35 protein-coding genes and 3 tRNA genes (1 of these 38 running past the window's edge) are annotated in these 57,671 nt (G+C 43.4%); 9 read left to right on the top strand and 29 right to left on the bottom strand.

Annotated elements, in window-relative coordinates:
* The 7 genes from ACSX1H_RS10730 to ACSX1H_RS10700 form a co-directional block, all read right to left on the bottom strand.
* Window positions 1-731, bottom strand: partial view of a PKD-like family lipoprotein gene (locus ACSX1H_RS10730; RefSeq protein ID WP_439183868.1) — the 5' end (the start) only. 910 nt of this gene lie to the left of the window's left edge; the window shows 731 of its 1,641 coding nt (coding positions 1-731); the start codon lies at window positions 729-731; its stop codon lies beyond the left edge, outside the window.
* Window positions 732-746: 15 nt separating this feature from the next.
* On the bottom strand, window positions 747-1,508 hold the full coding sequence (locus ACSX1H_RS10725) for a DUF4843 domain-containing protein (protein WP_439183867.1): 762 nt from the start codon (window positions 1,506-1,508) through the stop codon (window positions 747-749).
* A gap of 23 nt (window positions 1,509-1,531) precedes the next feature.
* Window positions 1,532-2,947 carry a RagB/SusD family nutrient uptake outer membrane protein gene (locus ACSX1H_RS10720; RefSeq protein WP_439183866.1) on the bottom strand — a complete coding sequence of 472 codons (1,416 nt, stop codon included), beginning with the start codon at window positions 2,945-2,947 and terminating at the stop codon, window positions 1,532-1,534.
* A gap of 12 nt (window positions 2,948-2,959) precedes the next feature.
* Window positions 2,960-6,301, bottom strand: a complete 3,342-nt coding sequence (locus tag ACSX1H_RS10715) for a SusC/RagA family TonB-linked outer membrane protein (RefSeq protein ID WP_439183865.1) — start codon at window positions 6,299-6,301, stop codon at window positions 2,960-2,962.
* Window positions 6,302-6,377: 76 nt separating this feature from the next.
* Window positions 6,378-7,568: a FecR family protein gene (locus ACSX1H_RS10710; protein WP_439183864.1), complete on the bottom strand. Its 1,191-nt coding sequence runs from the start codon at window positions 7,566-7,568 to the stop codon at window positions 6,378-6,380.
* Window positions 7,569-7,639: 71 nt separating this feature from the next.
* On the bottom strand, window positions 7,640-8,197 hold the full coding sequence (locus tag ACSX1H_RS10705) for an RNA polymerase sigma factor (protein WP_439184171.1): 558 nt from the start codon (window positions 8,195-8,197) through the stop codon (window positions 7,640-7,642).
* Window positions 8,198-8,560: 363 nt separating this feature from the next.
* Complete coding sequence (locus ACSX1H_RS10700; RefSeq protein WP_439183862.1) at window positions 8,561-8,755, bottom strand: YwbE family protein; 195 nt, start codon at window positions 8,753-8,755, stop codon at window positions 8,561-8,563.
* 911 nt (window positions 8,756-9,666) lie between these two features.
* On the opposite strand from ACSX1H_RS10700, the gene ACSX1H_RS10695 reads away from it, so the two are divergent.
* A complete protein-coding gene (locus ACSX1H_RS10695) occupies window positions 9,667-10,863 on the top strand; it encodes a 3-oxoacyl-ACP synthase III family protein (RefSeq protein WP_439183861.1) in 1,197 nt (398 codons plus the stop codon).
* Between the two features lie 46 nt (window positions 10,864-10,909).
* Here the strand turns inward: ACSX1H_RS10695 and ACSX1H_RS10690 are convergent, their stop codons facing one another.
* The 5 genes from ACSX1H_RS10690 to folB form a co-directional block, all read right to left on the bottom strand.
* Entirely contained in the window at window positions 10,910-11,959 is a 1,050-nt protein-coding gene (locus tag ACSX1H_RS10690; RefSeq protein WP_439183860.1) for a 3-oxoacyl-ACP synthase III family protein, read from the bottom strand.
* 79 nt (window positions 11,960-12,038) lie between these two features.
* Complete coding sequence (locus ACSX1H_RS10685) at window positions 12,039-12,440, bottom strand: hypothetical protein (protein WP_439183859.1); 402 nt, start codon at window positions 12,438-12,440, stop codon at window positions 12,039-12,041.
* Window positions 12,441-12,745: 305 nt separating this feature from the next.
* Window positions 12,746-12,816 (bottom strand) — tRNA-Cys (locus ACSX1H_RS10680).
* A gap of 50 nt (window positions 12,817-12,866) precedes the next feature.
* The gene (locus ACSX1H_RS10675) at window positions 12,867-13,061 is read right to left on the bottom strand and encodes a cysteine-rich CWC family protein (RefSeq protein WP_439183858.1); all 195 of its coding nucleotides are present in this window, start codon (window positions 13,059-13,061) and stop codon (window positions 12,867-12,869) included.
* A gap of 1 nt (window position 13,062) precedes the next feature.
* Window positions 13,063-13,431, bottom strand: a complete 369-nt coding sequence (gene folB / locus ACSX1H_RS10670; protein WP_439183857.1) for a dihydroneopterin aldolase — start codon at window positions 13,429-13,431, stop codon at window positions 13,063-13,065.
* Window positions 13,432-13,568: 137 nt separating this feature from the next.
* On the opposite strand from folB, the gene ACSX1H_RS10665 reads away from it, so the two are divergent.
* Window positions 13,569-15,278, top strand: coding sequence for a glutamine--tRNA ligase/YqeY domain fusion protein (locus ACSX1H_RS10665; protein WP_439183856.1), 1,710 nt, complete (start codon window positions 13,569-13,571; stop codon window positions 15,276-15,278).
* A 76-nt stretch (window positions 15,279-15,354) separates the two neighbouring features.
* Here the strand turns inward: ACSX1H_RS10665 and ACSX1H_RS10660 are convergent, their stop codons facing one another.
* The 15 genes from ACSX1H_RS10660 to ACSX1H_RS10590 all read right to left on the bottom strand — a co-directional run bounded on the left by ACSX1H_RS10660 (window position 15,355) and on the right by ACSX1H_RS10590 (window position 46,111).
* Window positions 15,355-19,197 carry a glycoside hydrolase family 2 TIM barrel-domain containing protein gene (locus ACSX1H_RS10660; protein WP_439183855.1) on the bottom strand — a complete coding sequence of 1,281 codons (3,843 nt, stop codon included), beginning with the start codon at window positions 19,195-19,197 and terminating at the stop codon, window positions 15,355-15,357.
* A 356-nt stretch (window positions 19,198-19,553) separates the two neighbouring features.
* Entirely contained in the window at window positions 19,554-21,077 is a 1,524-nt protein-coding gene (gene gltX / locus ACSX1H_RS10655) for a glutamate--tRNA ligase (RefSeq protein ID WP_439183854.1), read from the bottom strand.
* 234 nt (window positions 21,078-21,311) lie between these two features.
* Entirely contained in the window at window positions 21,312-23,699 is a 2,388-nt protein-coding gene (locus ACSX1H_RS10650; RefSeq protein WP_439183853.1) for a glycoside hydrolase family 3 C-terminal domain-containing protein, read from the bottom strand.
* Between the two features lie 21 nt (window positions 23,700-23,720).
* A complete protein-coding gene (locus ACSX1H_RS10645) occupies window positions 23,721-25,439 on the bottom strand; it encodes an MFS transporter (protein WP_439183852.1) in 1,719 nt (572 codons plus the stop codon).
* A gap of 22 nt (window positions 25,440-25,461) precedes the next feature.
* Entirely contained in the window at window positions 25,462-26,256 is a 795-nt protein-coding gene (locus ACSX1H_RS10640) for a glycoside hydrolase family 16 protein (RefSeq protein WP_439183851.1), read from the bottom strand.
* A 12-nt stretch (window positions 26,257-26,268) separates the two neighbouring features.
* Entirely contained in the window at window positions 26,269-27,708 is a 1,440-nt protein-coding gene (locus tag ACSX1H_RS10635; protein ID WP_439183850.1) for an MFS transporter, read from the bottom strand.
* Between the two features lie 56 nt (window positions 27,709-27,764).
* On the bottom strand, window positions 27,765-31,226 hold the full coding sequence (locus ACSX1H_RS10630; protein WP_439183849.1) for a 1,3-beta-D-glucan phosphorylase, GH149 family: 3,462 nt from the start codon (window positions 31,224-31,226) through the stop codon (window positions 27,765-27,767).
* 120 nt (window positions 31,227-31,346) lie between these two features.
* Complete coding sequence (locus ACSX1H_RS10625; protein ID WP_439183848.1) at window positions 31,347-32,228, bottom strand: hypothetical protein; 882 nt, start codon at window positions 32,226-32,228, stop codon at window positions 31,347-31,349.
* A gap of 224 nt (window positions 32,229-32,452) precedes the next feature.
* The gene (locus tag ACSX1H_RS10620; RefSeq protein WP_439183847.1) at window positions 32,453-34,708 is read right to left on the bottom strand and encodes a glycoside hydrolase family 3 N-terminal domain-containing protein; all 2,256 of its coding nucleotides are present in this window, start codon (window positions 34,706-34,708) and stop codon (window positions 32,453-32,455) included.
* A gap of 30 nt (window positions 34,709-34,738) precedes the next feature.
* A complete protein-coding gene (locus ACSX1H_RS10615; RefSeq protein ID WP_439183846.1) occupies window positions 34,739-35,542 on the bottom strand; it encodes a glycoside hydrolase family 16 protein in 804 nt (267 codons plus the stop codon).
* A 22-nt stretch (window positions 35,543-35,564) separates the two neighbouring features.
* On the bottom strand, window positions 35,565-36,659 hold the full coding sequence (locus ACSX1H_RS10610; RefSeq protein ID WP_439183845.1) for a family 16 glycosylhydrolase: 1,095 nt from the start codon (window positions 36,657-36,659) through the stop codon (window positions 35,565-35,567).
* A 76-nt stretch (window positions 36,660-36,735) separates the two neighbouring features.
* A complete protein-coding gene (locus tag ACSX1H_RS10605; protein WP_439183844.1) occupies window positions 36,736-38,229 on the bottom strand; it encodes a PKD domain-containing protein in 1,494 nt (497 codons plus the stop codon).
* Between the two features lie 19 nt (window positions 38,230-38,248).
* Entirely contained in the window at window positions 38,249-39,769 is a 1,521-nt protein-coding gene (locus tag ACSX1H_RS10600) for a RagB/SusD family nutrient uptake outer membrane protein (RefSeq protein ID WP_439183843.1), read from the bottom strand.
* A 20-nt stretch (window positions 39,770-39,789) separates the two neighbouring features.
* Window positions 39,790-42,933 carry a SusC/RagA family TonB-linked outer membrane protein gene (locus ACSX1H_RS10595; RefSeq protein WP_439183842.1) on the bottom strand — a complete coding sequence of 1,048 codons (3,144 nt, stop codon included), beginning with the start codon at window positions 42,931-42,933 and terminating at the stop codon, window positions 39,790-39,792.
* 280 nt (window positions 42,934-43,213) lie between these two features.
* Window positions 43,214-46,111, bottom strand: a complete 2,898-nt coding sequence (locus tag ACSX1H_RS10590) for a ligand-binding sensor domain-containing protein (protein ID WP_439183841.1) — start codon at window positions 46,109-46,111, stop codon at window positions 43,214-43,216.
* 289 nt (window positions 46,112-46,400) lie between these two features.
* On the opposite strand from ACSX1H_RS10590, the gene ACSX1H_RS10585 reads away from it, so the two are divergent.
* The 6 genes from ACSX1H_RS10585 to ACSX1H_RS10560 all read left to right on the top strand — a co-directional run bounded on the left by ACSX1H_RS10585 (window position 46,401) and on the right by ACSX1H_RS10560 (window position 55,696).
* The gene (locus ACSX1H_RS10585; RefSeq protein ID WP_439183840.1) at window positions 46,401-46,958 is read left to right on the top strand and encodes an RNA polymerase sigma factor; all 558 of its coding nucleotides are present in this window, start codon (window positions 46,401-46,403) and stop codon (window positions 46,956-46,958) included.
* A 177-nt stretch (window positions 46,959-47,135) separates the two neighbouring features.
* Window positions 47,136-48,302, top strand: a complete 1,167-nt coding sequence (locus ACSX1H_RS10580; protein ID WP_439183839.1) for a FecR family protein — start codon at window positions 47,136-47,138, stop codon at window positions 48,300-48,302.
* Window positions 48,303-48,391: 89 nt separating this feature from the next.
* The gene (locus tag ACSX1H_RS10575) at window positions 48,392-51,724 is read left to right on the top strand and encodes a TonB-dependent receptor (RefSeq protein ID WP_439183838.1); all 3,333 of its coding nucleotides are present in this window, start codon (window positions 48,392-48,394) and stop codon (window positions 51,722-51,724) included.
* 15 nt (window positions 51,725-51,739) lie between these two features.
* Window positions 51,740-53,206, top strand: coding sequence for a RagB/SusD family nutrient uptake outer membrane protein (locus ACSX1H_RS10570; protein ID WP_439183837.1), 1,467 nt, complete (start codon window positions 51,740-51,742; stop codon window positions 53,204-53,206).
* A 165-nt stretch (window positions 53,207-53,371) separates the two neighbouring features.
* On the top strand, window positions 53,372-54,484 hold the full coding sequence (locus ACSX1H_RS10565; RefSeq protein WP_439183836.1) for a redoxin domain-containing protein: 1,113 nt from the start codon (window positions 53,372-53,374) through the stop codon (window positions 54,482-54,484).
* Window positions 54,485-54,520: 36 nt separating this feature from the next.
* Window positions 54,521-55,696: a thioredoxin family protein gene (locus ACSX1H_RS10560; RefSeq protein WP_439183835.1), complete on the top strand. Its 1,176-nt coding sequence runs from the start codon at window positions 54,521-54,523 to the stop codon at window positions 55,694-55,696.
* Between the two features lie 554 nt (window positions 55,697-56,250).
* Here the strand turns inward: ACSX1H_RS10560 and ACSX1H_RS10555 are convergent.
* A tRNA-Arg gene (locus ACSX1H_RS10555) sits at window positions 56,251-56,322 on the bottom strand.
* Between the two features lie 196 nt (window positions 56,323-56,518).
* On the opposite strand from ACSX1H_RS10555, the gene ACSX1H_RS10550 reads away from it, so the two are divergent.
* The gene (locus ACSX1H_RS10550) at window positions 56,519-57,526 is read left to right on the top strand and encodes a DUF481 domain-containing protein (RefSeq protein WP_439183834.1); all 1,008 of its coding nucleotides are present in this window, start codon (window positions 56,519-56,521) and stop codon (window positions 57,524-57,526) included.
* Between the two features lie 55 nt (window positions 57,527-57,581).
* On the opposite strand, the gene ACSX1H_RS10545 is transcribed toward ACSX1H_RS10550, so the two are convergent.
* Window positions 57,582-57,654 (bottom strand) — tRNA-Met (locus tag ACSX1H_RS10545).
* Window positions 57,655-57,671 lie beyond the last annotated feature (17 nt).

Genomic DNA, 57,671 nt, shown 5'->3' with positions numbered 1-57,671 from the left:
GGGTTAAAGTTCCACATGCCAATAATGTGGTCTACCGACTCGACTTTAAAGCCAGGCATTTCGGGTACCGGATACACAGGTGTGTAGTTGAGAAAGAAACTTTCGTCGATAAAGTCGCCACTTTCGTACTTATCCAAGGTATTATGGTCGAGGCAGCGCAGGCCCTCTTCGGTCAATACCTGTAAGCCCGACAGGCCTCCAAAGCTGAAATAACTGCGATGCAGTGACTTTGGATTTATTCCCAACTCTTCGCCTGTTCTGTTCAGGTAATAATTAGGCACAAAAACAGTCCCATCGCGATCGATACGTTTATACGAAAGCTCCGCTCTGTTTTTATAGTTACTCAAAACCAAAATGGCATCGCCTGCAGTAGCCGAACTCACATTCAAATCGAATGATTGCGCGGTTTCGACTTCTGTTTCCTTATCATGAACTATAAAACGGCATAATTTATTACCTAGGCTTTTTACCCGGTAAGCCAAATTCAGGCTTTCGGCTACCACCGAGCGATTAATTTCCCACCTGTAGGTAAACTGGCTGGTATCATTATACAATGTACCAATCAGCTGAGGTGTAATCTTTAAGGTGTCATCCAAATCAATGTCGTAGGACAACTCAATGCCCTCCAGACTGAGCTCGTTAATCTCCCGGTAATCGTAATTCCCTTCATCTTTGTAGCAAGATGTTAGCAAACTCACACTTACAAAAACGATATATAAATATTTTTTCATGCTTCTGGCGATTTATTAGTTTTCTAATCTATCCATATAAACTCGGGCCCCTGTTTCGCTATCCCTAACTTCATTATCGATTAAGTACTGATTCAGGGCATTGGCGTACTTATACAAATCTCCCGCATACATATCTAAACTTGTTGATGTCACATCATCAAAAATGTCGTCAAAAGTCATTAGGATTTTCCATTTTTCGGGGTGGTAGAAGTTGAGATAATAGTCGTGATAATCCCACCAAGGTGGCATCGACAGATAGTCATTAAATACCACCTTCATCTCCAGTCCTTTGTTGATGCCCAACTCAAAGTCCTCGCTTGCCTCCAGTCGTAAAATCAGCTTTTTTGACTCCTGAGCGGTAAAGCTGGGATTTAAATTATCTCTGAGAAGAACAATCCGTAAGGTATCGGTCAGCTCATTGGGGCTAAAGTCCTGCATCTCTTCAATCTTCTGATAGTGAACGCCCTCTTCAGCCGTTGTTTTATCGTCAATATCAATTCCTTCATCAAGCACTTTCACCTTGTACTTGCGCACCTGATCAGACTGTTTACCTAAATACCTCAACACCACTTTTGCAGTGTCTATTCGTATTGAATTGTCGAGTTTTCCAAACGAGTATGTAACTGAATCATACTCCACGAAGTGATTTTTCCACAGCTCATACTCATACTCAAAGTAGATGCAATCCTTGCCCTGATAGGGGTAATCTATCTCATCGTCGCAAGAAAATAACACAGCCGCTGTGATAACTAAAAGTAGATATTTTATATAGCTCATAATTATTGCTTTCTTTAATTGGTTTATCTGTGTCCGTTCTCTATTTCGCTCTCTGGCATTGGGAAAACAAATATTTCATTGCTGGCCGGCACATTGCCATCGGCCGTTTCCCTTAATATTGCATGATTGAGGCGCTTGTAAATGAAAAACAGTTGTCCTTCCCCAATAAACTCTCTTCTCATTTCTGCCAGCAGATCATCTTCTGTGATGTAGTTCCAATGGCTGTTATTCACGATTCTGGAGTCTCTAAGCTCGTTAATGTAAGTCATGGATTTACTCTTATCCACGTGCCACCAGCCCTCGGCAGCAATAAAATACATCTCTGCCAACTTCAGCAAAGGCACTTTAGGTGAAAAAGTCTCCCGGTTTTCTTTCAGGTACTTCATCAGGTACTGCTTATCCATCGAGTACCAGTTATTCAATCGGATATCGTCGTTATTACCATCGTAAATGCCGTACAAGTAACCAGGCATTCTTAACTTAGCCATGCTGGTGCTGGTTGGTGTTACAACATTTAAATGAAGAGCGGCTGAATAATCGGGTATTTTATAATTTCGAAGTGAGAACAGGTGCTCATCAGAAAACAACACATCCAAATCGGCTTCAGGCACTTCAATGCTCTCCTGATTATTTACTAATCTGAATTTTTCGCTGGTGATCACCTTCTCGGCATACTCGCGTGCACGTTTAAAATCGCCCTTTGCTAAGTATACTTTGGCCAGCAAGCCCTGCACCGCATAGTAGTTCATGCGGGCTACGTATTTATCGGCCTCATCTTTAGTTTCCAACTCGTAAGGCACGGTATTGATAATATCGTCAGACGCGGCCAAAGCTATTTCGGCTTCCAGCAAATCATTCTTCACCAATTCTATGCACTCTTCAACGGTATACATTGGAGGAATAGCCACTCCAAACTCTTTGTTATACGGAATGCCATCTTCTGTTGGATGCAGTTTCACATCGGGACAAAACATTCTTACCAAATCGAAATGCATAAATGCCCTGATGGCCAAAGCTTCGCCAATTACCTGGTTTTTATCTTTCTCATCTAAAACGGCATTCTCCTCAGCATGCCTTATTATGTTATTGGCAGCCGATATCACGGCGTAGCCCGAAGACCATATGCCCGAAATTTTACCTTTCACACCCACATCTTCATAGTCGTACAAACGAAGGCTCGGATAGTGGTTCTCCATGCCCTGAAAATCATACTCCTGTGCCAGAACGCCAAACGTTTCATAGGTCAGGTTCTGACCATACATGCTCGAAGAAGCCATATCGCTGTATACTCCGGCCAAGGCCTCGTAAAACCCCTCTTTTTTAGAGAAAAGTTCTTCCTCTGTCACCTGATCAACCAGGTCAACATCTAACCAGGATGTACAAGAACCAAATAATATTGCTAGTAGTGCTCCCAGTATTTTATAGTTATGTATTCTCATAATGTGCTTGAATTAGAATGTTACATTTAGACCCAGATTGAAGGTTCTGGCAAACGGATAGCTAGTTCCTCTTTCGCGCTTGATGGTTGATAACCTGAAAACATCGGTAGTACTTGCAACCAGTTTCAATCGTTCGGCATGAAATTTCTTACAAGTTTCACGTGGCAATGTATAGGTGAGAGAAAGCGACTGTAAGGTCAACAAGTCATTATCCTGAACCAGGCGAGTCGTCTGGTAGGGTTGAGAAGTATCGTCGATACGTCGGAACATGGTCTCATCACCTGGCTCTTTCCATCGGTCGTAGAGCACCCGGCGGTCAGCATTGTAGTAAGGATTAGAACCTTCCACTTTTGTTGCCAAGGTAGTGTTATAAGCTTTTGCACCATACTCGTACCTGAATTGCAGGTATAAGTTAAAGCCTTTCCAGTTCATGTTAGAAATAATATTTCCTTCCAAATCGGGTTTAATATCTCCAACAATAATTTTGTCGCGGTGATCGTATTTAAAGGTCCTGTCACCATTAAGCTTAATAAATATTTCATTTCCGGTAGCCGGATCGATGCCACCAGACTGTACTACCATAAGAGCACTTTGTGAGCGCCCAACCTGATACGTTGGCAAAGGTTTCGGACCAGTTACGCTCTCCTCACTGTTAGCCAATTCGTTAAGCGCTTCCATTTTATTCGATAGCTTCTGGATTTTGTTTTTATTATGGAAAGCGGCTAAGGTGACACTCCAGTTGAATTGTTTCTCACGGTTCTCAACGAGCATAAACCTAAGTCGCCCTTCTATCCCTGAGTTCTTCATCTGCCCCATATTTTCGGTGTAGCTTCTAAACCCGGTTGAAGGTGCCACATCGATAGGCAAAAGCAGATTATCGGTTATTTTTATATAGGCATCCACGTTTAAACCTACCTTGTTATCAAAAAGGGTAACGTCTAAGCCGGTATTATAAGAAAGTGTGTTTTGCCACTTTAATGATTTGTTACCATAACCAATCAGCTTGGCGCCAAATATTCCGTTATACTCATTCAGTGCATCGTAGCGGTATTTTGTAAGTGCCTGGGCCGAATTAAAGTTAACACTCCCGGTGCTACCAGCTGATGCTCTCACCTTTAAGGTGTGTCGGTTGGTGTTCCACCAATGCTCTTTATGGGCGTTCCAGGCCAGACCAACCGCCCAGAATGGAGCAAACTGCGAATTTTTACCAAACTTACTGGACCCATCGGTTCGGTATGACAGGTCGATAAAATACCTGTTATCAAAGCCATAGTTTAAGTTTCCGAAAAAACCAACCATCCTTGATTTATCAGATATACCATCGGGTTTACCGTTTTCTTCGTATTGAGAGGCATACTCAATGTAGTTCATGTCATCGTTAATAAAGCCGGTCGCAGTAAAACCTTCGCCTTCAATTTCCTGAGCTCTCACATTGCTTCCCACACCCAGGTTCACCACGTGCTTTTCCCATATCTTATTGTATGAGAGGGTGATGTTTGAATCGAAATTATGCTCCTCACTATTCATTACAGTGTAACGTCCCTTCTTTTCTAACTCTGGGGTATTACTGAAGTCGGTAGAAAATGGCGAGCGATAAACCTTGGTTTTATTCAGCTGCTTGGTGTAAGAAAGACGACCCCTTAAACGAAAGTTCTCCGCAAAATTCCAGTCAATATTAAAGTTATCCTGTATGGCTGTATACTTATCTTCTGATACATTCTGCAGGTCGGCATCAATAAGTGGGTTTTTGTCTCTTGAAGAAAGCATCAATATGTAGTTGCCATCTTCGTCGTAAATGCGGTCATGCGGATTTTGTCGGGCAAAATTATGGAATGACCCATACTGAGAGTCCTCCCCCTTCACATCAGATACTAACAGGTCGTTTCGAATGAAAAAATTAGACCCAATGTTATAATTGAAAGTCACATCAATCCCGTATTTTGTGCGGCCCGAGCCTTTCATTACCCCTTTATCATCGTCGTAGCGGAGGTTAATTCCATATCTGAAACTATTGTCTCCCCCTTCAAAATAGGTTGAATAGCGCTGGTTAACAGATGTTTGTAAAGGCTTAGAAAGCCAGTATGTATCGACGCCACGTCTCACTTCTTTAAGTTTCTCGTTGTAGCGTTCATCAATAAGAATTTGGTTTTCATAGTTATTAAGCGGATCGGTCCATATCCCGGCCAGCTTTTCATACCTCAGCTTTTCTTCGGCGTTCATTAAATCATAATCCCTCAAATCGGGGATTGAAAAGTTGAAGTTGGAGTTGAAAGTAATTCTCACCTCACCCGATTCAGGTGGTTTTGTTGTGATGATAATTACCCCGTTTGCCCCCCTGGAACCATATAAAGCGGTGGCTGAGGCATCTTTAAGTACACTCATCTCTTTAATCCGGTTCATATCAATATCGTACACGCGTTGAGCCGTCACTTCAACACCATCCAGCACATAAAGCGGTGAATTGGGGTTTGCTCGGTCTCTATCGGCGGCATCCCTCAAGTCAAAGCCGTTATCTCCCCTGATGGTAATTTCAGGCACCCGGTTAGGGTCTGAACCAAATTCCAGGTTTTCAGCGATGCGAAGCGATGGGTCTAAAGCGCCCAGGGCCTGAAGCGGGTTTAAGGCCCCCACTTTTTGCATGTCGCCTATTTCGATGGTTTTAACGGCTCCGGTAAAGCTTTCTTTCGATTTATTAAAGTAGCCAGTTACTACCACATCCTCCAGGGCCTCCATGTCCTCTTTGAGCACAATCTTAAACGTTTCGTTGGTGCCGATGGCAACCTCTTGGGTTTTCATTCCAATGAACGAAACAACCAGTGTTTTTGAATCCTGGTTAATGTGCAACTCAAAATTACCTTCGGTATCAGTAATCGTACCCGAGGAGCCATCTTTTGTATAGATGTTAACACCTGGGATGGGTTCGCCTGCTTCATTTGTGACAGAGCCGGTTATGATGATGCGTTGTGGCTGAAGGCGGCCAGAGCCGGCATCGTCAATCTTATACAGCACAATTGCATCATGTTTCAATTTGTAACCAAGGCCTGTTCCTCTTAAGCAAGACTCCAGCGTTTCTTCCAGACTAGCATCCTTAATATCAATATCGATGGTGAGTTGATTATCAATATCCTTAAGACTGTAAAACAACACCTTATCTGTGCATTTTTGCAACTCTGAAAGTACCGTTTCCACCTTGGCATCTTTCAGGAACATGGAATATTTGCCTTCCTGCGAATAGGTGCTGGCAGAAATGCTTATAAATCCAAATGAAATTAGCAACAACGTCAACTTCATGACTCGTAGAATTTTAGCATGACTCTCTCTTCCATGAGAATCATAGAACCATTTTTTTTTCATAAATTTGTTTTTTTCTAGATTTGAAAAAATTACCCAGGCGGAAAATGTTAACGGCATTTTCTGCCTATTTTTTCTATTACTTGTAACTAAAAGTGATTAACTCTCCATGTATAGTGGCCTTTAATTTATTAGTTGATGAAATAATATCGATGACCTGCTCAATATCATCGTAGCGGCTTACACCACCCGCAAATCGCAACTCAGCTATCGTTTCGTCTTCAAACTCATAATCAAAACTGTACCAGCGAGATAAATCCTTTAGTATTTGCTCCAGAGTTGCGTTTTCGTAGTATAAAACGCCCTTTATCCATCCGATGCGTTGCTGGGCGTTAACTTGTTGCACAAACATTGCCCCTTCTCCGCCAATATTAACCTGCTGATTAGGAAGAATAACGACACTTTTTTTGGTGTGCGTACTTTTAACTTTAACAGAGCCATGCACCAAAGTGGTTGAACAACCGCATTCATCCTGATAGTCCCTTACATTAAAGCCCGTTCCGAGCACCTCAACGGTATAATGGTCGCCATTAACAATAAATGGCTTTGTTTTATCTTCGGCCACTTCCAGATATATTTCTCCTTTGAGCAGATAAATATTCCGCTCCTCCCCATTAAAACGAGTTGGGTAGCGCAATTGGGTTTCTGAGTTGAGCCAAACTTTGGTGCCATCGGCTAAAATCAGCTTGTACTCACCACCATTAGGAACTGATAATTTATTGAACTGCACTTCTGTTTTTGCATTATTGACATAACGCAGTACATCTACCGAATCTTTTGTGAGCACTTCTCCATCGTGGGAATTAATGGTGTGCTCCTTACCAGTACCCAACACAATATTTTCTCCTCCATCTAATTCAAGAATGGCATTGGCCCGACCAGGAGTCAGTTTCTCGGCCTGACATATCTGTTTGTTACCAGTGCGGTAAGTATCGGAGAAATACCAATACAAGGATACAAGCGTAATAAGTGGTATAAATAGTGTTGCCGCATATTTGATGAGCTGCAATCGTTTGATCTTTTTCCATCCCGGGCGATTGGAGGTGTGCTTATCTACCACACTCCATGCTACATTGATATCTACTTGCTGATGGACGCTGAGGGTATGTACATCATGTACTAAACGAGCATACTCATCTACAGTGTTACCTGAATCGGCATGCTTCTTCAGCCATCGATCCAATGCATCGTACTCATCATCGGTCAGTTTACCCTCAGTGTAGGCAACCAACAATTTTATTATGTGTTCTGGTAAATCTGTCACTGCCATTAGTGTTTATTCATTTGAAAGCAAAATGACGAAAAAGGGTGACAAGACTTTTAATATTTTTTTACTTTTTTTTAGATTAGGAGGAGGAGCAGTGTAAAAGCCTCTGAGGACAAACGACCTCTCAGTGTTTTCATCGCTCTTGACAGTGTTGTTTTAACAGTATTTTTGGAGATATTAAACTCCTCAGCCACTTCACCATAGGAAAGCTTATGGAAATAAACACCCATAAAAATATCGCGGGTGCGCTGAGGTAATGCTTCTATTTCAATTTTAATGGCAGCCACCTTTTCGGCAAAGGTTTCATCATCAGGAAAAGATTCAAACAAGGTATTAGCATAATCTTCAATACCACACAAGGCTATTTTACCGTTGGCTTTTTGATAGTTTAGACATTTGTTTTTAACCGAGTGATACAAATAAGCCCTCATGTATTTTTGCACTGATGAAAACTTATCGCCCTCCCAAAAACTGATAAAAACTTCCTGCACGAGGTCTTCAGCTTCCTGTTCTGTCCTTACAAATTTAGAGGCATACACAACTAATGGTTTATAGAATTGCCTAAACAGCAACTCTAAACCCAGCTTATTTCCATTCTTTAGCAGGTGCAATATTTTATCTTCCTGATTCACTTGTGACAACAGTAAAAAACATTAACATCTAGAAACAAAGTATTAAAAAATCATTTGCTTGTATAGCCTATGAAGACACGTGTGAAGACAGTTCACGCACTTCAAATAACCATATAAATTTCACAACGAAATAAAATTCTCACCTGTCAAAGATAAATTTATTCTGAAAGATCACTTAAAAATACCACAAATGTTTAGTAAACAAAGTGCATGAAGCTGAGAAATTTCCTATCAAATGAGCTAATTTTTATACACGTAACATCCTAATCTTTAACTTCCACACCTAACTTCAAGGTGTTAAATAACAAAAAACTCCCAACCTCAAAAAAGAAGTTGGGAGTTAAATCCTGAGTTCTATTATGTTTATAGCTTAATCATCTTTACTCTGCCCACCTGGCCTGTCTTTAATTTACATTCGATTCCCTTTAAATGAAATGCAACTTCATCCAAAACCTCCTGAACCACTCCATGCGTTAGTGTGCCCGAGCGCTCGTCTTGCCTTTGTAAAATTGCTACTTTAGTTCCCTTTTTAATGTTTTTTCTTTCTCTCCCGTCCATTTTTACTCTAAAATAATCATTGACTTGTTCGTATAATCCTTAAACAGGTAACTTTGGGATGCTGCATACCGATACTGACCAATTAAAATAAATCAATCAGTTTCAACATTTCCTTACCTTTAATTGATGCTAATAAAAAGCCGAATCCCATTTCTGAAACTCGGCATATCCTGAGGTTTTTGGCAAACCTGATGAAATTCACCTAAACCTTAATTTCAATATCATGCATTGAATCAAAATGGATTATTCCATTTCGATTTTGAAACATTTCTCACAATTGCACTGCAAATATAGTAAATGCTTCAATACTAAAAAAACGCCAGCCAAATGTCCTTTACCAAGACCCTAATAACTTTATCATTTGATGCGTTTTTCCAGCCAAATGTTACTAAGCAGTAGCACCCTCACAGCACCTATTCTTCACCTGTTACCTACACTGCTGTTTTAATTAGATACTAACTGGTAAAAAAGCGATAACTCTTAGACAGGCTATCGGCAACACCTCAATGGTTATCCTAAAAGGAGTTTTGGCTCCTTGTATTGCTATTCAACTACTTATAGATATCATCTACCTCAATAAGTAACGACTATCCAATTAGCATACGTGCCCTAAGGTAAGAACGGATTAAAAGTTACCAAAAATCGTGACTAAACTCCCACTTCATTAATACATTAAATACACTAATATTTTTCAAAATATTTTTTCGAAGCTAATATTCTAGTCTTATGTTATTTGGTGTTTAACGAGACGAATGTCATAAAAAAATAAGTTATTGACTTATTATCTTGCATTCGAAACACCATCAAACAGCGATATACAAAGGGAGAGAAACAAATATAATTAACAAAACAATCAACGAAATTATCACTTATTCCTGATTGTTATAATTACTACACTTTAAAATTAAAAAATGGAAAATCAATCTGTAGGATTAATTAGTCTGGGAGGTTATCTGCCAGCAAAGGACTTAAAAAAAGAACAAGCCACCGCACTGGTTAACTACTTACGTAAACACACGAAACTTAACGAGGCCTACATTAGCGAAATTGAAACTACCGGGCAACTACCCGGTAGTATTGAAACAAATTATGATGGCTGGGAGAGTAAACCATGGTATGAGGCGTGGGTAAAAAGTCTTCCTGAAAAAAAGCAGAGTAACCCCTTCCAGGGAACAGTTGAACGCCGACGCGTACCAATGGATCCTGTATCTGTGAAAGAATCTGTTGTCCCTCATCCAATGTTACCTTCAGACGCGGAGACCATCGCAGGCGCGCTGGCAATCGTTAATGCAGGCATCGATCCTGATGAAATTGATTTGGTCTTATCGCACTCACAGGTTCCTGACCGCCCACTCCCTACCAATGCTTCTTTATTACAAGAAAAACTAGGCCTGAGAAACGCAGGGGCATATTCTATTGACACCTGTTGTTCAACGTTTGTTACCATGATTGAAGTAGCAACAGCCATGGTGAAAACTGGCATTAAGAAAAAGGTCCTGATTGTGAGCAGTATTCTTGATAGCATCATCAATGACAAATCCACTTATTGGAGTGTTGACACGGGAGATGCTTCAATGGCCGGAATTGTTACTTGTGTTGAAGAGGGCGAAGGTTATCTCAGCTCCTTTTCAAACAGCCATGGCGATCGTCATGATGGTGTTGTATTTACCGAGCGCTCACCAATGCTATTCAAAAAAGCTGAATTAGGTTCAGATTGCAAACAGCACTTTGTAACTTTCCTCAATCAGGACTCATTGAAACGCATTGCTAAAAATGCGCAGGCAGACTTTAAATATGCTGTTGATAAAGCTTTGGATAAACTATCTTATAGTATTGATAATATCGATTTTTTTGTTACTCACCAACCCGTAGCATGGGCCGGCAATGCCTGGAGAGAAGCAATCAATATTCCAGAGGAAAAGTTTTTTGAAACTTTTGAAAAATACGCCAATATCGCAACGTGCAGTGCAGGAGTCAACTTACTTGAAGCTATAGAGAATGGCAAAATAAAGGCTGGAGACACAGTGCTTATAGCATCATCGGGAGCTGGTGAAAACCACATTGCCATGGTGATGAAGGTACCTGCTCAATTAATTGCAAATTGTTAATAAAAAAATGGTGGGATGTTATCAACAATATAGCATCCCATTTTTTTTAATAACACCAACGAATAGCCATGCTGGCCACTGCCCAATTGGAGCCAAAATCAGATAACATCAAATTGTCGCCCCGCTTAAGTTTACCCAAGCGGATAGCATCCGAAATGATTATTGGCAAACTAGCCGTTTCAACACAAGCCGTTGTTGCCAAAGTATCGTGCACCTTGGTATAGTCTACTCCAATATTTCTGGCCCAGGCTTCGCTTAAGCCTCTAAACTTTTGTCCAAATACATACAACTCAAAATCAGCATTAGTCTTACCCAAAGCGTTCAAAACTTTTTTTACCGAATTAGGTATATATTGTTCGGTTCGTACCTTGTGCTTCTCAAAGCTTCCCTCACCCACAGTAAAGAACGGCTTAATGCTATAGCTCTCATCGAAGAGGCTACCTCTTCCGCCCATAATCTTAACATATCCTGCCTCATCATCCACTTCCCACGAACTCAGATGAACTGCCTGAATACCGAATCCCTTTTCCGCCCTTCTAAGCACGAAAGCACCAGCTCCTTCCCCCACTAGCAAAGCCTTCATACTATCACTTAAGGTGTTTTTGAGGATTGTCTCTGAAGCTACTACCAACACTGTATCGTAAAATCCACTTGCAATGTATGACGCCGCCGTTGAAAGTGTGTAAATCATACCGGCAAACCCCTGATCAATATTCATCGCCGCTGCATTACAGGCGCCGATACCAGTTTGAATCAATGCGCAATTGGGAGGCGTCAACCGATTCATATCCTTCGATACACCAGTCACAAGCACCAAATCTACAGCTGCAGCCTCAATGCCGGCACTTTCCAAGGCATTGCTAGCAGCCTTTATCGCCATCTCGTTTATACCTTCATCACCAGAGTAATGCCTGCTTTTAACACCTGTAACATTTTCTATAAACCCCTTCTCCTGTTCCGAAAGAGTGACATATTTAAAATCATCATTAGATAATATCCTGGGAGGCAAATAAGTCCCTACACCATAAATTCCTACCGGCACCTTAGGCACAATGACTTTTGAATCCGAAAGGTGTACACTTCTATCTATACCCATAAGGCTGTAATTTAATTATGATTGTGACTACACAAAAAATTGAAAACCCGCCCAATGGGCAGGTTTGTCAAAAAGATTCTTAGTTCTTTGTCACTGAATCGAGCCACTTCTCACCTTCTGCATAATCAGAAAATTTCATATTTGGCATTTTTGAGCTATCGGTAACCTTATTTAACTGGCTTTTTGCAATAGCACTCTGCGGAAGTATCTCAGCCACTTTAAACATACCAGCTTTAACCAAATCGGCATGCGATTGCTGCTGTTTATCGACCAAATCCAAAGGCAAAGTTTTGAACTCGCGCATATCTGCAACAACAGTAAATCCTGATTTCAAATAGCTGAGGGCTTCTTTTTGGTGAGCGATGAACTGATCAACAATTTCCCCTTTTGACCAAAACCCTTTACAAACAATATGTAAACGATTTTTCTCTAAATCAATCCCTAAATCGTAGTTAACGTTAGTTGTAATTACTTTTTTCATCTTTATAGTTTATAATTCCGTTCGCGCTATAATACACCTGGCATTTTTTTTTGTTACATTAAATCATCGTTTTTTTGATAAATGAATTATGATTTAAATCAGGTTTTAATTGAACCGCTAGTTCTGGAGAAAACTTCAATACTCAGATAGACATACCTTAATAATGGAGGCAGTGAAATTAGTTCTTACAATTGATGAAGCTGTGTCGTTATCGACTTGACAGAATTTATGCGCAGATTCGGATACAGTGCTTGGAAAGCTAAAAAGAAAAAGCCGAATCTCATTTCTGAAATTCGGCTTTTGTGAGGTTCCTGGCGGATTCGAACCGCCGTACACGGTTTTGCAGACCGTTGCCTAGCCACTCGGCCAAGGAACCGTCGTGTTTCGGGATGCAAAATAAGTAATAAATTCCCTTTCGAGCAAATTTTATTTCCTCTTTTGCCCATATAATTTTAAACATTCCGGACACAGGCAACCGTTATATTTCTCACCCAGCACTTTAAGATTTTCATCTTTTATAGAATATTCGTTACACCAACAGGGGGATTTGGCATTGGCGTGACAAAAAAACTCGGCATCACACTTCGGACAGCGTTTGGTTATTACTCCAGACTCTTTCATTTTATCGACTAAATGTTACACTCACACATTTCATTTGCCCTCCCATAGGCGGATTCATCTTCGACACCTTCACAGTGGCTTTATACAGTTGTGGGAAACGCTCATAAATGCCATCAATAATGCGTTTATTCAGGTGCTCAAGCAGATGTGAATTCTGCATAATCTGCTCCCTCACAATCTCATACACCGTTACATAATTTAAAGCATCTTTGATATTGTCTGATTGCGCAGCTACGGTGCAATCTGTCTCCAGCGTCACTTTTACCAAAAAACGGTTACCCACCACCTGTTCTTCTTTAAAACAGCCGTGATAAGCATAAAACTCCATTTCCTCCAATTCAATCACACCTATCAATTGCGTCTCTTCCATTGTTTCGTGTTTTTTTGGCGAAAATAACCTTTTATCACCGAATCATCAGATTTTTAAGTCGAAAAACAATTACTTTTGTAGTTGATGTTCACACATCTCAAAAAGAAAACTATAATTACGACAAAATACACGAGCAGATGGAATTGAACGAAACGCCAAAAACGAATTTCATTCATCAGGAGATTGACAAAGACTTAAGTGAAAATAAAAACGGAGGAGCTGTTCTAACACGCTTTCCACCGGAACCTAATGGCTACCTGCACATCGGGCATGCCAAATCTATCTGCCTGAACTTTGGCCTGGGTAAACACTACAAAGGTGGAACCAACCTGCGTTTTGATGATACTAACCCCACCAAAGAAGATACTGAATATGTAGAATCCATCAAAGAAGATGTGAACTGGCTGGGCTTCCAATGGAAAGATGAGCCAAAGTTTACATCCGACTATTTTGAGCAGTTATACCAATGGGCTGTCCTTTTTATCAAACATGGTAAAGCGTATGTGGATGATCAGAGCGCCGAGGAAATTGCCAGCCAAAAAGGGACGCCTACCACACCTGGTCAGGAAAGTCCGTTCCGTAATCGCAGTGTGGAGGAAAATCTCGACCTGTTTGAGCGCATGCGTAATGGTGAGTTCAAAAATGGCGAGCGTGTGCTGCGTGCCAAAATCGACATGGCCTCACCCAACATGCACATGCGCGATCCGTTGATGTATCGGATTATTCATGCCCACCACCACCGCACAGGTGATGACTGGTGCATTTACCCCATGTACGACTTCGCTCACGGACAAGGCGACTTTGTTGAGGGCATTACCCATTCTATCTGTACGCTTGAGTTTGAAGTGCACCGCCCACTATACAACTGGTTTTTGGAGCAAATACTGGAATTTCAACCAGAATTGAAAAAACAGCCTCGTCCACGTCAGATTGAATTTGCCCGTCTGAACCTCAACTATACCGTTATGAGTAAGCGTAAGCTGCTCCAACTGGTTAATGAGCAGTACGTTGCCGGCTGGGACGATCCACGCATGCCAACCATATCAGGCTATCGCAGAAGAGGTTACACTCCCGAGTCCATTCGCCGTTTTGCAGAACAGATTGGTGTGGCGAAAAGAGAAAATGTAATCGACGTGGCCTTGCTTGAACACTGCATTCGTGAAGATTTAAACAAGCGTGCACCGCGCGTTTATTCGGTATTAAATCCTGTAAAAGTGATTATTACCAACTACCCTATAGGAGAAGTTGAATGGATGGAAGCCATCAACAACCCTGAAGACGAAAGCATGGGTGCTCGTCAACTGCCTTTTAGCCGGGAAATCTACATTGAGCGTGATGATTTTATGGAGAATGCCCCAAAGAAATTCTTCCGCATGGATGTGGGCCGCGAAGTACGTTTAAAGAACGCTTACATCGTTAATTGCGAAGGCATTAAAAAGGATGAGAACGGTGAGATTTCAGAAATATACTGTACCTACGACCCAGACACCAAGAGTGGTATGGAAGGAAGTAACCGCAAGGTAAAAGGTACGCTGCATTGGGTAAGCATTGCACATGCCAAAACGGTGCAGGTAAAACAATACGACCGTCTGTTTATGGATGAAGAACCAGATGGGCACAAAGACAAGGATTTTCTTGAGTTTCTAAATCCTAACTCTCTATCGGTAATTAACACTGCCTATATCGAACCAAACTTTAAAGATGCCGGTTCTAAGTTTGATGATGGCATTGAGCGCTATCAATTCCAGCGCCTTGGCTACTTCTGTATCGATAAGGATTCGACGGAAGAGAACGTTATCTTTAACCGCACAGTGACATTAAAAGACTCGTGGGCGAAGAAGAAGTAAGACCTGATATAAGACACAAAAAAATCCCGCACCTGAATCAGATGCGGGATTTTTTAGTATTTATTCAGCGCTGGCCTTAGTCAACGAGTACTGACCACTCACCGACGCTGGCGTAGAAATTTTTATCCACTTCTTCCCGAATGGTCAATCGGAAGAATTTAGCCTTAACCGGCTTTTTGAACTTAACCGTTTGTATTTTGGCACTGTTTTCAAAAGTACCTTTTTCAATCACTGTGGTCCAGTTATTACCATCCAGGCTTAACTCCAACTGATAGCTACCGATGCGGCCATTTGGATTTTCCTGACGTGGCACGTACTTAATGCCACTACAGTTCAATTCCTTAGCCATATCAATCACCACATAATGCGGCATCTTCTCCTCCGGCTTCGTCCAGTCGCTGTGCCAAAAGGTGTTGGGGTTATCGTCAATCATGTTGTCTGCCTCAAAAAGCGGATGGGCACTGCTGCGCTCCACTACCGACCATTGGTTTTTAAGGATGTCATAGTCGTAATGCACCGGAAAGCTGTTGCGCATGCCCTTGCGCACCGACCAGGCCGAAATGCTGCCACCGTAGCGCACGTCGATGGGTGTTGAGTAAGTCTGCTTCTTGCCCCCGTTCAGTTGGTAGTAAATGACTGCTTCGCCCTGCGTACGCAATGTCACCATCCCCTTGTCGGAGCGGATAGCTTTGACGGCAGGTGCCACTGTTAAGAGGGGTAAAGTCTGTTCTGCTGTAGCGGCTGCCTCATCAAAAATGCTGTGCTGCTTCAGATCCACCGGCTTTAACACCATCTTGAAACGATAAGTATTATCGGTCACCACATAATCGGGCAATACACCGGGACCACAAGTAGCTGTTCCCAGTCCTGCCGCCTGATGATCGAGGTTAAGCGTAATAAAATCAGCCTCATCCAGCTCATTGGTATGGCGTGCCTTATCAATGGCTGCATCGGCGTAAGGGTAAGCACTGAAGTTAAAATCTTCGTCGGCTGTAAAGAAAAAGCCAAGCCCTTCCACATTGGTGATAGCTCCCCACTTCACACCGCTGCGGTTGGCATTATCCTGCGGCACTACCAGGTTGGCATCGTACAGCTCTTTGGCACTGGCCTCGTAATAGCCTAACTGACCGGCGGCATCGCGGTCGGCATAGGTGGCCACAGGCCCCAAGCCATACCAGGCGGTCTGATCAACAGCTTTGTTCAGCAAGGTTTGATACCCCACCTTGGCCAATGCTTTTACTTTGGCCGGCAGCTGCACAAAAGCGCTCATCACAACAGCTCCATCGGCATATACATCATACTGCTGAATGGCCTGAATAGTGGTGTTGGTCTCTTTACTTTCAATGGCCAAAGGCAGCACCAGGCGCTTATGCCCCTGATTCACCGTGGTGATTTCAATGTCGCCATCCAACCGCTGCGTCATCTTATTCAATCCAGCCTTCAACCACTCGCGCTGCCCATGCTGGTCGCGCACATCATTCTCGGTTGCCGGACGGTAAAAGTTCAAAGTGGGTCCTTGCTCAACCATGGAGCGGCCTCCAAATAAATAAGAACTGATGACCCCATTGGCTTTATCCAGCGTAAGGCTGAAAGAAGCTCCCGACAAAGTAATCGAGGTTTTGTCCTGTGTTAGTGATAAGCTACCGGTCGCGGTCTTTTGCGTCGCGACCTTTGCTGTCTCTCCAGACCATACAAACTGCTCCCACGCCAGTTCATGACCAGCTTTGACCAGCCCTTTACGTGCCTTGCGCACAAACGAGAAAGTTAATGTGTAGTTCTGACCTGCTTTTAAGGCCGGCAGCTGCCCCACATTGAGTGTGATCGCCTTCGTTGACTGAGGCGCCACATCCACATTCATGGTCTGATGTGCCACCACACCCTCGGCATTGGCGATGCGCCAGATCATATCCAACTCATTCAGGTTGGTAAAGAAATACTTGTTATGAATGGTGAACACATAGTTTTTCAGATCATCGGCTGTCACCGTCACATTTTGATAGACTTTCTTGGTCTCGTGCAACTGCGGGTTGGGCTTCCGATCAGGGTTCACCAAACCGTTCAGGCAAAAGCTATCGTCGCTGGGCATGTTGGTGCCGTAATCGCCACCAAAGGCGTAATACATAAGTCCGTTGGCATCCACTTCACGTAGTCCCTGGTCCACCCAGTCCCAGATACAACCACCCTGAAGCGCCGGATACTGTTCAATGGCCACCCAGTAGTCGGCCAGGCTACCACAGCTATTTCCCATGGCATGGGCATATTCACACTGAATAAGCGGACGATCGGGGTTACCCTTGGCATAATCCACCATGTGAGCAATGCTGGCATACATGGGACAATAAATATCTGTATTTTCTTCAAGTCCTGAGCGCTCATACTGCACAGGGCGAGTGCTGTCCTGCTCTTTCATCCATTTATAAGTAGCCTTGAAGTTAACACCATTACCCGCTTCATTACCCAATGACCAGGTAACGATACTGGGCTGATTCTTATCGCGTTCGTACATACGAACCGTACGTGCCATGTGTGCGGCTTCCCAATCCGGATCTTTGGCCAGGCTGCGATCGCCATAACCCATTCCGTGCGATTCGATATTGGCCTCGTCAATAACATACAGGCCATAGCGGTTGCAAAGCTCATAAAAACGCTCATCGGTGGGATAGTGACAGGTGCGCACGGTGTTGATATTGTTCTCTTTCATCAGGCGGATGTCCAGCAGCATACTGGCTTCATCAATCACATGCCCTTTATCGGAATCGTGTTCATGACGGTTCACCCCTTTCACCAACACCGGCTGGCCGTTTATCAGGAACTGACCATTCTTCACCTCAGCCGTTCTGAAACCCACATCCTGTGTCAGGCTCTGAACCACCTTGCCCTTTTTATCTTTCAAAGTGATCAGTGCACGGTATAAATTGGGCTGCTCAGCACTCCACTTCAGCGGATTATCGATATTTTTTGTTTCAAACACCACATTGTTGCTACCTTTGGCAGGTTTAATACTTTGCTTCAGGCGGAGCAACTCTTCTTTGCCGTCCCAGCTGCGCAAAGCCACCTCCACCGTGTGAGATTGGGCCTTAGCCGCGTGGTTAAACACCTCCACGCTCAGGTCAAACACGCCGTTCCGGTAGTGCTCATCTAAACCGGATATGATCTTAAAGTCGCGAATACGTGTTTTGGGGCGTGCCCACAAGTTTACATCGCGCTCGATGCCACTCAGGCGCCAGAAATCCTGACACTCCAGGTAACTACCGTCGGACCAGCGATACACTTCAAGGGCTATGGTATTTTTACCCGGGCGCACGTAATTACTTAGGTTGAACTCAGCCGGCAGTTTCGAACCCTGGCTGTAGCCCACTTTTTCTCCATTCACCCACAGGTAAAAAGCGGACTTAACGGCACCAAAAGTCACAAATATCTCCCGCTCACTCCACGATGCGGGCAGTTCAAAGCTACGCTTGTAGGAACCTACCGGATTGTAACCTTCGGGAATCAGTGGCGGCTCAGGACGTTTGCCTGCAATGTCCCAAAACGGATACGTGGTATTAACATAGATGGCCGTGTCGAAACCGGCTACCTCCCAGTTGGCAGGCACCTGAATATTGTCCCAATCACTTACATCATAGCTTTCTTTATAGAAATCGGCCGGACGCTGCTCCGGTGTCTTAGCCAGGTTAAACTTCCAGGTGCCATTGAGGCTCTGGTGATAGGCCGAATTGGCGACCACGCCATCCCAGGCATCACGCTCCGACTCAAAAGGAATAAAATGGGCAGTGGCTGCCTCTTTATTAATCTCAAATACTTTCGGATTTTGCCAATCCGGCAAGGCTGCTTTATCCTGCGCCTGCGTGTGACCCAAAGCAAATGCTCCGATCAGCACGGCAGTCAACAAGTGCCTTGTCTTCAGTTTGTGTGTCATCTGTTTGTGTTTGTATATGATTATTCGTTACTCGTTGCCAGCTATTGGGCTATAGAAATCACGTCTTGGGCTTGGTCGAATGGAGAGCCCGTATAAAATTTGTTCTTGTTATCCACACCGACGACAGAGGCATGAACAAAGTTCAAAACAATAAGCTCAGTGCATGAAAATAAGGTATTTTATAAGCATTCACCAGTATGAAACGTGAAGATGACATTTTTTAACATCCCTTAGCCATCGCTACCATTTTCTCAGCGCACTCTGCCAAGGGCTTACCTCCTGTCTGAATGCTCCCTGCACAAAAAGCCCGCACCTGAATCAGATGCGGGCTTTTTTATATCTATTCTTTTAATTGCTTACTGAATATTTGCAACGGCTGCTTTAATTCGCTGGATAGTTTCTTCTTTACCAATCATCTCAGCAATGGTCATCAGGTCGGGACCAAACCCGCCACCGACAAGCGCCAAACGGAAAGCATTCATCACCAAACCAAACCCTAATTCTTTTGCCTCAATGTGAGCTGAAATAGCAGATTTAATGGCATCTGCCTGCCACTCTTCCAACTGCTCCAAAACAGCTGGTAATTCACCCATAAAAGCAGGCACATCGCCTTTCCAGCGCTTCTTCACCACTTTAGGATCGTATTCAGTTGGCGCTTCAAAGAAAAAGGCACATTGCTCCCATAACTCACTAACGAAGTTTACACGCTCCTTCACCATTCCAACCACTTTGGATACAAAAGCAGTGTCCACCTCATGGCCGCGCTCTTTAAGTTCAGTTTGGAATAACCCGGCCAATTCATCATCGGCTTTTCTGACCAGATGCTGCTGGTTAAACCACTTCGCCTTATCCGGGTCAAAACGAGCGCCTGATTTATTTACACGCTCAATAGAGAAGGCCTGAATCAGCTCATCCATACTGAACAGCTCCTGATCGGTTCCCGGGTTCCAGCCCAACAAGGCCAGCAGGTTCACCACCGCTTCCGGAAAGTAACCACTTTCGCGGTATCCGGCTGCAATGCCATCTTCCAGCTGCCAGTTCAATGGGAATACCGGGAACCCACCTTTATCACCATCACGCTTTGATAATTTTCCTTTACCTGTTGGCTTCAGAATCAATGGCAAGTGAGCAAACTGCGGCATAGTGTCTTCCCACTTTAAAGCCCTGTAAAGCATGATATGTAAGGGCACAGACGGTAACCACTCTTCTCCACGAATAACGTGCGAGATGTCCATCAAGTGATCATCCACAATATTAGCCAAGTGATACGTTGGCAATTGATCGGCACTCTTATAAAGCACTTTATCATCTAAAGTGTTGGTGTTAAAAGTAACCGAACCCCTTACCAGGTCGTTGGTTTTCACTTCGGTATCTTCAGGCATTTTGAAACGAATTACCCACGGCTCACCGGCATCCATGCGTTGCTTCACCTCATCAGCGGACAAAGTCAATGAATTTTTTAGCCCCTGACGCGTGTGCATATCGTAGGCAAAGGTCTTTTTATCGGCCTCAGCCTGCGCTCGCAAAGCATCCAACTCTTCAGGCGTATCAAAGGCATAATATCCCCAACCGGTTTCAACCAGCTGATCAGCATATTTTTTGTAAATCTCGCGACGTTCGCTTTGCTTGTATGGTCCATAATTTCCCCCTTGCTTAACGCCTTCATCAATGGGCATTCCCAGCCATTCCATACTTTCGTTGATGTACTCTTCTGCTCCTTCTACAAACCTTGTCGAGTCCGTATCTTCAATACGAAGAATAAAATCGCCTCCGTGCTTTTTGGCAAACAAATAGTTAAACAATGCGGTACGAACACCACCAATATGCAATGGTCCGGTTGGACTTGGTGCAAAGCGCACACGTACTTTACGAGTTGTCATATGTTGTTTTTTTTTGCAAAGATAGGGCTTGATTTAGTATTTGTTACAAACACGGTACGATTTTAAGCTTAAAAACAGAAACGCGGCACATCCAGATGGATGCGCCGCGCTTTTACCTTATAAAAAAACGAATCCGGCATGAATTACAATCTGCGATTATTTCTTTAACTGGGTACATACCTTATTACAAAATAACCATATTGCCGGGTTCATAAACCAATTAGTTATCAAGTTCTAAAAAGACACATTCTCTACTTCTTTAAACGTCCGGTAAGCAGGGGTATAAGTAATGTTTTTGCAACGCTCGATCAGTTCATTCACTTGCTCATGGGTAATTTCATTGTTGGTGATGTACGGAAACTTAATCATTGGATGTTCCATAAAAAATCCAGGTATATTTGCTTCATCCATGGTTTTGCCTTCCGGTACCCAGCCATTAATCCAGTTTGGCATGTATTCTTTCAGTAATTCGCGGGTTTCTAAGTTATCCCATAGCTCCTTAGCAAAAGTATATTTATCCACCATCATGGGTACTTGCTGAGTGGATTCCAACTCAATCTGAGCTTTTAAACGAATATCGCGCGATGAGGCAGCGGCCATTATTTCAAAACTGCCACTCTCTGCAATCCACATATTCCGTTTTGCATCATAGTAAGAAAAATCGCGACCGGATAGCTCGAAGCTCACTTCTTTCGTTTCGCCCGGTTGCAGCTCCACTTTAACGAAGTGCTTTAGCTCTTTTTCAGGGCGTTGCAGCGTACTTTCAAGGTCACTAACATAAAGCTGGACTGTTTCTTTACCTGCAACTGTACCTGTATTCTTTACTTTTAAGCTGACCTCCAGTACATCCTTATCGCTTATTTTTTTTGCCGACAATTGAATATCGGAATAGTCAAAAGATGTGTAGGAAAGTCCATGGCCAAAGGGGAACAGCGGTTCAATCAGCTTCTCATCGTAATACCGATAGCCTACAAAAATTCGCTCACCATAAAGTACATTGCCCTGCTCGCCCGGAAAGTTAAAGGCCGCTGGTGTATCAGCCAGTTTAACAGGGAATGTTTCGGCCAGCTTACCAGAAGGATTGACTGTACCAAACAATACATCGGCCACAGCCCCTGCGCCTGCTTGTCCGCCTAACCAGGTTTCCAGTACAGCCGGTACTTGCTCAATCCAAGGCATAGCCACTGCACTGCCATTGGTTAAAACAGCCACCGTGTTGTTCTGTACTTTTGCCACTTCAGCTATCAACTGGTTGTGCGCAGCCGGCATATCAATGTGTTTCCGATCAATACCTTCCGATTCATAATGCAAAGGCAGTCCGGCAAAAACCAAAGCGACATCCGATTCCTTTGCCAGTTGCACAGCATCCTCAATCATGGTAAAATCATTATCGTCCTTCAGATTATAGCCCTGTGCATAACTTATCTTTACCCCTTTGCCATATTCATTTTTAATGATGTCCAGCACATTATCCAGTTGAGTAGGCTTTACCTCTGAACTTCCATTACCCTGATAGCGCGGATTAGCCGCAAACTCGCCAATGATAGCTATTCGCTTGTATTTATCTTTACTCAAAGGCAGCACATTTTCATCATTTTTAAGCAATGTAATGGCCTGTCCATGTACCTCGCGAGCGAACTGGTGATGCTCCTCCACCTTTTGATCAACATCTTCTCTGTCGAGCGACTTGGCTTTTAACACCACCATCAATATTTCTTTCACCAGATTATCAAGAATAGCTTCATCTAATTCACCTTCCTGGACTGCTTTAAGCAGTATCTCATCATTAACACTGCTCACATGCGGCATTTCGATGTGCATGCCTGCTTTTAAAGCCGCTACGCGATCGATGACGGCAAACCAGTCAGATATGACAATGCCTTCAAAACCCCACTCCTCCTTTAATATCTTGGACAGTAAATATGGGCTTTGTGTACCATACTCGCCCTGCACCCGGTTATAGCAAGCCATCACCGTCCAGGGCTGCGCCTTCTTAACGGCGATTTCGAAAGGTGTCAGGTATATTTCATGCAGTGTACGCATATCCACATCTGAATTCATAAACATGCGCATGGTTTCTACATTATTAGCCACAAAATGCTTGAGCGAGGTCCCCACACCCTGACTTTGCACACCATTGATGTAAGCTGCTCCCAATTCACCTGACAGAACAGGATCTTCCGAGAAGTATTCGAAATTACGTCCACCTAAAACCGACCGCTTAATATTCACTCCAGGCCCCAGCAATACATTCACGTCCAAAGCCTGACATTCTTCCCCCAAAGCTTGCCCTACTTTGTAAATCAAATCTGTATCCCAGGTGGCGGACAAGGCTGAAGCCGTAGGGAAACAAGTTGCCGGGTGCTGATCGCCATAACCGGCTTTGTTGGTGGCCGGAGCGCGCCTTAAACCATGAGGCCCGTCGGCCATCCATATCCATGGAATATCCAGTCGTTCGATTGGCTGCGTACTCCAGTCATCGCGGCCTGAACATAGCGAAACCTTCTCCTCAAGCGTCAGTTCAGACATCAAGCTATTTATTTTTTCTTCCAACTCCTTATCCTGAGCAGATAATGACAATGTGGCCATAAACACAAATGCTAGTATACCTACAAGTCTCATATCTTCGTTTATTTTATTGATTTATTCAATACCTATTTGATTTCTTCTTGCCTCCAGATCAGCCTGCATCTGCTGACTTGTTTTATTATCAATGCTGTAAAAAAACAGGAGCACGGCACAAGACATATACAAAATGCCGGGTATAACTGAAATCATCAGCTTTATCCCCCGAATGGTTTCCTCCGTTTGCACGGTGTTTGCTTCAAACTTAAAAAGCACCAATAACCACCCGGCCAGTGCTCCACCTATGCCCCAACCAGCCTTTTGGGCAAAAGTAGCTGCCGAAAAAACCAGTCCTGTCGCCCGTTGTCCTGTTTTCCACTCTGTATAATCAGCCGTATCGGCCAACATGGTCCATAACAATACCACAGCCGGTGCATAGGTAAATTTAGCCAGCACATTAAAAACATAAATCATTGTAAAATCTCCTGCTTCGGGCAAGTATAGCAAGGCGAAGAAAATTCCGGATAAAATGGTACTGGCCATAAACACATTACGATTCCCAAAGCGCCTGGCCAGTGGTTTTGCTATTGGCAACCCCAAAATAAGCGCTACACTACTCACCACATTAAACAGCTGCACACTTTCTTCGGTACCTATGTAATATTTAAAATAGTAGGCTATGGAAAGATTTTGCAAGGCAAACATGATAAATGAAACAATCCCCACCAATGCTAATACAATCCATGGCTTATTCGAACCAAGATTTTTAAAATCGGCCCAAACAGATTGATTGTTATTGACCTGTGGCACCACTCTTTCTTTTGTTGAAAAGAAGGTTATCAGAAAAAAGACCACACTCAAAAAGCCAAGCACCATCAGCGTGTATTGATAACCTTTAGCTTTGTTCACCAAATTATCATTTGCCCTCACATCAATAACTACTTCCCCATCACCGGCATTGATATAGTGGACATCTTCACGGGCCAACGGATAAGGAATAACGCCCGGCGCATTGGCCTTTGCCTTTATCGCTGTTGAGTCAAAAGCCATGATTGCCTCAGAATTATTTGCTGCACCATTTGAGGGACTTACCACAATGTAAACAGCAGCTTCTGAACTATTTTGTTCCTCATCCTCGATTGCATAAAACAAGGTATCAATCCCTATAAAACCAGGGTTTGGCTGATAACGAAGACTGTCACTATTGAGCACCTCAACCATTCCTCCTTTTGTTTGGGGTTGTGCAACTTTAGTAGAAAACTCTCCTTTACCAAAATAGATAGCCATTGACAGAGCCAGACCTGTAACTATGAGTTGCCCCGAAAAAGCACTGATGAAGCGATAGGTATTAACTCCTGCCCGCTCGTTCGAGTCAGAAGTCATTACAGCCATTAAGGATGAGTAAGGCAGGTTAATGGCTGTATAGGCAGTCATCAGCAAGAAATAGGTAACGGCTGCCCAAATAATTTTACCGGTCTGACTTAAATCTGGCGTGGTAAAAGTAAGTACCGCCAGGATTGCATAAGGCACGGCCGTGTACAAAATATAAGGACGAAACTTACCCCAGCGGGTAGTAGTCCGGTCAGAAATAATCCCCATTAAAGGATCATTAATCATGTCCCAAATACGTGCGATAAGCATAATGGTACCAGCGGCCGCGGCCGAAATACCAAAGGTATCGGTGTAAAAAATCAGAATCCAAAAGCCCACCATGTCCCAAACAAAATGGGAAGCAGTGTCGCCAAGGCTGTAGCCCAGCTTTTCTTTAAACGATAATTTAGTAACTGTCTTGTTCATTCTGTATGGTTTAATGGTGCAGCTATTTTTGATAAATTCTCACGTAATCAACCTCCATTGTTTGCGGGAAAGCCAGTGAATCAATTCCTTCAACTCTCCCCCAGGCACCACCCACGGCCACATTCATAATCAGATAAAAAGGCTTGTTGTATGGCCATTTATCCACCCCCAGTTTTTCATTGGCGTAAGTAAAGTAGAGTTCTCCATCCACAAAAGCCTTCATGGTATCCGGCGTCCACTCCAAACCATACAGATGAAAAGCATCAGTGGCATCGTCTACTTTGATAGTGCCCGTTTGCTGAGTACCTGTTTGCCATTGGTAATCTTTTGAGTGAGCCGAGGCATGGACCACTCCTTTATCGTGCCCTACATGCTCCATGATGTCTATTTCGCCAATAGCCGGCCAGTTACCATCGTTGAAGGACCACCCGCCGGGCATCATCCAAATCGCTGCCCAACTGCCTCTCGCTTCAGGCAACTTGGCCCGCACTTCCACCTTCCCATATTGCCAGTCGGCTTTTGAGATAAGACGGGCTGAAGTAAAAGCTTTGTCGCCATAAGACTCCTCTAAGGCGGTTATGTGTAATAGCCCATCTTCTACCCACGCATTTTCTTTGCGGCCTTTGGTATAAAACTGGGCTTCGTCATTTCCCCATCCATGCGGATTGCCTTCCTGATCATACGCCCATTTTGTAGAATCGGGTAATCCGGTATAGTCAAACTCATCGTTCCATACCAGGCGATAATTCTTTTCGGTGCTGCAACTTGCGGCTGCCATTAGCAACACCAACAAAACAGCCAAATTACTATATCTCATTCCTTTCATATTTTATTGTTCTCCCTGATGTTTAATACTTCCCCGTCGCTTTATCAACTCTTCCCTAATCTGGTGCGCTTTGGTTTCTGTTAAGTCATAATTCCAGATGGTGGCAATAGCGAGCAAGGCCATCACAATCGGTATAATGATATCAGCCAGACGAAGGTTAACCAGACTGCTGGCCGATTGAACATCCAAACTTTCATCAAAGCCCACAAAGTGCAATACAATTCCGCTTAGCAAAATAGCCAGGGCATTACCCAGCTTGACCATCCACCAATAAACTGCTCCAAACATGGCTTCCCTGCGCTTGCCGGTATTAAGCTCATCCAAGTCGCAAACATCCGCCGTCATCGACATCATAAGCGTAAACAGCCCCCCTATACCAAATGACAAAAATGGAATGGGCATAAACATCAGCCAGGGATTATCGGGGTTGAAACCCCACCACTTAAGCATGTAACCAATAATCGATATAAGGGTGGCAATAATAAATGCCTTTCGTTTTCCCAGCCGCTCCGATAAGCGGGTGACGACCGGAATTACAAGAAATGCTGTTGCCATGGCACTGATGGTACCAAACCAGGCCGGCCAATTGCCAGCGGCCACCTTATCGCCATTGAACAAATAATAGACAATGATGAAAAATGCAAACTGCGCTATGGTCTGAAACCCATTAAATATTAAAAAGGTCGCGCCACACAATCGCATAAATGGTTGGTTTTTTACAGTTTGTTTAATCCCCTGAAAGAAAGTTTTCACCTGTGTCCTAAGTTCAGTGGTCGAAAGCTTATTTTCCTGTTCGGGCACAATCAACTCCTTATTAAAAAAAGCCGGCATAATGCCTAAAACCATGCACAACGCGCCTACCCATACGGCTAGTTCTCTTGCGCCTTCTGGGGCCGATTCAAAAAGAGATTGCTTGTAGATGATGACCCAAAACCAGGGTGCGATCATCCAGGCTATCTGTCCCATAAACTGAGAAACGGCCATTAAACGAGTTCGTTCGTTATAATCAGGGGTCATCTCATAACCCAAGCCGATTAGCGGGGTTGCAAAAATGGTATACCCGATATAAAAGAAGATGGATACAAACAGGAAATAGAAGAAATTATACAGTTCTGAATGCTGTGGATTCAATTGCCACATCAGCATAAACGACACTCCGGCAATGATGCTCCCCAACAGGATATAGGGTTTACGACGGCCCCATTTCGACCGTGTGTTATCGGAAATAAATCCCATAACAGGGTCGGTGAGTGCATCAATCGCACGTGGCAACGCCCCGAGCAGACCGGCCAATATGGGATTCATACCCAAGGACATGACCAACACAACCATAAAAACCCCCAGGGCGGCCGGAAAGAGCTGATTAGCCAAATGACCAGAGCCAAATGCTACTTTCTGCACAAAAGGTACCCGGTCACTTATTGCTATCTGTTTACTGTTCATTTTTGGATTTTAATTATTAGTTAGCTGTTTAGAATTTAGCACGCTCACAAAGAGCGCTATTTGGTCATAAGTAGTGTTTTTTCAATTTTCAGCACCTCTCCACTCCGGTTAAAAATAGCAGCAGACACCTCTCTATCCAGACAGTTACCCTCAAATGTGCGGCTACTTCCATCGACATAGTAAACACTTATCAATTCCTTCTCATGCAATTGATAAATAACCGGCACTTTGCCAAAGGTAAAAGCCAGTTCCCCTGCATGCAATGGCACCGCTTGTGGCTCTCCCGCCTCTGAATAGCAATTCAACTCGCTAGTGGTTGTGAGCAGCTCATCCGGGTTCATCAATGAGGTTTCAAAGCAGATTTGCCCCTTCCGAATCATGATGCCCAATTCACCCATGCGGCTCAACACATCTTCCTTTACCTGCCCAGTCATGCCGGGCTGCTTAACCCCCGCTCCTCCGGGAGTGTGCGAGTAGGCATCCGTTGGAAATGCCCCGTAGAGAGCCGGTGACTTGTACAGGCCAATACCAGCCTTAATTTCATAATAGTGGTCTTTAATCCGCCCTAAAAGTGAGGCATCAACTCCCTGACGCAAGCCATCAAAATAGGTTTCCTGCACTGCCAGCAATAACTTAGAAACCATATGCCAATAAATACTTCCCAACCCTTCGTAGCCATAGAAAGTGCCAGACCGTCCGGTAAACGACTGATGGTCGAACATGCTTTCGTACACCGCCAATACCTGTTTCTGCTCTTTTGCCAGCAAGGAGGCATATTGCTTTTGCGGCAAGGCTTGCAAGGCTTTCTTCAGCTCTTCGGCATTGCGAATGGCTCCATTAAAATGGCAGGCCCCTTTAACATCCTGCGTAATAACCGAGGTGCGTTTCTCCTCCAACAAGGTTTTCAACAGCTCTGAGTCAAGAACCTTATCGGCCGGGATGGTGTTCTTTTCAATAAACAACGGTAACTGGCGGTCGGGATAAAGAATGTAGCTATACTGATCCTCGCGGAACAAGGCACTGGCCTTAAGCGCATCCATCACGCGAAGGCTTTCTTCTGTATTTAACACCCCGGCGCTTAACACAGCCACTTGTCCTTCCAGCATCTCATACAGGTACCTCACCGATACCTTGTTATCGGAAAAGGCAACCAGGTTGTAAGAATGGTACAAACCATCCTCCCGCTTATTGGCCTCAATTGACTGATCCATATACCTAATAGCCAACTCAATAAACTGCTGTAGCTCCTCAACTGTTACCGTGGCCTTTTCACCCGCAAAACCCTTTTTATAAATTTTTTCGCGATAGACTTCTCCCGCTTTCCCCAGATGGTCGGCAAAATAGCGCCGCTGCGCATCGGAAAACCCGTTTTCGAGCCATTCGCCCTTTTGGCTAAACAGCGCATAAACACTTTCCAACAGCTCTTTTACTTCGTTGGATACAGGCATCTCACTCACTGTAGATTGCTTAAACAGCTCCAACCAGAATTTGAGAAAACGACGCAGATAATAAAGTGTTACCATAGAAACACCGTTCCCCACCAGCGCATTATTGGCATCGTTCCACTCCGGACGCTGGGTATTCATCCATATACCCGCCTCTGGAATAAAGTTGCTGAGTTTGGATAGGAGCGTTACCAGAATTTTTTCAGTGAAGTTCACGCGGTACACCTGTCCCTGCGCATCCATGAGTAACTTCCCATCGGCCCCAATAGCCTTTGACTGTACAGCCAGGCGGGCATTCAGCTCGGCATCAAAGGTGATGGTATCCTGCGGATTGGCAACAATCTGCTCATACGGTTTGATACGATAGGGCACGTTGGCATACACAAACCTCTCGGCAGTTAATAAACCATCCAGTGCTCCAGGATGAAATTTATCGGAAAGTTCCAACAGTTTTTGGAGATAAATTATCTGATGGTCGCCCCAATAGCCGATGTAAGCCCATGGGTCGTGCGGATCAGGACATTCCCAATCAATACCCTCGCGTGTAATCCGGTACGGATTGTAGCCATCTGGCGTAGAAGCGTTGACAAACTTACTTATCATGCCCTCAACAAAAGCCGGGTAAGAAAAACCAAGTGCTTCCCAGTTTTGAAAAATATCGCGCCAATTTCCCTGGTAATTCAGTTTTGGTGACCCATCCTCATTTTTCGTTTCAATTGAAAATTGATTCCAGGGACGACTTGGGTCGCCATGACGCCGACTAAAAGTAAGTGGCAGATACTCGTATGCGATTCGGATTAAGTCCGCATCCTCCGTTGTTTCGGCCATTCGGATAAGCGCATTGTACTCAAGCTTCCCGGGCAATGCACTTAACCAGTCGTTGAATTTACCAGCCACGTGCTGATTGGTTTGTGACACAAACAAGCGAAAATCGGCTGCATCGAGCGAGTAGTTATCATTGAAAATACCTCCACGCATCACATTAAAAAGCGTGTTGGAAAAATGGCGGGCACAGCCCAGCTCATCGTTGCTCTGCTGCAAACCATCGGCAGCAGCCACAATTTCAATTAATTTACCGGTACCAGCCTTAATATCATCTGCAACTAATTTTCCAATGGCATCATCGTATAAAATCAGTTCCTGCAGGTTCACCACATCGGCACTGTCCTGGTTGATATCGGCCACAATTGACCAACTTTTATGTTCTGCCTGCTCCAATGGGAAACTTGCATTAATCAGGTAGGCGCCGCGCGTGGCACGAATATCTGTTTCGGTTTGAACAGCTTGCCCTTCTTTAAATGCTTTTAGCTGACGATCGCACAGCAGCACCTTACAGTTTGGCAAACCATAGCACCACACGGTGGTTGTTTTGAGCGATTCACTGGGTTCGGCTCTGTCTACCGGTATGGAGCTCAATGAAAACAATCCCAGCTTTGACGCTGATAGAAGTTCGTGCTTCTTGTAGGCATCCAGCAGGTTACTGAATTCGTTCTGAAAAGCATAATCAACGCCATATGGCAGAATATTACGAATACCATCAACAACATCCACTAAAACAGTTTGATTGCCGTAGTTAGTAATGGTTGATGTTTTTACAAAGCCGAAACGCTCGCTATTGGCCCACATGTATTTAAACCCAAGACCCAAATCGAGGTTCACCTCTTCAAACATCACCTTGTTGCCATAAACACTTTTGTAGATATTACGAACCGTGTGATACACACCCTTGTATTTATCCGAAAAAGGTTCCCACAAGTATGTCTGCTTATCTTTTTGCACCAGCACACTCGTTTTGCTGCCAGTTATATCTTTGTAATCGTGTATTTTATCATCGGTGTAATAGGGGAACAGGGCATTGTTGCGGTTTTTTCGACCTGCCGACAAGGCGCCATTGCTGGAGATGAACATCCAGTGATCGGAATCACTTACAATACTCATGAAAAAATCGTCCATCTGATCGTAATGACTGATCTTGTAGAACTTTTCATTTTCAATTTCCACAAACTTACCATCCACCTCTTCTCTCCCCTTGCATAAGCTGGTTGTTCCTAAATAGATCTCTTTCTTATCCATCACTTGTTGTATTATTCGTTTTCAGGTGCTCAAATTCTTTTTTCAATCTTCAAAAGGGATTAATTACCTCTGCATTCTAACTATTTCCCTTATCATTAATTATTTAGGCTAATAGATTTTTTAAGCCTCCAATTCTTGTATTTTAAAAGTCCGCTGCCAGGTATCCGTTTCACCGGGCTTAAGCATGATGCCTTTAAATAGTTCCGGACTCACCACGTGAGCCCGTCCCCACAGGTTTATTTTTTGGGGTGTAAAATCAACGCTTTCTGAAATACTCAAGCCCAACCGCTTGTCTGTTAGCTCCCAGTTAAGGCCTCGGGCTGCTGGCTCCGACACGTCTTCAAAGAAAAAATCGGATTCAGGGGTTGATTTCCATGTGATTAGATTGCCATTGCGCATCACGCAACCATCTGGATTTAAGCCCTTCGCAAACTGGCGCTCACGGATGGCTTTGCCAATTTTTAGCTGGCAGTTTGTTGATAGCTTTCTGGCTCCGATGGAGAGAAAATTATGAACATACTCATCAGTGATAAAAACCTCCTTGCCATCATTAATAAATTCATAACCAATCACAAAACCATCATCACAAAGGGTTATTGTTTTGTTTAAACGAAACCCATAAACCGGATGAGTGTTTACACAAAATAACGACACCCCGGCCGGATGCACCTTGGTGGTAAAGTCAAAGGGTTGACAAGGGTACTGGTGAAAAAAGTCGTAGGGTTCCCTGCTCTCTTTCTGCAACATTCCCACACCAATTTTCGGAAACAATTCTCCAGGCTCACAGGTATCGTATCCAATTGCACGACTTATTCCGAACTCATTAGAACAGCCATGCCCCTGCAAGTCGCTGCTTTCCTGGTGAAGTTCAGAGGTACACAATGGAGTACCTTTCCATCTTACCTGCAGTATTTTACCTGTCCAATCGAACCTTGTTCCCTGATAGCCTTCCAAAGGCTCTTCAATACTCAGGCTGATATGGTTTTTGAATAGCTCAATCATTATATCTGGTTTTAAAAACTGGTGGCTTTCATCAAGCCACCAGTTCCCCTGTCATTCTTGTGATGCATACAGAAATCGCAACCATGTTTCCGGCATGCTTTTATGCGCTTCTGCAGTGCAAAGAATAACTTAACAAAACACTCGCCTCCCGATTACTAATTGTTAAACCAGGTTGAAGTCAAAATTTTATAAACTGCTCCTGTCTTTCCAGGTGTTCATTCGTTTTATTCTACCTTAAATGTTGTTGATAACTCTGTAGTGGAGTCACCACCAACCCACAGCTGAAATTCACCCGGCTCCACCACTTTTTCCATATCAATGTTATGAAAGGCCAAGTCCTGAATGGCTATTTCGAGCATTACGCTGGTTTTATCTCCTTGATTGAGGCTGATCCGTTTAAAAGCCTTCAGTTCCTTAACGGGTCTTGAAACGCTTCCTGCCACATCGCGCACATACACCTGAACCACCTCATCACCGGCCACTTCGCCTGTATTTTCCAGTTCAAAGCTCACCTGGATACGGTCATCCTGAGCGTACACATCTTTGTCTAACTGTAAGCCGCTATAGGCAAAAGTGGTGTAGGACAAACCATAGCCGAAAGGATAAAGTGGCGTAAACCCGGCATCAATGTAGTGCGACTCATTACCTAATGATGTTTGCGGTGCCTTTACCGGTATTTCATCGATGTGAGTCCATGAATCGGGGTTAGCCGGACGCCCTGTATTTTTATGATTGTAATGCATTGGAATTTGCCCGACTACTTTTGGAAAAGTAACCGGCAATTTACCCGACGGATTGGCTTTACCTAAAAGAATATCGGCTAAAGCAGCACCGCCCATGGTTCCGGGGTGCCAGGCGTAGATAACGGCATCGGCGTGCTCGCTAACTGCACCAATGGTTAAGGGACGACCAGCCATTACTACAAGTACCAGGGGTTTGCCGGTCTGCTTAAGCGCCCTGATCAATTCATTTTGGGCTCCCGGTAAATCTATATTCGCTCGCGAATGAGCTTCGCCTGACAGGATGGACTCTTCGCCACCGCAAAACACAATCACATCGGCTTTTTTGGCTTGCTCAATAGCTTGTTTAAAACCTTTGGTGTGCTTCGTCCGGCTTGTTGCCAAAGCTTGGGCAAATAATAATTTTCCAGCGCCCAATTCCTGCTGCAAAGCCATCAGCGGGGTCACGGACAAGGTGCTGTCCCCATCAAAAATCCAGGTTCCCAGCTGTTCATAGGCCTGATTAGCCATAGGCCCCACCAGAGCGATGGTTTTATTTTTACTGACTGGCAGCGTTTGTTTATTATTTTTAAGCAGTACCATGCTTTGGGTGGCAGCCAATTTAGCCGCCTCCAAATATGCTGGCTTAGCAAACTGGTACTGATTTTCTTCAGCAATGTAGGGATTATCAAATAAGCCGGCCTCATACTTCACTCTTAATATCTCACGAACAGCCTGATCAATAATGGCTTCGCTTATCAGTCCTTCACTTATGAGCGCTGCAATGTTGTCCTCATACGTGGTTGAAGCCATTTCCATATTAACCCCCGCATTGATGGCTCGTTTGGCAGCTTCCTTTTCATCGGCAGCAAAGCCATGGTTAATCATTTCCCAAACAGATGCCCAGTCACTCACCACAAAACCATCAAACTGCCATTTATCGCGCAACACATCGCGCATCAGGTATTCGTTACCCGTAGCCGGCACTCCATCAATGTCGTTAAATCCCGACATAAATGTTCTGACTCCTGCATCTACAGCGGCTTCAAAGGGTGGTAAATAAACATCGTGTAATTCACGAGGAGGAATTAATGTTGAGTTGTAATCACGTCCGCCTTCAGCAGCTCCATAGCCGACAAAATGCTTGGCACAGGCAATTATACTATTTTCATCTGCCAAATCATCACCCTGAAAGCCTTTCACCATGGCTGCCCCCAGTACCGAGGTGAGGTGAGGATCTTCTCCAAGGCTTTCGGCGATACGCCCCCAACGGGCATCACGACTGATATCTATCATAGGCGCAAACGTCCATTTAATACCCGATGAAGCGGCTTCGGCTGCTGCTACCCGGCACCCTTCTCTTACAATTTCGGGATTCCAGGTGGCCGCCTGTCCCAATGGAATCGGAAACACAGTTTTAAACCCATGAATAACATCGCGGGCGATAAGTACCGGAATTCCCAAACGGCTCTCTTCAACTGAGATTCGCTGAATCTCATTGATCGTTGTAACATCAACCTCGTTTAGTATGGAGCCGATCCGGCCCTCTTTAAGCATCTGCTTAAAATCATCATTCAGCGTTCCTCCACCGCCATTAACCTGACACATCTGGCCAATCTTTTCTTCGAGGCTCATCTGTTCCAGCAAGGCTTCAACCTGCTGATCAATTGAGGATTGCTCCTGGCTGTTGTTATTTGGTTGGCAGGCACTTAATAAGAACACTGCTATTAGTCCTGCAAGTATATGTTTTAATACATTCATTGCGCAAGTATTTTAAGGTAAACAACCATTTTATCTGGCTGACGTTTTTTGGTAAACTCTTACATAGTCGATTTCCATTGTACTTGGGAAGGCTGACTCATCAACACCATATTTCCCGGCCCAATGGCCGCCTACTGCAACATTTAAAATCAGGTAAAAAGTTTGGTCAAATGGCCATTTTTCGCTGCCGGCTCTGGCCTCTTTATCAAATACAAACACCTTCCGTCCATCGATAAAAAACTGGCAACTGTTTTCGCTCCATTCCATGCCATATACATGAAAGCTGGTAGCTGCATCATTCAGATGAAAAGCTTTGGACTTTTGCGTATGATCAAGGTGATTATATGCGCCGGTATGCACAGAGCAATAAATTGAATCGGGCGCATAACCCAGGTACTCCATAATATCTATTTCGCCACTTGCCGGCCAGGCACCATACACGTTATTAGCAGGCAACATCCATATGGCAGGCCAAATCCCTTGCCCACCAGCCACTTTTGCACAAACCTCCACTTTTCCGTACTTCCACTCGCCCTTCCCTTTGGTGATGAGGCGTGCAGATGTATATGGCTGTTCAGGTTTGTCGGTTGGCACGGCTGTTATGTATAGCTTTCCATCCTGTACCCAGGCATTTTCGGCATTTCCTTCGGTATAAAACTGAGACTCATCATTCCCCCACTGCGAGCTATTACCCTGGGTGTCATAGCTCCACTTAGCAGAATCGGGTAAGCCAATGTAGTTAAACTCATCGTGCCACACCAATTCATAAGCTTCGTGCCTTGAGCACATGTTCAAGGCCCATACAAACAGCAGTATTAGTCCTACTTTTACCATACCCGAAGTAATTGGGATTGTTTTAATTCAATTCATAAACCCTTACATAATCTACTTCCATTGTTTGAGGAAAAATAGAGTTATCAACCCCTTGAACTCCGCCCCAGTTACCACCTACAGCCACATTTAAAATAAAAAAATGAGGTTTGTCAAATGGCCAGTTGGAAGCATTTCTTTCTGCCGGAGCATATACATGCACCACATTATCCGGGGAATCCACATAAAACGTTAAAGATGTTTCGGTCCATAACAATCCATAAACATGAAACTCCTCCTCACATGTGGGCAACGACTTACTGCTACCACTACCGTTGCCGGCATAGCCGTCGGGTGTATGAGCAGTTGCATGCACCACGTTTGGCTGATAGCCAACATACTCCATTATGTCAATTTCGCCACACGCGGGCCAGCCCACCTGACCAATATTCGCACCGAGCATCCAGATAGCCGGCCAAATACCGGTACCAGAGGGAAGTTTTGCACGCACTTCAATGCGTCCGTAAGTAAACTCCTTTTTTCCCCAGCTAATCATCCGCGTAGACGTATAGGAGCCTTGCACCTTATCGTCGTTGACTTTTTTAGCTGTAAGAACGAGCTTCCCATCAACTACTTCAACATTCTCTCCGTTGGTGTAATATTGTAACTCATTATTGCCCCAGCCATTTTCGCCTGTTCCCACATCGAACTTCCAGTTAGCCGTATTGATGGCAGCACTGTTAAATTCATCAGACCAGATGAGTCCTTCGGGATCAACATAGTCGGGATCATCAGCCTCTATGCTGATAGTACGCGTTAACGTTTTTGTATCGGACGGCGTATTCAAATCTCCCCAAAGCCGCAGAGTTACCTCATAATCACCTTTTAATGGGTAATAAATGGTATACTCCTTATTTTTGTCGGTACTCTTACCGGTTGTTTCGCCATTGCCAAAATCCCACTCAACATACAGGTAGTTCCCGGTTGATGCATTGGTGAAAATGACTTCATTTGAATTCTCCGCATCTTGTTTAAACGAAAAATCAACTTTGTACTGGTCTGCATCATCTGACGATTCTCCACAAGCATAGACACATACCGCTAAAACAAAGCAAAACGCAATGCTCCAAAACTTATACATATTTTTTCTGTTTTTACTTGAATTTAGGAGAGTACCATTTCTGGCACTCTCCATTATGTATGTAAAATATGCAGTGTTAATTCAGCATGAAGTCATCCAAGTAGAAGATACCTCCATTACAATGGCCTTCCATACCAAATTGAATAACAATCATATCGAAATCTGTCCTATCTGATATGTTACTGAAATCGAATGTTACTTCCACCCATTTACCCAGTTGATCTTCCGTTAATGTTACGGTTCTTACTTCTTGAGTAGTCCAGGCTTCACCGCCAAGCTCAGAGTTCTGCAGTTTAAGATCAACCTGAGGTAATAATTGCTTATTTGGAATCCAGGTTATCCAGTCTGGCTGACACTCAGTAATATAATCATTAAACTGAGGCATGAATACTTTCATTGTAAACACATTTCGCTCAGATAAATCAAAACGATGCTCGAACAAAGCGGTAACAGCTTCAAACGGGCCTTCCCCTTTTTGATAGAGTGCTATATTTGCTGACTCGTTAATTGGCACTGGAGCAAAGTTACTGATGGATTCAAACTTAATCAGGTCCCCTTTATTCCATTCAATATTTCCATTACCTTCAAAGTCATCCATAATATCGTTGGTCTCCAGTGGTTTTTCAATAACCGGTGGCACATATCCTTTACGAATAATTTTGTTATAGCGAGCAGCTTCACCATTGGTTGTGCGCAGGAAGAAATAATTCTCATTCCAATCAAGCACCTCATATTCACGAGCCAAACCATCGTCATAACCAATTACACCTGATTGACTTGATAAGGTAATATAGCTTTTACCGTCAACTTCTTTGAATCCCCACTGTAAATCGCCGCGAGCAGCATCATCAGTCGTTACATCCATATCAAAGTTGTCATTCCAAATATTACTGGTATAGTAACCAGCAGCAAGGCCAGCTTCGGCAGCACCACCATCATTATTAGCATGGGTTGCCCCTTTGGTATCGATAATGTATTTAAATTCATCCATGATGAATGTAAACTCATCATCGTAGATGTAGTGGCCTGTTTTTGCCAGAGAAGTTGCCCCCCACCAATTTGGTTCGTTTAACACATTACCGCTATCATCAAATGCAGCTCCTACACCAAAATGCCATTTACTGGTACTATCTACCACCCAGGTATGACCGGTTGGGTTCTCAATTCCGCCTGTAAGTGCCAGTACAATTGGATTTTCAAAAAGAGCATAATTGGTTTCGGTTTGCTCAACAACTTTTTTAGTAGAAACTGATGCTCCATTTCCACCCGTAATGGTCATAACAACCTCGTATTCGCCCGGTAAATTGTAATTAGCAATAACTTGTTGTCCGGTTGCTTTACCACCGTTACCAAAATCCCAGCTAATACCGTTCACTCCTTTTGTTTCGGTAGTACTAGTCAATACAAAATGAAACTCATCGTCGCCAGGAGCTACTGTAAAGCTTAGATCCTCTTCATTAGGCGGCGTGCTCATATTAAGGTCAGGTTTGTCAAATTCCTGCGGATCACAAGCCAATAGCAGAAAAGCTGCCATCAAAAATGCGATACCTGATTTTATAATATTTTTCATAATTATTCAGTTTAGCTAATTAGTTATACCCTTGGTTTTGAACCAACTTCAAGTCTCCTTCTGTTTTGTCGATTTCCGACTGAGGTATCGGCAGATACTTCATGTAATCGGCCCATGTACGATTAGAAGAAAATTCTGGGATGTTTTCTGATAGAATATCAGCTTCGCCCCAGCGTACCAAATCCCAAAAACGCATACCTTCACCAATAAACTCACGACGACGCTCGAGCTTAATGTTATCAACACTAGCCACTACAGACTCTAATCCTGCTCGCTGGCGAATATCATCCAACGCACTCTGAGCTGTTTTAGCACCCGCTGCTACACCATGTACTACTTCCAACTCGGCAATATTTAGTAGAGCCTCTGCATAACGGAAAATGCGTACGTTATTTTCAAAGTTCAAGTCTGCGGTATAAGGAGCATCGGCATAATCAGCACGAGCCGCGTATTTGGCCATAAAGTAACCCGTGTTCTGGAAACGTTTAGTGTAGGTTCCATCAGCAAACTGATTGATAGAAGCGGCTAAGCGCTTATCGCCTTCTTCGAAGATGCCAACCACTTCAGAACGCACCGGACCAAAGCCCCAGCCTCCTTCGTAAAAATCAGCACCGGAAAGCAAGTCCTCACCGTCTAACTCATTGGGTGAGATAAAACGTGGCAGGTTGGTGCCAAACCCTGTCCAGGCTTCACCCCAGTCTTTTCCCTCGGGTAAATGGTTGGCTTCAAAAATAGACTCCGGACCAAACTCTCCTTCACGCGCCCAAATGCTGGCATAATCAGGTAAACTGTAACCGCCTTCACTCACGATTGACTGCATATCAGCCATCACCTCGGCATACTTAGCCACATCCTTCTGGTACATTACCACGCGCGCTTTTAACATCATGGCTGCTGCACGCGTTGCACGCCCATCGTTAGATGAATTGGTGTTCATAGGCAAAACGCCTTCGGCTGTTGCAACGGTCAGGTCTTCCATAAGTTCTGCATAAATCTCATCAGCACTGAACTGACGCGCCATGTATGGTTCTTCCAGGTCTTCTTCGAAATAGGGAATATTTCCCCAGAATTTCCATAGCCAATGCACGTAGTAGGCACGCAGAAAGTGTGCTTCTGCTTTGTACATTGCCAGCTTCTCTTCATCCACATCCACTGCATTTTCACAAGCAATGATAACGTTGTTTGCACGGCTTAATCCGCTGTAATAGATGTTCCACAAACCGGTAGGTACATCATTCGACTCCAGGGTGAATTGAGAAAGGCGATATAAAGCTGCCTGGTCACCGGCATCACCACCACCCTTAAAAATATCGTCGGAACGTAGATCAGACATCAAAGGCACACTGTTGAACTGAAAATCGGCATAACTATCAAATAAGAGTATCTGATAGGTAGCACCCAGGTTAGCTACAATAGCCCCTTCGGTTGCTGGTCCACCTGCCTCTTGAGAAGAGGTTGGCTGAACAGTCAGAAAATCGTCGCTACACGCAGTAAAACCAATTAGTGCAGCTAAGAATAATGATTTAATATATTTAGTCATAATAAACATCTTTAATCAGATTAGAAAGTAATGTTGGCACCAATTGAGATTGTTCTCGATTGCGGGTAGATACCTCTGTCAATACCTATTGTGGTGTAATCACCAGACGCAATTTCAGGATCAAAACCATCATATCCAGTCAGTGTAAATAAGTTTTCACCCATCACATAAATTCGGCATCGGCTGATGTAATTATTAAGAACAGACTGAGGGATGTTATAACCAATTTGTAATGTTTTAAGTCGCAAATACGATCCATCTTTTACATACAGGTCAGATGATACCCAGTTATCGTTGTAGTTTTTAGAAGTCAGGCGAGGAATGGTATTTGATGTTCCTTCACCCGTCCAGCGATCCAGAATCCAGGCCGGACGATTCATCATTGGAATATCGCCACGTGTTGAAAAGTCGAAGATATCGTTACCAAGACTTCCCTGGAAGAAGGCCGTCATATCAAACCCTTTGTACTCGGCTCCCAGGTTAAGACCAAAGGTCCAATCGGGCATCCCTTTACCAATTTTGGTACGGTCATCGGTATCAAGGCCATTACCATTTAAATCAACAAACTTCACATCGCCAGGCTTAGCATTTGGCTGAATCATCACTGTCTGTCCTTGATCATTCACGTAAGTGTAGTTGTTAATTTCGGCCTGATTCTGGAAAATACCAGCTGTTTTATAGCCATAGAAATAGGGGAATACTTCGCCGTTTTTACCTTTTACAAAATCACCAACACCAGAGGCACCGCCACTTTCGTAGACTGTCTCACCCGACTCGTTACCCAAATTGATCAGCTCGTTTTTAAGGTACGATGCATTGGCTCCAATACTATACTTAAAATCACCAATACTGTTCTTATAAGAGATTTCAAATTCCAAACCTCGGTTCTCCATATCACCAGTGTTGGCAATAGGGGCACCCTTGCCATTATAACTTGGTATTGGCTGATCCATTAACATGCCATTGGTTTTCTTCACATAGTAGTCAAAACCAAATAACAATGCACTGTTGAAAAAACGAGCGTCGAAACCAATGTCTAACTGCTCGGACTCTTCCCAGATAACATAAGGGTTCGCAATGCGCGAAGGACTGCTACCGTATTGCATGTACTGATTGTCGCCACTGCCAAAGTAGTAGTTTTGATTGCCATCCATTAAACTGGTATAGGCAAATGCCCCAATATTTTCGTTACCGTTAACCCCCCAACTGGCTCGCAGTTTCAGGTAGGTAAACCAGTTTGGACGTCCATCCATAAAACTTTCGTTCGTCACGTTCCATCCACCGGAAACAGAAGGGAATGTGGCCCATTTGTTTTCAGGTCCGAAATTCGATGAACCATCGCGACGCACAGTTAACTGAATCATGTAACGCTCATCGTAGTTATAATCCAAACGACCAAAGTAAGAAGCCAGTGTTTTTGCACTTACCCCATCGGTTCCTCCAGCCGTTCTTTCGTCATCACGGTCGGCCGTTGCATAATCAATTACGGCTTTAGCCGGATCTTCTTCCAACAGGTCGTAATCATCGCCATACAAATGACGTGAAGTATACTCTTGCGCCGATTGCCCAACCAGCACGCCTAAATTATGTTTCTCAGCAAATGTTTTATTGTAGCTCAGCGTGTTCTCCACCTGCCAGGTAAAGCCGCGGTGCATATTTGACCATACGGTGCTTCTGGTATAGTCTTTACCTTGTGAAGCCAGGAAATGTGGGAAACGGTAGCCATCACCTCCCCAAAAAGCTAAATCGACACCATAACTACTTTTAAACTTTAGCCCTTCGTATAATTCGAGCTCGCCCCAGAAGTTGGCAACAATCTTATCAGAGTTATCCTGATTATTTTCAGGTGCGTTCAACATAGCCACAGGGTTAGCAATTTCCTGGAATCCTGAAGGTGGCAAGGAGAATACACGACCATTCTTATCCTTTACAGCGGTTGGTCGTGCGGCCAAAACGCCATCAGGGTCGGTTGCATAAACAGGTATAGATGGATTAAATGCCAGAGCACTACCCAGGATAGAACCAAACTCAGAGTTGGTTTCGATACCTGATGAAACCACGCGCGAATAACCAGCGGTTACACCAATTTTCAGGTTAGACACAAACATGCGGTCATAGTCAAAAGCTTCATACGTATTATTGGTACGCACACTGTAACGCTCGAAGTTAGAACGATCGTAGTTACCTCCTACGATACCTTCCTGGTTAAAATATCCGAATGACAAAAAGTAGGATACATTATCACTACCTCCGTGCAAACTCACCTGGTGGTTCTGAACGGGAGCATCATAGTTAAATGTGGCATCCTGCCAGTCTGTTCCCACACCGGCTGCTGCTACCTGCTCAGCTGAATAAGGCGCTTTGTTCCCATCATTCAAGGCTATTTCATTCATGACAACCATGTACTCTTCAGCATTTAGCACTGAACGCTTCTTCCAGGGGTTCTGCCACCCATAGGAGAAATCGTAACTGATAGTAGCTTTACCTTTCTTTCCTTTTTTGGTAGTTACCAACACAACACCGTTGGCGGCCCTTGCTCCGTAGATGGCAGCTGACGCCGCATCCTTTAGGACTTCAACCGATTCAATATCAGCCGGGTTCAGGTAATTAATCCCACCATTAACAGCCATTCCATCAACAATGTATAATGGATCACTATTGTTAACAGTACCAATTCCCCGGATTCGCACTTTAGACTCTGCGCCAGGCTGACCAGAACTTTGTGTAATCTGCACACCCGATACGCGTCCTTTCAGCACATCCTCCACTCTCGAGGGCGTACTGGACTCCAAATCTTCAGCTGACACACTACTAATGGCTGCGGTGACAACACTTTTCTTTTGCACCCCATAACCAATTACCACAACTTCATCCAGGTCAGTTAATTCTTCTTCCATAATAATATTAATGGTAGAAGAGCTAACAGTCACTTCCTGTGATGTCATTCCTATAAACGAGAATACAATTACATCGCCCATGTTAGCTTGTAAAGTATAATCACCGTCAATGGTCGTAATTGTTCCAACGGTTGTGCCTTTAAGTACGACACTCACTCCCGGAACCGGAGCCCCGTCAGTACCCGTTACTTTTCCAGAAACGGTTATTTCTTGTGCCTGACCAGTCAGTGTCAGCAGAAAGAAAATAATCCCCAATACGTGTTTCATAATAAATGGATTTTAATGATTCAATGACACAAACTTACGCCCGCAATGTTAATTAATACTAATTTTTTGCTACACATTAAACTCTCACAGCACCTCACAATAACTCACTAAAAACTCACATCAGAAATCCCACAGCACTATTTATTAGATATTTAGAAAATATCGTAGAAAATTATCCACCCCGAGCAGCTACTCACACTTACAAAATACGCACACCTGTTTAAAAGGACATTTATTAACACTTAATAAAGAAACTTTTCTCAAGGCTCTTTCTTCGTGATTAAATACTGTTAATGTACCTGGAAAGGTTTTCGCCTGAATCAAGGCCCAGGTTTTGACGCAGGCGATAGCGATTGTTTTCGATGGCCCGATAGGATACATTCATGATAACTGCTATTTCTTTTGACGACATACCCATGCGAATATAGGCGCACAGCTTTTGTTCCTTAGAGCTCAAATCGGGGTGTTTAGCTTTTAAGCGCTTTAGAAAATCCTCGTGCACCTGCTCCAGATGCAACTCAAATACCTCCCAATGACTTTCACTATCCAAATCTTTGTTAATCTTCTTGATTAACAAATCTAGCTTGTGAGCAATTTCAGAGGTATCCTTCAATGTTTTAATCCTGGTTAGCCGCTCCTTAACAGAGGCCAAAAATTCATTTTTCTGGATAATATTCATGGTCGAATTCGCCAGCTCCTTCTCTTTAAAAAGCATTTCGTTGCGAAGCTTTTCGTTGCGAAGGCGTATCATTTCCTTTTCACTCCGCAAAGCTTCATTCGATAGCTGCTCCTCTCTAACTTTATAGTATTGCCGCTGCCTAATCCTTTCGTTTTGGCGACTTATCTCAATGCGACGGTTAAAAATATATGTCAGAAATGCCACCATCAGTACGATGAGAATGGAGTAGGTAATTTTTGCGTAAACAGTACGGTACCAGGGGGGCAAAACGCTGAACCTGAACGACAGGGGCATGGCTTCCACACCATAGCGATTGATGGCTTTTACAGTAAAAGTATAATCCCCTTCTTTTAGTTTAGAGTACTGCACAAAGGGCTGTGTTGACCACTCAGAAACCTGCACATCAGGTCCGGACAAACGGGTGGCATACTGCACTTCCGCATCCTGATAAAATGTTGCTGCATAATGAATTTCAAACGCATTTTTCTTAAACTGATACGCTGGAATTAATTGTTGTTGCACCTCACGATCCTCTCGCTGATGCAACACATATTCCACACTATCACTCGCGCCCTTAAAGGAACGCAGGTGCACTTTAAAAGGCAGTCGAAAGTTGCTGTTATCCTGAGCATAATAGTGGGCAAACCCATCTTCAATTCCAAAAAACACATTATTGTCATTAACAAAAACAGACTCAAAGGCCGACACCAACTTCTGTTCCAATGGAATAAAAGGAAAAACGATTTTCTTATAACTGCCATCTTCAAGGCGCCTTAACACGCCTGTTTTATTGTTTATAAAGAACCAAATATTCCCATTTTTATCTGCAATGAGCTTATCCGGATAACTCCCTGGTTCGAAAAAGGCTTTGTAGCTTTCATCAACTCCACCAATACCTTCAGAGTTAATCTGGTAGTAGCCCTCCTTTCCAGTAAACAATAATCTTCCGTTAACTTTAGACACAATGCCTGTTTTATTATTAGGAAACTCACTAAAAGAATACTCCTTTACCGACGTAACAGACTCATAGTCGCTGCTAAATGTTAATTGAAATATTCCCAACTCACCATGAGACACCCAAAGCTTTCCCATTTGGTCCCATTCGGCATACCGCGAAGATTCAGAGAAACCCTCCACCTGACCTTTATAGCGCCACACCCCTCCCTCACGTTGCAACCTGACAAGACCGTAATAAGTGCCTGCCAGCATCAAATCTGGTTGTTCGGGAATTTTTATAAAATTCCATACTCCATTGACCGAAGAAGGCGTTATCGACACAGCTTTGCCATTATTAATCGAAAAAATTCCGGCATCATGCCCACAAAGCAAACCCGTATCATCATGGAAAATGGACCATACCTGTCCTTCCGTTCCTCTAATTTTTTTGAAATGGTTACGTCCTTTTAAGGGGTTATAAAAATCTTCTTCCTCGATGGAGAACAGCCCCTGATTGGTTCCAAAAAAATAACGTCCTCTATAATAGTCCATCACGTAACCCGTCCCCAAATCGTAGTAACCGTTTAAAAAAGAAATACCCGACTTAAGGTTGATGCGACCAATCCCATTATCTAAACCACACCAAATGCTTCCTTCTTTGTCAACAAACAAACTAAGAACCGTATTATTAACCAAGCCCTTATCTTTATCGACCTGCATAACGAGCCGCCCTTCCATATCCGTGATAAAGACGCCTCTTTGAATGGTTCCAAACACCAGATATTCGCCATTGTAGGATGCTCCACAAAAGATATTGGCAGCTTTGAGCCGCTCGTTGACCTCCACCTCCCAGGGGGTAAAGGACTGTAAATCCCAAATAAATACTCCTGACTTACTGGTACCAATTGCTATTTTCCCTTCGTTAATGGCTAAAATTGATGACACATTTTTACCGGCAAACACCTGACCTCCTGGCAAAGGATAGGCGCTAACACCTCGCACTTCCATTAATCCCTGTGCCTCATCCTGAACCAACAGCATTCCATTAACCAGAAAAACAGAAATAAACCTCGAACGGGCGGGAATGAGTTCTAACAGCTGATCATTTTCGAAAATACAAAGACCCGCCTGTGAATGAAAAACCACTTTGTCTCCCCATTCCAAAATTGTCCAAATATTACCAATATTTCTCAGTTCGGGGTGAACCGATAAACTGGTATAGGAAAAATGGTGCAACGAATCATATTGAAAATACCCAAACTCATTGTATCCACCCGCATAAATCCTGTCATCTATACACTTTACACTTCGCACTATAATATCTCCCATATTTTTATGCAAGCGCCAGTTCACACCGTCATATTCCAGCAAACCATCATTATTACCAAAGTAAAGTAAGTCACTGTTGCTTTGACTGATTTTCCAGTTTTGCGTAGCAGCCTGATACTGCCGACGGTTAAAATACTCCAGCTCAGGGATCCCAAATTTTTGAGCCACAGCGGCCGGTAATATAAAAAGGAAAAAGAATACTAATACTGACAGGTAAATGGAAACTCTTTTCATAAATCTTTGGAACAGTAAATGATTTCTGGTGAATTCCGAAATTACAAGTAAAGCCTTAAATCTCCAAGCATTTATAGGAAGCAATAAGCCTGCACAAACAAGCTTAATTATACCTACTTCACCCTGGCAATCGAGCATTTCAGAATTTATAATATTAATTAACAAACAAACACAATTGATTGTTAGGCAGATACAGACTCACATTTGATGTAACAAGCGTTAAAACAAGGATAGAAGGCGATCGCTGCCCATTTGATTATTTCGTCCGAATGCTTAGTTTTGTTGCAGGATGGGCGAAAGTGATGGGGATATCATATCGAGGTTGAAAAAGGGTGACGAATCTGGCTTACGTCTCCTTTTTGACAATTACTACAAGCCCCTGTGCTTATTTGCCCTCAGATACATCGACTCCTTTGATAAATCGGAAGACATTGTGCAGGAAGTGTTTATTACTTTTTGGGAGAACAAGAAAGCCGATCAGATTACCTCTACCTTACGCAACTACCTATACAAAGCTGTTAAAAATAATGCGCTAAACTACCTGCGCAGCAACAGCCGCTACCGCCTGGAGGCCATTAATGAGGAGCTGGAACTGATGGTTGAAGTACCGGACGATGAACAGCACGAAGACCTGGAAGAAAAACGTGAACGCCTGTTTGCTGAAATAGACAAACTATCTCCCCAGGCTAAAGCAGTATTCGAAAGCGTTATAATTGGCAGCATGAAATACAAAGAAGTGGCGGAAGAAATGGGCATTTCAGTCAATACCGTTAAGACCACCCTTTCAAGAGCCCTTAAACGCTTGCGAACTTCGCTGAACATGCTACTTTGTATTATCCTGCACTAAATAGGAGAAATCCTGCCAAACTCTAGTAATAAACAGTAACCTTAATTGCTCATTAACTTTAAAACCAAAAGTCAATATTCCCCCAAAAGTGAAAAATGTGATTTTTTTCCAGAAAACATGTCACCCATTTTCACTTCTTTGCATCAAAGCATCGGGGAAGTAACCTAAATTCGAAAAATGGCTATAAAAGATTCAGAGATACTCGACTGGGTAATTAAATACCAGAAAGGCCACATGTCTAAAGAAGAGCAAGCCGCCTTAGAAGCGTGGCTGCAGCTAGATGCTACTCATAAAGAGCGCTTTACTGATACGTGCAGGCTTTATGGCAAAGCACGTGGTCTGGCTCTGCTAAAGGTTATAAAAAAAGAACAGGCCTGGAAAAAAATCCACCAGCGAATAACGATCCCCAAAAAACGAAGCATCCCCGCCTGGGTATACAATGCGGCGGTTATTGCCGGTTTGTTATTGGCATCAGCATGGTATGTGGCGTATGAACTATCGAAAGTAAAACCTACCCACAAGTACGATTTCGAAGCCATGGCCGAAACGGGTGAACGACGCGCTACGCTCACATTAGCCGATGGTTCCAGATGTGTGCTAAGCGATGAGGGAGAGCAGGTTTTTGATGAAAAAGATGGCACAACCATCACTAAGGACTCGGCCAACAACCTAAAGTATCAGCCCGACGAACTACAAACAAAGGAATTAATATACAATGAAGTAGAAGTGCCTCGGGCCGGGGAGTATTCCTTAATACTGGCCGATGGCACGAAAGTATGGCTGAATGCAGACTCAAAATTACGCTTCCCCGTTCGTTTCAGCTCCGGCAAGCGACAGGTTGAGCTCACTGGCGAAGCCTATTTTGAAGTGGTAACTAATCCTCAGGAGCCTTTCATTGTGCAGGTTAACGACTGTGAAATAGAAGTGTTAGGTACAAAGTTCAACATATCAGGTTATAATGACCAGGCATTTGTTGCTACCACGTTACTGGAGGGAAGTGTAAAGGTAAACTACCTGAAGGATAGCCAAGTTTTGGAACCTGGCCAACAGTCGGTTACGGTTAAAGGGCAAGATGGTATCAAAATACAGGAAGTTGATGCAGCAATGACAATGGCCTGGGTAAATGGGGTATTTGAGTTTGAAAATAAAGATTTGGAATATATATGTGATCAGCTAGGACGGTGGTATAACGTCAATTTCTTTTTTACCAAACCACACCAAAGAAATATCCGCTTTACCGGCGCCGTTAAAAAGGATGAAAGCATTCAGTATGCTATCGACTTAATTGAACGGATTACAGATGTGAAATTTAAAATTGAAGGAGACTATATCGTAATTGAATAAAGAAAAGGCAGGAAATAGTACCAGTATCTCCTGCCCTACAAATACGTTGCATATAAGCAACATTATTTATAAAATCTAATAACAAAAGTATGAAAAAAAAACACAGATGGGAGTGTAACACCCCTCCCATTAGCAAATTTATGCGTGTTATGAAATTGAGTGTATTGCTCTTACTTGTTTTCACCTTGCAAGTATCTGCTAAAAGCAGTGCGCAAAAGGTTCAGTTAAACAGCAAAGGCCAAAATTTAAAAACGGTACTGAAAGAGCTAAAAAAACAAACAGGTTACTACATCATGTACAACGAAAAAGATGTAGACAACAACCTCAAAGTGGATATAGACGTAAATGGTGCGACTCTGGAACAAGCCTTGCAAGAAATACTGGAAGGCCTGCCATTGCAGTACAGCATTATTGACGATTATATTTTAATCAGAAAAAAGGCAGTTGAGGCGCCTGTTGAAAGCACACAACAAGAAAAAAAGGTCATCACCGGTTCAGTAATTGACGAAAGTGGTGAGCCTATTCCAGGTGCTAACGTTTTTGTAAAAGGTACGCAAATTGGTACCATTACAGACTTTAACGGACAGTACAGCCTGGAAATGCCGGCAGAAAGTGACGTGTTGATTTTTTCATTCATCGGAATGGAAACTCAAGAACATGCTTTGGTTGGACAAAAAATCATTAATGTAACGCTGGCATCTATCGTTAACAACGTAAACGAAGTAGTTGTAGTTGGTTACGGTACTACGAAAGTGCGCGATTTAACAGGTTCAGTAGCCAGCATTGCTGAAAAAGACCTGGAGGTTAAAAACGTGGCTTCAGCGGCTTCACTGCTTCAGAACATGGCAGCAGGTGTTAGCGTTAGTGGTAACACAGGTCGCCCAGGCGAAATTGTGCGTATCAGGGTGCGTGGTGCTACTTCCCTTACCGGAGCTAACGACCCATTGTACGTGATCGACGGTGTACCAAGCGACGATCCCGAAGTGCTGAACTCCATTTCGCCAACAGACATTGCCACTTTCGATGTACTGAAAGATGCCTCGGCCTCGGCCATTTATGGCTCACGTGCCTCCAATGGTGTGGTGTTAATTACCACTAAAAGAGGACGACAAAATGAAAAAGCCAAGTTCAATGTCAACTACAATGGTTCACACGATTCACAAATCAAGAACTTCACCATACTGGATGGCGACCAGTTCAGGGCGTATGTTACCGATGTGGCCGAAAAAACTTTGGTGGTTGATCCCGGAAACAGAACAGCAACAAGCATTTTAAATCCGGACGATCGCTATTTGGGTACTGAAAACACGGATTGGTTTGATGAAGTAAAGCAAACAGCTCGTCGTCACAATGTCGATTTATCAGTACGAGGTGGTAGCGAAAACGTGACCTATTTTGTATCAGGAAGCATGATGGACCATCAGGGAATGGTGGTAAACGATGACATGAAACGTTACTCAGGCCGCGTTAACCTGGGCATCGACATCAACCCATTCTTCCGCATTGGTACCAACATGAATGTGTCTTACATCCGTTCGAACCAATCGGGCACCTCTATGTTTGCGGCACAGGCTCACCGACCTGACCTACCCATTTATAAGGAGGATGGCGTTACTTTTTACGATGACAACCCGGTGGCGAATTCTACAAAGATTAATGCCTCAGACGAATACCGTTTTGCCGGTACCGTATTTGGCGAACTGGACCTGTATAAAGGTTTGAAATTTAAGTCGAGCTTCTCGGCCAACCAGTCAATGAGCTACAACTATCAGTTTAGTCCAAGCTATTTAAGCTGGAATGATAAAGCTTCAGCCAGTCGTGCCGAAGGACGTTACTATAAAACGGTTTTCGATAATACCCTGAGCTATAACAACACATTCAACGAGGTGCATTCACTTGATTTTGTGGGTGGTATATCCATGGAGGAGCAACAAAGCCAATCGGCTTACCTGTCAAAAACAGGTTTCCCAATGGATGAAATCTACATCAATGTATCGGGCGGAACCGATTTTAATAGAGCATCCGATAGCAAGACTGAAAGAGGATTGTTCTCTTCATTTGCCAGGTTGAACTATAAATACAACGACAAATACATGATGACCTTTACCGGACGTTACGATGGTTCTTCCATGTTTGGTAAAAACAACCGCTACGGATTCTTCCCGTCAGGAGCCCTTGCATGGCGCATCAACAAGGAACCATTTTTGCAGAATGTAAACGCCATCAACGACCTGAAACTGAAAGTATCAGCAGGTAAAACAGGTATCCAGAACCTTTCGAGCTACTCCAACCGCGATTTATACAAGGCTGCCAAGTACAATGACAAGCCCGGCATTGAGCATTCGCAAATTGGTAATAAAGACATCCAATGGGAGTTATCAACCCAATATGATGTAGGTATTGATTTTGCTTTGTTCAACTACTGGCTATCGGGCTCACTGGGCTATTACGTTAAAGATACCGAAGGCCTAATCCGCGAGTTTTCATTCCCGTCGAGCATGGCAGTTCCCAACATGTACTACAATGTTGGTGCTGTAAAAAACCAGGGATTCGAATTGTTCATTAAATCGAAAATTATCAACCGGGGCGATGTTAAATGGGACATTGGCGTTAACCTGGCGACCAACAAAAATGAGGTAACCAACCTTGAAAAAGAAGGTGCTGTTGAAAACTCAAGCGGCACAATTGTGCAAGGCACCGGCGCTCAGGTTTTAGCCATAGGCCATCCGATGGGCGCATTTTTTGGTTATGAGTACAATGGCATCATCCAAAGCCAGGAGCGCATTGACGAACTGAACCAATTGGCTATCGCGAACGGTTTTTCTACCTATAATGGTGAACTGTTCCCAGGTAACCTTGAAATGAGAGATTTGAATGGTGATGGACGCATTGATCAGAAAGATAAAACAATCATTGGTAATCCGGATCCGGATTTGTTTGGAGGTATTAACACTACCTTCTCCTACAAACGTCTGGATGTAATGGCTAACTTTGGTTTCCAGATTGGCGGCTTAAAACAATATGGTAAAGCCCTTCAAAACATCCCAGGGCAGCTTACTGGTCTGGTTGATTACAACCTGGATAACCGCTGGTCGCCTGACAATACAGACGCATCAATACCTGCCATTTACCTGGAACAAGGTGTAGCTAGCTTTACAGACATTTACCTATATGACGCTTCGTACTTCCGCTTACAGGATTTAAAAATCGCCTACAATCTGCCTGAATACAAAGGGGTAAGTGGCCAGGTGTATGTAACCGGCAGCAACTTGTTTACGCTTACATCCTATCCTGGAACCGATCCGGCAACTGTTAACTCATCTACCTCTGCCTCTAGCTCACTTAGATCATTTGGTGGTAATTACGAAACCAGCTATCCAGGTATCCGTACCTTCTCAGTTGGTTTAAAACTTACCCTTTAGTAAAACTTTTGATACATGAGTAGATTAAATTTTAGAACAATGAAGCACATACATATATTATTAATACTAATGCTGTTTGTGTCTTGTACACCCGACAGTATTCTTGATAAGAAGCCTCCATATGAGGCCGATTTAGATGGTGCTATTACCAATGCCAAAACGGCCGAACTGGCCCTGAATGGTGTTTATGCTAACTTATCAGCTAACGCCTACGATTCGCGCGATATTATTGCAGAGGGCAGTTTTAAAGCCGGCACCATGCGCAAGCCCGAGTGGTGGACACGCGGTAACGCCGTTTGGTATTACGAACGCTTTTGGCCTGTACTTAGCGGCAGTGGAAACACAGAGTGGGAGTACAACTACGCACTCATTAAAAATGCCAACTTTTTACTGTCGGCTATCAATGGCATCAACGATTTTACGGGGAACCGTAAAGAGGAGATTGTCGGTGAGCTGCACTTCTTAAGAGCTTTGGCCTATGAGCGCCTGATGCTTCGTTTTGCAGAGCACTGGGATCTTAACAGCACCTATGGCTTAATCATTCGAAACGATTTGCCTTCGTTAGACAACGTTAAAAAAGAGCGTTCAACAGTGGCTGAGAGCTACCAGGTTATTTTAGACGATTTGGAAGTAGCCATCGCTAAGTGTCCTGAATTCAGCAACTTTATACAGGCCTCTAAACTCGCTGCTAAGGCGCTAAAAACAAGAGTATTGTTTCAAATGGAACAATATACTGACTGTATTACTTTAGCTGATGAAGTAATTGGTAGCAAAAACTCAGGGCTGGCACCTAATTACGCTACCTTGTTTACTGACTTCTCAAGCACCAATGAGCTAATTTTTGCCCGTGCATATGGCCCCTCCGAATCATCGAGCCTTGAGTCGCGCATCAATACGTATAATACTGGTAAATGGGGTCCATCAGGAAGCTACCTGAACCTGGTAGCTGACGATCCGCGCTTCGATGCAATTATTGGTGACGAGGTGGTAGTAGACTACCGCTACGGAATTGAAGGACAGGTATACACCAATCGTACCATCAAAAAATTGGTAAACGCTGCCAACAATTTACCATTGATGTACCTGCGTATGGCAGAAATGTATCTGATTAAAGCGGAAGCAATTTACCGCAATGGAGGCGACTATGCAGCAGCCTATGCGCCAATTGCAGATTTACGTGCTCGTGCTGGTGCACCAGAAGTGCCCCATGCAACTCAAGCAGAAATTGAAGCAGCGATCTGCAACGAATGGCTAATTGAAATGTCGTTCGAAAACGGACATGAGTACTTTGCCCTTCGCCGCTTTGGCATTGACTACCTGCTGGCATCCAACGAGCAGTTAGCCGAAGCCTATCAAAAAGCCATTGACAGTGGCGAAAGCGATGCTGAACAATACCGTGTACGTATGAAAAACAGACGTATTGTTGCCATTCCAACATCGGAAACAAACGTTAATCCAGTGGAACAGAACCCTGGCTACTAATCTGTTTGTCCAGATAAGAATTGTGATATTCAAATAAAGGTTGCATGTACCATGTTTTACAGGTTGGCATGCAACCTTTTTTTTAAAATACAATCATTACCAGCTACTCATTATCAAAGTTGTTGAATGATTCTCCACACATCCATTAATAAATCAAACATTGCTATGATCAATCCAGCACACAAACTACTCTTAGTACTGACATGCTTTGCCCTTTCATTTGCGAGCTGTCAGGAACAAAAGGATACCTATTCTATCGAAGGTCAAATTAAAGGCTATGCCAACGGAAAAGCCTATCTCAAAAAATTTGAGAATAACATCTTTGTAAACATCGATACCGTTGAAATAACCGATGGCCACTTTCAATTTGAAGGAAAAGTTAAAGAACCACAACTGTGCCGCATCTTGGTGGAAGGCTATAAATACCCCATCAAGTATTTTATTTTAGAGCCAGGAAAACTGACTTACCATTCGGAGCTTAGCGGAAACTTCCCTACGGTCCCACAAATAGTGGGCACGCCTTTACAGAATGATTTTACCAACTACCTGGCAAAACGCGACAGCCTCTACCGGGTAGTGCGACCACTCAGCATCAAACTTAAAGACTCACCTGAACTTAAAACTGAACTTAATGCGCAAATACAGGCCTTGCATGAGCAAATGGATGCACTTACCGATTCCATCATCAAGCAGGAAACCAAAACTTTTTTAGGTCTTTACCTAATCCATAACACCTACCTGAGCAGCGGTAATGGCCCATTTTTACAAAAAATGCTTGAACCCTACCAGGCTGCTTTCGCAAATCACAATCTATACAGAACCATTCAGGAACGCATTGATGCCCTGATGGCCATTGCTCCTGGCCAGGTAGCTCCCAATCTTAATCTGGGTGCTTTGGATGGGTCATTCATTGACTTGAATGATTTTAAAGGACAAGTTGTATTGCTCGACTTTTGGGCGTCGTGGTGCGCACCATGCCGCAAAGAAAACCCCAACATTGTAAACCTCTACAAAACATACCATAAAGAGGGCTTGGAAATTATCGGCATCTCGCTGGATAGCAAAAAAGAAAACTGGCAACAGGCTATTAAAGATGATAAACTGGAATGGCACCACATCTGCGAATTTGAAAAGTGGAACAGCCCGCTGGCAAACAGGTATGCCGTTAAGGCCATACCATTTACAGTATTAATAGGCCGCGATGGTAAAATAATAGCAACCGGCTTACACGGACAAGAGTTACATGAGCAGGTGAAAAAAGCCCTCGCAAACAAATAAGCTACACAATACAGATTAATAATTAAATAACTTATTATGAAAAGGTTAAATATATTTCTAATTCTATTTTCGATTACTTTGGGCACTCTGGCCGAGAACCATTCAGGCATGCGCTTTGCCAAAGGATCATTTGAGCAGGCAGTTGATCAGGCCAAAGCCGAGAACAAATTGGTATTTATCGACTTTTACACACAGTGGTGTGGCCCTTGCTTAAACATGGCCGAAGAGGTTTTTCCATTAATGGAGGTTGGTAATCTTTACAACACATATTTTGTGAACATTAAGATTGATGCTGAAACAGAAAGCGGAAAGAAACTGGCTCAAAAGTACGGAGTACGCTCCTATCCGACTTTCTGCTTTATCAACCCCGAAACACTTGAGCTTGTTCACTATTCAAGCTCACGTCAGGACAAAGAAACCTTTTTATACACCGGGAAAGCTGCTATCACCCCAACCCTTCGCTCAACCTACCTGGAGGCTGAGTACAGCAAAGGCAACAGAGAGACCAGCTTCTTAGCTGATTATGCGCAATACCTGGCGTCGAGATACAAGCGTAAGGAACTAAAACTGGTAATTGATGAGATCGTTGCTAAACCCGACTTTTCATTAGCAAAAGAGGCGGACTGGGCCATTTTTGAAAAGCACATCAAAGGGTATGACACGCCTCAATACAAGGAGGTAAGCAAGAACAAAGCAAAATATGTTGCGCTTTACGGCGTGGAGCGAGTTGACCAAAAGCTGTTCAATGAACTGAATTACTGCAATGATTTTAAAGTATTTAAAAAGGTTGCCGATTTCAAGGGGAAAGAATTTTTGGTGAAGAAAAATAAAGCAAACGAAGCGATTAAGGAAGAAGATTTCGAAAAAGCCGACCTCCTGCTATCAGAACTGATGGCTGACCCCATGGGCTTTCAAGCCGAACTATGCCAATTTTTACACTTCAACAGCCGACAAGTTTTTTATAAGGATTATAGCACATTTTGGGTGAACCGCTGCTTAAAATATGCTCAGTACTCGGCCTATTATTCACCAGAGCGTCGCGATCCTGCCATCCACTATGATTATGCAAAAATTTTGGAATATGTTATTAAAAAGAGCTTAACAGACCCTAACTTTTCTATTGCTCAGGATGCCATTGAAGAAACTGGTATTCGCACATCAAAATATTCCATGCGTTCGTTAAAGCTAAAAGCTAAACCAAAACGCAAATAAATTGACTCGTCAAGCTAACATGAAATAGTTGGCTTAAGTAATTACACATATACGATTTTAAATCGTGAACTTAAACCAGAAAAACACATCCTCCCCTTCGTGTTTTTCTGGTTTTTTTTGGCTTTAAAAAGCACATCGCTATTTACTGACAAACAATATAATGAAATAACAGTTGACTGTTGATACCTGTGAGTGACCACCAACCTATTAAACTCAAAACAAAGTCATATTAAACTCATACTAAACTCAAATTAAATTCGATTTTTAATGAATCTAATTTGAGTTTAGTATATAATAACTCTGACTTAATATTGAACTTGTACAATCTCAATTAATAGGATGGTGCATCCATGAATCTAAGAGGATTGGGGGTACATAGATATGAGTATCCTTTCAGTGAATGGTAGAAAAAGTTAACGCCTGTAGCCACATTTTGTAGCTGATTCCGAAAAAAGACAGACAAACGTCAACACGTAGTAAACAATAGTCCAATAAAAAAAGCACCTAAAACTTTCATCTTAAGTGCTTTTCCCTTTCAATTCGACTAGAATATGTGACCTCGGCGGGAATCGAACCCACATCATAGGAACCGGAATCCTACATTCTATCCGTTGAACTACGAGGCCATTTCGGTTCGCAAAGTTAGAAAATTATTTGTATGCATCAATTCCTTTAGTTTAAATCGCAATTTTTCTGCCCAATAAACTGCAGTCGCCCCCTGGCTTTCAGCTATTTTTGAGTAGGAAGAAAACACACAAGTAGCTTGATCAATTTAGAAATACTTTGGATATTGAGTGCTTTAACAAATCCAAACCTACTATTATGAGACTTCTGCTTACTTTTACTGCCTGCCTAATTTGGTCATTAGCACACGCGCAACAGGACACAATAACACTGACAAATAACGATGTGCTAGTGGGGGAAATAAAAGGGCTGAATCAGGGCGTTTTAACCATGGAAACAGATTATAGTGATGCTGATTTTAAAATTGAATGGGAAGGCGTAAAAACAATCCACTCCGAAACATTCTTTCTAATAACCCTCTCGGATGGCAGACGCTTTAATGGCAAGTTAACCACCACCTCAGAAGGTCATGTAGCGATTCACACCGAAACCAATGGTTCCTTCAGCTTTCTGCCCAAAGAAATTGTATTTATGGAATCGGTGGATAAAGGCTTTTGGAGCCGTGCGCATGCCTCTATTGATTTTGGGTGGGACGTAACCAAGGCTAATAATCTGCGGCAGGCATCCTTAAGAAGCAATATTGGCTACCTGGCCGAACGCTGGTCGACCAATGCATATTACAATGCACTCACCTCCAATCAGGACAGTGTAAAAAAGGTCAGTAGAAACGATGCTGGTATTGATTTCAAATACTACTTTCAAAAAAAATGGTTTGCAGTGGCGTCCACCACCTTTCTGGCTAATACTGAGCAAAAACTGATACTGCGAACCAACGGTGGATTGGGCCTCGGCACCTACATCCTGCAAACCAACACAATTCACTGGAATGTTTCTGGCGGAGCCTCTTTCAACAAAGAACAATATGAACTGTCGAGTGAAGACCGCCAAAGCTGGGAAGGGTATGTCGGAACAGATTTGAATATGTTTAACACCGGCGATTTAAGTTTACGTGCAAAAATTGCGGCCTACCCCAGCTTGACTGAATCCGGACGTTGGCGAACAGACTTTGACTTTGATATCAAATATGATCTCCCTAAAGATTTTTACATCAAACTAGGCATTGCCCTTAACTACGATAACCGTCCCATTGAAGGAGCTTCAGAATCGGACTACGTTTTTGCTACGGGATTTGGATGGGAATTATAGAATTCTGCAGAAATAGAAAAAGCCGATGGACAAACTTGTCTATCGGCTTTTCTAGTAGCGGGGGCCCGACTCGAACGGACGACCTTTGGGTTATGAGCCCAACGAGCTACCAACTGCTCCACCCCGCAATATATCTTTATTGCGT

The organism is Carboxylicivirga taeanensis, assembly GCF_051851475.1.
Classification (GTDB): Bacteria; Bacteroidota; Bacteroidia; order Bacteroidales; family Marinilabiliaceae; genus Carboxylicivirga; species Carboxylicivirga taeanensis.
Note: the sequence above shows the minus strand (reverse complement) of the source record. Positions and strands in the feature narration are given on the sequence as shown.

Excerpts from the sequence above, each read along its gene's own strand:
- ACSX1H_RS10710 (WP_439183864.1), bottom strand. The coding sequence starts at position 7,568 with ATGGCAGTGACAGATTTACCAGAACACATAATAAAATTGTTGGTTGCC.
- ACSX1H_RS10700 (WP_439183862.1), bottom strand. The coding sequence starts at position 8,755 with ATGGACGGGAGAGAAAGAAAAAACATTAAAAAGGGAACTAAAGTAGCA.
- ACSX1H_RS10560 (WP_439183835.1), top strand. The coding sequence starts at position 54,521 with ATGAAAAGGTTAAATATATTTCTAATTCTATTTTCGATTACTTTGGGC.
- ACSX1H_RS10720 (WP_439183866.1), bottom strand. The coding sequence starts at position 2,947 with ATGAGAATACATAACTATAAAATACTGGGAGCACTACTAGCAATATTA.
- ACSX1H_RS10550 (WP_439183834.1), top strand. The coding sequence starts at position 56,519 with ATGAGACTTCTGCTTACTTTTACTGCCTGCCTAATTTGGTCATTAGCA.
- ACSX1H_RS10625 (WP_439183848.1), bottom strand. The coding sequence starts at position 32,228 with ATGATTGAGCTATTCAAAAACCATATCAGCCTGAGTATTGAAGAGCCT.
- ACSX1H_RS10725 (WP_439183867.1), bottom strand. The coding sequence starts at position 1,508 with ATGAGCTATATAAAATATCTACTTTTAGTTATCACAGCGGCTGTGTTA.
- ACSX1H_RS10575 (WP_439183838.1), top strand. The coding sequence starts at position 48,392 with ATGAAAAAAAAACACAGATGGGAGTGTAACACCCCTCCCATTAGCAAA.
- ACSX1H_RS10675 (WP_439183858.1), bottom strand. The coding sequence starts at position 13,061 with ATGAAAGAGTCTGGAGTAATAACCAAACGCTGTCCGAAGTGTGATGCC.
- ACSX1H_RS10665 (WP_439183856.1), top strand. The coding sequence starts at position 13,569 with ATGGAATTGAACGAAACGCCAAAAACGAATTTCATTCATCAGGAGATT.
- folB (WP_439183857.1), bottom strand. The coding sequence starts at position 13,431 with ATGGAAGAGACGCAATTGATAGGTGTGATTGAATTGGAGGAAATGGAG.
- ACSX1H_RS10685 (WP_439183859.1), bottom strand. The coding sequence starts at position 12,440 with ATGAAAAAAGTAATTACAACTAACGTTAACTACGATTTAGGGATTGAT.
- ACSX1H_RS10590 (WP_439183841.1), bottom strand. The coding sequence starts at position 46,111 with ATGAAAAGAGTTTCCATTTACCTGTCAGTATTAGTATTCTTTTTCCTT.
- ACSX1H_RS10565 (WP_439183836.1), top strand. The coding sequence starts at position 53,372 with ATGATCAATCCAGCACACAAACTACTCTTAGTACTGACATGCTTTGCC.
- ACSX1H_RS10630 (WP_439183849.1), bottom strand. The coding sequence starts at position 31,226 with ATGGATAAGAAAGAGATCTATTTAGGAACAACCAGCTTATGCAAGGGG.
- ACSX1H_RS10660 (WP_439183855.1), bottom strand. The coding sequence starts at position 19,197 with ATGACACACAAACTGAAGACAAGGCACTTGTTGACTGCCGTGCTGATC.
- ACSX1H_RS10620 (WP_439183847.1), bottom strand. The coding sequence starts at position 34,708 with ATGAATGTATTAAAACATATACTTGCAGGACTAATAGCAGTGTTCTTA.
- ACSX1H_RS10595 (WP_439183842.1), bottom strand. The coding sequence starts at position 42,933 with ATGAAACACGTATTGGGGATTATTTTCTTTCTGCTGACACTGACTGGT.
- ACSX1H_RS10610 (WP_439183845.1), bottom strand. The coding sequence starts at position 36,659 with ATGTATAAGTTTTGGAGCATTGCGTTTTGCTTTGTTTTAGCGGTATGT.
- ACSX1H_RS10640 (WP_439183851.1), bottom strand. The coding sequence starts at position 26,256 with ATGAGATATAGTAATTTGGCTGTTTTGTTGGTGTTGCTAATGGCAGCC.
- ACSX1H_RS10585 (WP_439183840.1), top strand. The coding sequence starts at position 46,401 with ATGGGCGAAAGTGATGGGGATATCATATCGAGGTTGAAAAAGGGTGAC.
- ACSX1H_RS10690 (WP_439183860.1), bottom strand. The coding sequence starts at position 11,959 with ATGGGTATAGATAGAAGTGTACACCTTTCGGATTCAAAAGTCATTGTG.
- ACSX1H_RS10570 (WP_439183837.1), top strand. The coding sequence starts at position 51,740 with ATGAGTAGATTAAATTTTAGAACAATGAAGCACATACATATATTATTA.
- ACSX1H_RS10605 (WP_439183844.1), bottom strand. The coding sequence starts at position 38,229 with ATGAAAAATATTATAAAATCAGGTATCGCATTTTTGATGGCAGCTTTT.
- ACSX1H_RS10645 (WP_439183852.1), bottom strand. The coding sequence starts at position 25,439 with ATGAACAAGACAGTTACTAAATTATCGTTTAAAGAAAAGCTGGGCTAC.
- ACSX1H_RS10580 (WP_439183839.1), top strand. The coding sequence starts at position 47,136 with ATGGCTATAAAAGATTCAGAGATACTCGACTGGGTAATTAAATACCAG.
- ACSX1H_RS10695 (WP_439183861.1), top strand. The coding sequence starts at position 9,667 with ATGGAAAATCAATCTGTAGGATTAATTAGTCTGGGAGGTTATCTGCCA.
- ACSX1H_RS10615 (WP_439183846.1), bottom strand. The coding sequence starts at position 35,542 with ATGGTAAAAGTAGGACTAATACTGCTGTTTGTATGGGCCTTGAACATG.
- ACSX1H_RS10635 (WP_439183850.1), bottom strand. The coding sequence starts at position 27,708 with ATGAACAGTAAACAGATAGCAATAAGTGACCGGGTACCTTTTGTGCAG.
- ACSX1H_RS10715 (WP_439183865.1), bottom strand. The coding sequence starts at position 6,301 with ATGAAAAAAAAATGGTTCTATGATTCTCATGGAAGAGAGAGTCATGCT.
- gltX (WP_439183854.1), bottom strand. The coding sequence starts at position 21,077 with ATGACAACTCGTAAAGTACGTGTGCGCTTTGCACCAAGTCCAACCGGA.
- ACSX1H_RS10650 (WP_439183853.1), bottom strand. The coding sequence starts at position 23,699 with ATGAGACTTGTAGGTATACTAGCATTTGTGTTTATGGCCACATTGTCA.
- ACSX1H_RS10600 (WP_439183843.1), bottom strand. The coding sequence starts at position 39,769 with ATGACTAAATATATTAAATCATTATTCTTAGCTGCACTAATTGGTTTT.